The organism is Nocardioides aquiterrae (genome assembly GCF_039526625.1).
Taxonomy (GTDB): domain Bacteria; phylum Actinomycetota; class Actinomycetes; order Propionibacteriales; family Nocardioidaceae; genus Nocardioides; species Nocardioides aquiterrae.
On the sequence record NZ_BAAAJE010000004.1, the window covers coordinates 81,511 to 137,419 of the forward strand.

General features: G+C 72.1%; 55 protein-coding genes. 29 read left to right on the plus strand and 26 right to left on the minus strand.

The window, feature by feature from the left end:
* Positions 1-67 precede the first annotated feature (67 nt).
* Positions 68-1,054, minus strand: coding sequence for a malate dehydrogenase (locus tag ABD086_RS06125; RefSeq protein WP_343906592.1), 987 nt, complete (start codon positions 1,052-1,054; stop codon positions 68-70).
* Positions 1,055-1,133: 79 nt separating this feature from the next.
* Between ABD086_RS06125 and ABD086_RS06130 the strand changes: the two genes are divergently transcribed.
* On the plus strand, positions 1,134-1,778 hold the full coding sequence (locus tag ABD086_RS06130; RefSeq protein WP_343906593.1) for a hypothetical protein: 645 nt from the start codon (positions 1,134-1,136) through the stop codon (positions 1,776-1,778).
* Positions 1,779-1,782: 4 nt separating this feature from the next.
* On the opposite strand, the gene ABD086_RS06135 is transcribed toward ABD086_RS06130, so the two are convergent.
* Positions 1,783-2,802, minus strand: coding sequence for an MIP/aquaporin family protein (locus ABD086_RS06135; protein ID WP_343906594.1), 1,020 nt, complete (start codon positions 2,800-2,802; stop codon positions 1,783-1,785).
* 85 nt (positions 2,803-2,887) lie between these two features.
* Between ABD086_RS06135 and ABD086_RS06140 the strand changes: the two genes are divergently transcribed.
* The 3 genes from ABD086_RS06140 (at position 2,888) to ABD086_RS06150 (ending at position 6,951) form a co-directional block, all read left to right on the plus strand.
* Positions 2,888-5,080 (plus strand): NADP-dependent isocitrate dehydrogenase, encoded by a 2,193-nt coding sequence (locus ABD086_RS06140; RefSeq protein ID WP_343906595.1) that lies wholly within the window; start codon positions 2,888-2,890, stop codon positions 5,078-5,080.
* A complete protein-coding gene (locus tag ABD086_RS06145; protein WP_343906596.1) occupies positions 5,073-5,597 on the plus strand; it encodes a hypothetical protein in 525 nt (174 codons plus the stop codon). Before ABD086_RS06140 ends, ABD086_RS06145 begins: the two co-directional genes overlap by 8 nt.
* A 151-nt stretch (positions 5,598-5,748) precedes the next feature.
* Complete coding sequence (locus tag ABD086_RS06150; protein ID WP_343906597.1) at positions 5,749-6,951, plus strand: MFS transporter; 1,203 nt, start codon at positions 5,749-5,751, stop codon at positions 6,949-6,951.
* Here the strand turns inward: ABD086_RS06150 and ABD086_RS06155 are convergent.
* Entirely contained in the window at positions 6,858-8,006 is a 1,149-nt protein-coding gene (locus tag ABD086_RS06155; RefSeq protein ID WP_343906598.1) for a GNAT family N-acetyltransferase, read from the minus strand. The genes ABD086_RS06150 and ABD086_RS06155 overlap by 94 nt on opposite strands.
* A gap of 74 nt (positions 8,007-8,080) precedes the next feature.
* Between ABD086_RS06155 and ABD086_RS06160 the strand changes: the two genes are divergently transcribed.
* From ABD086_RS06160 to ABD086_RS06185, 6 genes are all read left to right on the plus strand, one after another.
* On the plus strand, positions 8,081-9,577 hold the full coding sequence (locus ABD086_RS06160; protein ID WP_343906599.1) for a cellulase family glycosylhydrolase: 1,497 nt from the start codon (positions 8,081-8,083) through the stop codon (positions 9,575-9,577).
* Positions 9,578-9,626: 49 nt separating this feature from the next.
* Positions 9,627-10,685: a tryptophan--tRNA ligase gene (trpS, locus tag ABD086_RS06165; protein WP_343906600.1), complete on the plus strand. Its 1,059-nt coding sequence runs from the start codon at positions 9,627-9,629 to the stop codon at positions 10,683-10,685.
* A gap of 9 nt (positions 10,686-10,694) precedes the next feature.
* On the plus strand, positions 10,695-11,219 hold the full coding sequence (locus tag ABD086_RS06170; RefSeq protein ID WP_343906601.1) for a 2'-5' RNA ligase family protein: 525 nt from the start codon (positions 10,695-10,697) through the stop codon (positions 11,217-11,219).
* Complete coding sequence (locus ABD086_RS06175; protein ID WP_343906602.1) at positions 11,219-12,259, plus strand: YihY/virulence factor BrkB family protein; 1,041 nt, start codon at positions 11,219-11,221, stop codon at positions 12,257-12,259. Before ABD086_RS06170 ends, ABD086_RS06175 begins: the two co-directional genes overlap by 1 nt.
* Positions 12,260-12,350: 91 nt before the next feature.
* Positions 12,351-14,171 carry an ELWxxDGT repeat protein gene (locus ABD086_RS06180; protein ID WP_343906603.1) on the plus strand — a complete coding sequence of 607 codons (1,821 nt, stop codon included), beginning with the start codon at positions 12,351-12,353 and terminating at the stop codon, positions 14,169-14,171.
* Entirely contained in the window at positions 14,168-15,199 is a 1,032-nt protein-coding gene (locus ABD086_RS06185) for a TIGR03032 family protein (RefSeq protein WP_343906604.1), read from the plus strand. The genes ABD086_RS06180 and ABD086_RS06185 overlap by 4 nt, the downstream gene beginning before the upstream one ends.
* 221 nt (positions 15,200-15,420) lie before the next feature.
* Here the strand turns inward: ABD086_RS06185 and ABD086_RS06190 are convergent, their stop codons facing one another.
* From ABD086_RS06190 to ABD086_RS06200, 3 genes are read right to left on the minus strand one after another with little or no spacing between them, the layout of a single operon-like run.
* Positions 15,421-16,164, minus strand: coding sequence for a succinate dehydrogenase/fumarate reductase iron-sulfur subunit (locus tag ABD086_RS06190; protein ID WP_343906605.1), 744 nt, complete (start codon positions 16,162-16,164; stop codon positions 15,421-15,423).
* Complete coding sequence (locus ABD086_RS06195; protein WP_343906646.1) at positions 16,161-18,182, minus strand: fumarate reductase/succinate dehydrogenase flavoprotein subunit; 2,022 nt, start codon at positions 18,180-18,182, stop codon at positions 16,161-16,163. Before ABD086_RS06195 ends, ABD086_RS06190 begins: the two co-directional genes overlap by 4 nt.
* A gap of 19 nt (positions 18,183-18,201) precedes the next feature.
* Positions 18,202-18,903, minus strand: a complete 702-nt coding sequence (locus ABD086_RS06200; protein ID WP_343906606.1) for a succinate dehydrogenase cytochrome b subunit — start codon at positions 18,901-18,903, stop codon at positions 18,202-18,204.
* A 167-nt stretch (positions 18,904-19,070) separates the two neighbouring features.
* On the opposite strand from ABD086_RS06200, the gene ABD086_RS06205 reads away from it, so the two are divergent.
* From ABD086_RS06205 to ABD086_RS06215, 3 genes are read left to right on the plus strand one after another with little or no spacing between them, the layout of a single operon-like run.
* The gene (locus ABD086_RS06205; RefSeq protein WP_343906607.1) at positions 19,071-19,898 is read left to right on the plus strand and encodes a hypothetical protein; all 828 of its coding nucleotides are present in this window, start codon (positions 19,071-19,073) and stop codon (positions 19,896-19,898) included.
* Entirely contained in the window at positions 19,898-21,772 is a 1,875-nt protein-coding gene (locus ABD086_RS06210) for a fumarate reductase/succinate dehydrogenase flavoprotein subunit (RefSeq protein WP_343906608.1), read from the plus strand. The genes ABD086_RS06205 and ABD086_RS06210 overlap by 1 nt, the downstream gene beginning before the upstream one ends.
* A 10-nt stretch (positions 21,773-21,782) precedes the next feature.
* Positions 21,783-22,559, plus strand: coding sequence for a succinate dehydrogenase/fumarate reductase iron-sulfur subunit (locus ABD086_RS06215; protein WP_343906609.1), 777 nt, complete (start codon positions 21,783-21,785; stop codon positions 22,557-22,559).
* Positions 22,560-22,679: 120 nt separating this feature from the next.
* Here ABD086_RS06215 and ABD086_RS06220 read toward each other — a convergent pair whose 3' ends face one another.
* Complete coding sequence (locus tag ABD086_RS06220; protein WP_296606811.1) at positions 22,680-22,823, minus strand: hypothetical protein; 144 nt, start codon at positions 22,821-22,823, stop codon at positions 22,680-22,682.
* Positions 22,824-23,015: 192 nt separating this feature from the next.
* On the opposite strand from ABD086_RS06220, the gene ABD086_RS06225 reads away from it, so the two are divergent.
* The 3 genes from ABD086_RS06225 (at position 23,016) to scpA (ending at position 27,092) form a co-directional block, all read left to right on the plus strand.
* The gene (locus ABD086_RS06225; RefSeq protein ID WP_343906610.1) at positions 23,016-23,267 is read left to right on the plus strand and encodes a hypothetical protein; all 252 of its coding nucleotides are present in this window, start codon (positions 23,016-23,018) and stop codon (positions 23,265-23,267) included.
* A gap of 64 nt (positions 23,268-23,331) precedes the next feature.
* Entirely contained in the window at positions 23,332-24,996 is a 1,665-nt protein-coding gene (locus ABD086_RS06230) for a methylmalonyl-CoA mutase family protein (RefSeq protein WP_343906611.1), read from the plus strand.
* Complete coding sequence (gene scpA, locus ABD086_RS06235; RefSeq protein WP_425571558.1) at positions 24,921-27,092, plus strand: methylmalonyl-CoA mutase; 2,172 nt, start codon at positions 24,921-24,923, stop codon at positions 27,090-27,092. The genes ABD086_RS06230 and scpA overlap by 76 nt, the downstream gene beginning before the upstream one ends.
* 103 nt (positions 27,093-27,195) lie before the next feature.
* Here the strand turns inward: scpA and ABD086_RS06240 are convergent, their stop codons facing one another.
* Positions 27,196-28,524, minus strand: a complete 1,329-nt coding sequence (locus ABD086_RS06240; protein ID WP_343906613.1) for a permease prefix domain 1-containing protein — start codon at positions 28,522-28,524, stop codon at positions 27,196-27,198.
* Positions 28,521-28,877: a PadR family transcriptional regulator gene (locus ABD086_RS06245; protein ID WP_343906614.1), complete on the minus strand. Its 357-nt coding sequence runs from the start codon at positions 28,875-28,877 to the stop codon at positions 28,521-28,523. Before ABD086_RS06245 ends, ABD086_RS06240 begins: the two co-directional genes overlap by 4 nt.
* 57 nt (positions 28,878-28,934) lie before the next feature.
* Between ABD086_RS06245 and meaB the strand changes: the two genes are divergently transcribed.
* The 3 genes from meaB (at position 28,935) to ABD086_RS06260 (ending at position 32,458) form a co-directional block, all read left to right on the plus strand.
* On the plus strand, positions 28,935-29,930 hold the full coding sequence (gene meaB, locus ABD086_RS06250) for a methylmalonyl Co-A mutase-associated GTPase MeaB (protein ID WP_425571555.1): 996 nt from the start codon (positions 28,935-28,937) through the stop codon (positions 29,928-29,930).
* 164 nt (positions 29,931-30,094) lie between these two features.
* A complete protein-coding gene (locus tag ABD086_RS06255) occupies positions 30,095-31,177 on the plus strand; it encodes a ScyD/ScyE family protein (RefSeq protein ID WP_343906616.1) in 1,083 nt (360 codons plus the stop codon).
* 93 nt (positions 31,178-31,270) lie between these two features.
* The gene (locus tag ABD086_RS06260; RefSeq protein WP_343906617.1) at positions 31,271-32,458 is read left to right on the plus strand and encodes an amidohydrolase; all 1,188 of its coding nucleotides are present in this window, start codon (positions 31,271-31,273) and stop codon (positions 32,456-32,458) included.
* Here the strand turns inward: ABD086_RS06260 and ABD086_RS06265 are convergent.
* From ABD086_RS06265 to ABD086_RS06280, 4 genes are all read right to left on the minus strand, one after another.
* Positions 32,455-33,747, minus strand: coding sequence for an ABC transporter permease (locus tag ABD086_RS06265; RefSeq protein WP_343906618.1), 1,293 nt, complete (start codon positions 33,745-33,747; stop codon positions 32,455-32,457). The genes ABD086_RS06260 and ABD086_RS06265 overlap by 4 nt on opposite strands.
* Positions 33,744-34,976: an ABC transporter permease gene (locus tag ABD086_RS06270; RefSeq protein WP_343906619.1), complete on the minus strand. Its 1,233-nt coding sequence runs from the start codon at positions 34,974-34,976 to the stop codon at positions 33,744-33,746. Before ABD086_RS06270 ends, ABD086_RS06265 begins: the two co-directional genes overlap by 4 nt.
* Positions 34,973-36,487: an ABC transporter ATP-binding protein gene (locus tag ABD086_RS06275; protein WP_343906620.1), complete on the minus strand. Its 1,515-nt coding sequence runs from the start codon at positions 36,485-36,487 to the stop codon at positions 34,973-34,975. The genes ABD086_RS06270 and ABD086_RS06275 overlap by 4 nt, the downstream gene beginning before the upstream one ends.
* Positions 36,488-36,602: 115 nt before the next feature.
* Complete coding sequence (locus ABD086_RS06280) at positions 36,603-37,730, minus strand: BMP family lipoprotein (protein WP_343906621.1); 1,128 nt, start codon at positions 37,728-37,730, stop codon at positions 36,603-36,605.
* Positions 37,731-37,853: 123 nt separating this feature from the next.
* On the opposite strand from ABD086_RS06280, the gene ABD086_RS06285 reads away from it, so the two are divergent.
* Together ABD086_RS06285 and ABD086_RS06290 are read left to right on the plus strand one after the other, a co-directional pair.
* Positions 37,854-38,258 (plus strand): cytidine deaminase, encoded by a 405-nt coding sequence (locus tag ABD086_RS06285; protein WP_425571560.1) that lies wholly within the window; start codon positions 37,854-37,856, stop codon positions 38,256-38,258.
* A 25-nt stretch (positions 38,259-38,283) separates the two neighbouring features.
* Positions 38,284-39,573 carry a thymidine phosphorylase gene (locus ABD086_RS06290; RefSeq protein ID WP_343906623.1) on the plus strand — a complete coding sequence of 430 codons (1,290 nt, stop codon included), beginning with the start codon at positions 38,284-38,286 and terminating at the stop codon, positions 39,571-39,573.
* Positions 39,574-39,721: 148 nt separating this feature from the next.
* Here ABD086_RS06290 and ABD086_RS06295 read toward each other — a convergent pair whose 3' ends face one another.
* Positions 39,722-40,174, minus strand: coding sequence for a MaoC family dehydratase (locus ABD086_RS06295; protein ID WP_343906624.1), 453 nt, complete (start codon positions 40,172-40,174; stop codon positions 39,722-39,724).
* A gap of 38 nt (positions 40,175-40,212) precedes the next feature.
* Here ABD086_RS06295 and ABD086_RS06300 point away from each other — a divergent pair, with 38 nt between their 5' ends.
* Both ABD086_RS06300 and ABD086_RS06305 read left to right on the plus strand, forming a co-directional pair.
* Positions 40,213-41,307: an adenosine deaminase gene (locus ABD086_RS06300; protein WP_343906625.1), complete on the plus strand. Its 1,095-nt coding sequence runs from the start codon at positions 40,213-40,215 to the stop codon at positions 41,305-41,307.
* Entirely contained in the window at positions 41,304-41,780 is a 477-nt protein-coding gene (locus ABD086_RS06305; RefSeq protein WP_343906626.1) for a DUF3592 domain-containing protein, read from the plus strand. The genes ABD086_RS06300 and ABD086_RS06305 overlap by 4 nt, the downstream gene beginning before the upstream one ends.
* On the opposite strand, the gene ABD086_RS06310 is transcribed toward ABD086_RS06305, so the two are convergent.
* Genes ABD086_RS06310 through ABD086_RS06320 form a run of 3 tightly spaced genes read right to left on the minus strand, consistent with a single transcriptional unit; the run spans position 41,777 to position 43,532 of the window.
* Complete coding sequence (locus ABD086_RS06310) at positions 41,777-42,340, minus strand: hypothetical protein (RefSeq protein WP_343906627.1); 564 nt, start codon at positions 42,338-42,340, stop codon at positions 41,777-41,779. The genes ABD086_RS06305 and ABD086_RS06310 overlap by 4 nt on opposite strands.
* Positions 42,337-42,948, minus strand: a complete 612-nt coding sequence (locus tag ABD086_RS06315; RefSeq protein WP_343906628.1) for an ATP-binding protein — start codon at positions 42,946-42,948, stop codon at positions 42,337-42,339. The genes ABD086_RS06310 and ABD086_RS06315 overlap by 4 nt, the downstream gene beginning before the upstream one ends.
* Before the next feature lie 32 nt (positions 42,949-42,980).
* Positions 42,981-43,532: a hypothetical protein gene (locus ABD086_RS06320; protein ID WP_343906629.1), complete on the minus strand. Its 552-nt coding sequence runs from the start codon at positions 43,530-43,532 to the stop codon at positions 42,981-42,983.
* Between the two features lie 76 nt (positions 43,533-43,608).
* Between ABD086_RS06320 and ABD086_RS06325 the strand changes: the two genes are divergently transcribed.
* Genes ABD086_RS06325 through ABD086_RS06335 form a run of 3 tightly spaced genes read left to right on the plus strand, consistent with a single transcriptional unit; the run spans position 43,609 to position 45,233 of the window.
* The gene (locus ABD086_RS06325) at positions 43,609-44,091 is read left to right on the plus strand and encodes a hypothetical protein (protein WP_343906630.1); all 483 of its coding nucleotides are present in this window, start codon (positions 43,609-43,611) and stop codon (positions 44,089-44,091) included.
* Positions 44,084-44,401 carry a hypothetical protein gene (locus ABD086_RS06330; protein WP_343906631.1) on the plus strand — a complete coding sequence of 106 codons (318 nt, stop codon included), beginning with the start codon at positions 44,084-44,086 and terminating at the stop codon, positions 44,399-44,401. The genes ABD086_RS06325 and ABD086_RS06330 overlap by 8 nt, the downstream gene beginning before the upstream one ends.
* Before the next feature lies 1 nt (position 44,402).
* Positions 44,403-45,233: a hypothetical protein gene (locus tag ABD086_RS06335; protein ID WP_343906632.1), complete on the plus strand. Its 831-nt coding sequence runs from the start codon at positions 44,403-44,405 to the stop codon at positions 45,231-45,233.
* Between the two features lie 22 nt (positions 45,234-45,255).
* Here the strand turns inward: ABD086_RS06335 and ABD086_RS06340 are convergent, their stop codons facing one another.
* The 3 genes from ABD086_RS06340 to deoC are packed head-to-tail and all read right to left on the minus strand — an operon-like array spanning position 45,256 to position 48,535.
* A complete protein-coding gene (locus ABD086_RS06340; protein WP_343906633.1) occupies positions 45,256-46,125 on the minus strand; it encodes an aldehyde dehydrogenase family protein in 870 nt (289 codons plus the stop codon).
* Entirely contained in the window at positions 46,122-47,555 is a 1,434-nt protein-coding gene (locus tag ABD086_RS06345) for an aldehyde dehydrogenase family protein (RefSeq protein ID WP_343906634.1), read from the minus strand. The genes ABD086_RS06340 and ABD086_RS06345 overlap by 4 nt, the downstream gene beginning before the upstream one ends.
* A 5-nt stretch (positions 47,556-47,560) precedes the next feature.
* Entirely contained in the window at positions 47,561-48,535 is a 975-nt protein-coding gene (deoC, locus tag ABD086_RS06350) for a deoxyribose-phosphate aldolase (protein WP_343906635.1), read from the minus strand.
* A 53-nt stretch (positions 48,536-48,588) separates the two neighbouring features.
* Between deoC and ABD086_RS06355 the strand changes: the two genes are divergently transcribed.
* Positions 48,589-49,173, plus strand: coding sequence for a hypothetical protein (locus ABD086_RS06355; protein ID WP_343906636.1), 585 nt, complete (start codon positions 48,589-48,591; stop codon positions 49,171-49,173).
* Positions 49,174-49,270: 97 nt separating this feature from the next.
* Here the strand turns inward: ABD086_RS06355 and ABD086_RS06360 are convergent, their stop codons facing one another.
* Positions 49,271-50,923: a phospho-sugar mutase gene (locus ABD086_RS06360; RefSeq protein ID WP_343906637.1), complete on the minus strand. Its 1,653-nt coding sequence runs from the start codon at positions 50,921-50,923 to the stop codon at positions 49,271-49,273.
* Between the two features lie 18 nt (positions 50,924-50,941).
* Here ABD086_RS06360 and ABD086_RS06365 point away from each other — a divergent pair, with 18 nt between their 5' ends.
* Positions 50,942-51,373, plus strand: a complete 432-nt coding sequence (locus ABD086_RS06365) for an SRPBCC family protein (protein ID WP_343906638.1) — start codon at positions 50,942-50,944, stop codon at positions 51,371-51,373.
* Positions 51,374-51,428: 55 nt separating this feature from the next.
* Here ABD086_RS06365 and ABD086_RS06370 read toward each other — a convergent pair whose 3' ends face one another.
* Genes ABD086_RS06370 through ABD086_RS06390 form a run of 5 tightly spaced genes read right to left on the minus strand, consistent with a single transcriptional unit; the run spans position 51,429 to position 55,357 of the window.
* Entirely contained in the window at positions 51,429-52,424 is a 996-nt protein-coding gene (locus ABD086_RS06370; RefSeq protein WP_343906639.1) for an aldo/keto reductase, read from the minus strand.
* Between the two features lie 30 nt (positions 52,425-52,454).
* The gene (locus ABD086_RS06375; protein WP_343906640.1) at positions 52,455-53,255 is read right to left on the minus strand and encodes an NAD-dependent epimerase/dehydratase family protein; all 801 of its coding nucleotides are present in this window, start codon (positions 53,253-53,255) and stop codon (positions 52,455-52,457) included.
* Positions 53,252-53,881 carry a biliverdin-producing heme oxygenase gene (locus ABD086_RS06380; protein WP_343906641.1) on the minus strand — a complete coding sequence of 210 codons (630 nt, stop codon included), beginning with the start codon at positions 53,879-53,881 and terminating at the stop codon, positions 53,252-53,254. Before ABD086_RS06380 ends, ABD086_RS06375 begins: the two co-directional genes overlap by 4 nt.
* Before the next feature lie 10 nt (positions 53,882-53,891).
* Positions 53,892-54,524 carry a TetR family transcriptional regulator gene (locus tag ABD086_RS06385; RefSeq protein ID WP_343906642.1) on the minus strand — a complete coding sequence of 211 codons (633 nt, stop codon included), beginning with the start codon at positions 54,522-54,524 and terminating at the stop codon, positions 53,892-53,894.
* The gene (locus ABD086_RS06390; RefSeq protein ID WP_343906643.1) at positions 54,524-55,357 is read right to left on the minus strand and encodes a purine-nucleoside phosphorylase; all 834 of its coding nucleotides are present in this window, start codon (positions 55,355-55,357) and stop codon (positions 54,524-54,526) included. The genes ABD086_RS06385 and ABD086_RS06390 overlap by 1 nt, the downstream gene beginning before the upstream one ends.
* 56 nt (positions 55,358-55,413) lie before the next feature.
* On the opposite strand from ABD086_RS06390, the gene ABD086_RS06395 reads away from it, so the two are divergent.
* Entirely contained in the window at positions 55,414-55,800 is a 387-nt protein-coding gene (locus ABD086_RS06395; RefSeq protein ID WP_343906644.1) for a VOC family protein, read from the plus strand.
* Positions 55,801-55,909: the final 109 nt, after the last annotated feature.

Genomic DNA, 55,909 nt, shown 5'->3' on the forward strand with positions numbered 1-55,909 from the left:
CGCGCGGTCTGCACAAGCGCCGACTCGACCGCTTTCGGGCCTGCAGTAGCGCCGACTCGGCGTTGCGTCAGATGAGGCCGAGCTCCGTGACGGCCTCGCGCTCCTCGGCGAGCTCCGCGGTGGAGGCGTCGATCTTCGAGCGCGAGAAGTCGTCGATCTCCAGACCCTGGACGATCTCCCAGTCGCCGTCCTTCGTGGTGACCGGGAAGGACGAGATCAGGCCCTCGGGCACGCCGTAGGAGCCGTCCGAGACGACCGCCATCGACACCCAGTCGCCCGCCGGCGAGCCGAGCAGCCAGTCGCGGGCGGCGTCGATCGTGGCGGACGCGGCGGACGCGGCCGACGACGAGCCGCGGGCCTCGATGATCGCGGCGCCGCGCTTGGCGACGGTCGGGATGAAGGTGTCCTCGATCCAGGACTGGTCGTTCACGACCTCGGCGGCGTTCTTGCCGGCGATCTCCGCGTGGAAGATGTCGGGGTACTGCGTGGCGGAGTGGTTGCCCCAGATCGTCATCTTGGTGATGTCGGTGACGGCGGCGCCGGTCTTCGCGGCGAGCTGCGAGATCGCGCGGTTGTGGTCGAGGCGGGTCAGCGCCGAGAACCGCTCCCGCGGGATGTCGGGGGCGTTGGTCATCGCGATCAGCGCGTTGGTGTTGGCCGGGTTGCCGGTCACGCCGATGCGGATGTCGTCGGCGGCCACCTTGTTCAGGGCCTTGCCCTGCGCGGTGAAGATCGCGCCGTTCGCGGAGAGCAGGTCGCCGCGCTCCATGCCCGCGGTGCGCGGACGGGCGCCGACCAGCAGCGCGAGGTTCGCGCCGTCGAAGATCTTCTCGGCGTCGTCACCGATCTCGACACCGGCGAGGTTGGGGAACGCGCAGTCGTCGAGCTCCATCACGACACCCTCGAGCGCCTTGAGCGCGGGCGTGATCTCGAGCAGCCGCAGCTCGATCGGCCGGTCGCCCAGGAGCGCCCCGCTCGCGAGGCGGAACAGCAGGCTGTAGCCGATCTGGCCGGCGGCGCCGGTGACGGCGACCTTCAACGGGGTAGAGCTCACGACGACTCCTCGATCACGGTCCGGGACACTTCGCCTCCCGACGCTAGCAGCGGGAACGTACCCTGCGATGCTGGGGTCCATGACGGTGCGGGCGGTGGCGGTGCTCACCCTGCTCGCCGCTCTCGCCCCGTCGCTGGCCGGCTGCGGCACGGCCTCGGCGCCGAGCCCGCCGACCGGCGTCGACGAGCTGGTGATCCCGACGCCCAGCCCCGACCCCGCGGACTTCGTCGCCCGCGTGGACAACCCGTGGTTCCCGCTCACCCCGGGCACCCGCCGGGTGTACGACGTCGCCGACGCGGACGGCACGCACCCGCTGGTCGTCACGGTGGCCCCGGGCCAGGTGATCGACGGCGTCGGCACCACCGCGCGGGTCCAGACCGAGCGCGGCCGGCGGACCGTCGACTTCTACGCCCAGGACGACCGCGGCAACGTCTGGTGGTTCGGCCGCCAGGGGGAGTGGGAGGCGGGCGCCGACGGTGCCGAGGCCGGGCTGGCGATGGCCGCGGACCCGCGGGTGGGCGACGGCTACCGGACGGCGTACGCCGCGGGCGTGGTCGAGGACCGCGCCAGCGTCGAAGCCGTGTCCGACGACCTGGTCACGGTGGTGGTCCGCTCCGCGCTGCGCCCGGGAGCGAGCGCCGAGCAGACCTACCTGCGCGGCACCGGGCTGGAGTCCGAGCAGGTGGTCTCCGGCGCCTACCGCGTGGTGCGGCTGCGGCAGTAGTCCGCTACTGCGGCGGCCGGATCCGGGTCTGGTCGCCCGGGTCCTCCCCGGCGTGCGGCTCCTGCTCCTGGGCCGCCTGCTCCTGGGCCGCCTGCTGGGCGCGCCACTGCTCGGGGGTCTGGCCGACCGGGTGCCACTGCTGGCCGACCGGGTCCCACTGCCAGCCGTCCTGGATGATCGGCTGCGCGGCCTGGTAGCCGGCGGCGCCGGTCTCCTGGTTCCACTGCTGCTGGTACTGGTCCGGGCCGAGGACGACGGTCTGCGCCCGCGGCCGCGGGAAGGTGATGCCGGAGCCGGGAACCGCCTCGCCGGCCCGGCCGAACAGGGCCGGGTAGCCGAAGCCCGCCACCGCCGCGCCGACCAGCGGCGCGAGGATGAACAGCCAGAGCTGGAGGATGGCGTCGCTGCCGGCGAACAGCGCCGGCCCGATCGAGCGGGCCGGGTTCACGGACGTCCCGGTCGCCGGGATCATCACGAAGTGGATCGCGGCGAGCGTGAAGCCGATGGTGAGCGGGGCCAGTGCGGGGTGCTCGAACCGTTCGTCGGTGACCGCGAGGATCACGAGGACGAACACGGCGGTCATCAGCGCCTCCATGAGGAACGCCGCCCACCAGGCGTAGCCGCTGCCGGGCTCACCGAAGGAGTTCTGGCCCATGTGCCCCTCGGCGGTGAAGCCCGCGAACCCCTGCATGAGGAGGAAGAGCGCGAGCGCGCCGAGGAAGGCGCCGGCCAGCTGGGCCAGCACGTACAGGCCGGTCTCGCGCCAGGAGATCCGGCCGCTGATCGCGGCGCCGACCGAGACGGCGGGGTTGAAGTGCCCGCCCGAGACCCGCCCGAAGGCGTAGGCCATGACCATCACCGCGACACCGAACGTGAGGCCCACCGTCGTGATGGTGGAGATCGCCCCCGTGGTGGCGGCGTAGACGACGGACCCGCAGCCGAAGAAGACGAGGACGAAGGTCCCGAGCACCTCGGCGGCGAGCTTCTGCTGGACGCCCGGAAGGGCGGCGGTCGACTCTGCCATGGGCCGACTCTAGTGTGGATGGGTCGACCTCGTCAGGTATCTTGACGTCAAGGTATTTCCCTCGAGCCCTCAGGAGTCGCGGAGCATGGCCACGATCATCTACACCCACACGGACGAGGCGCCGCTGCTGGCGACGTACTCGTTCCTGCCGATCATCCAGGCGTACGCCGCTCAGGCGGGTGTGGACGTGGAGACCCGCGACATCTCGCTGTCGGGCCGGATCCTGGCCCAGTTCGGCCTCGCCGACGACGCGCTCGCGGAGCTCGGCGCGCTGGCGAAGACCCCCGAGGCGAACATCATCAAGCTGCCGAACATCTCGGCCTCGGTGCCGCAGCTCAAGGCCGCGGTCAAGGAGCTCCAGGACCAGGGCTTCGACGTCCCCGACTACCCGGAGAGCCCCTCGACCGACGAGGAGAAGGAGATCCGGGCCAAGTACGACCGGGTCAAGGGCTCCGCGGTCAACCCGGTGCTGCGCGAGGGCAACTCCGACCGCCGCGCGCCCGCGTCGGTCAAGAACTACGCGAAGAGCCACCCGCACCGGATGGGCGCCTGGTCGCCGGACTCCAAGACCAACGTCGCCACCATGGGCCAGCACGACTTCCGCTCCAACGAGAAGTCCGTCGTCATGCCGGCCGACGACACCCTCACGATCAAGCACGTCGGCGCCGACGGCACCGAGACCGTCCTCAAGGACGGGATCGCGGTCCTCGCCGGCGAGGTCGTGGACGGCACGTTCATGGACGTCGCCGCCCTGCGCCGCTTCCTCACCGAGCAGATCGCCCGCGCCAAGGCCGAGGACGTGCTGTTCTCGGTGCACCTGAAGGCCACGATGATGAAGGTCTCCGACCCGATCATCTTCGGCCACGTCGTGCAGGCGTTCTTCCCGACCCTGTTCGAGCAGTACGGCGAGCAGCTCGCCGCCGCGGGCATCTCCCCGAACGACGGCCTCGGCGGCCTGCTCAACGCGGCCGCGAAGCTGCCCGAGGGCGACGCGATCAAGTCCGCCGTCGACACCGGCCTCGCCGAGGGCCCGCGGATGGCGATGGTCGACTCCGACCGCGGCATCACCAACCTGCACGTCCCCTCCGACGTGATCATCGACGCCTCGATGCCGGCGATGATCCGCACCAGCGGCCACATGTGGGGCCCCGACGGCAACGAGGACGACACCCTCGCGGTGATCCCGGACTCGTCGTACGCCGGCGTCTACCAGACCGTCATCGACGACTGCCGCGCCCACGGCGCCTTCGACCCGGCCACCATGGGCTCGGTGCCCAACGTCGGCCTGATGGCCCAGGCGGCCGAGGAGTACGGCTCCCACGACAAGACCTTCGAGATCCCGGCCGCGGGCACGGTCCAGGTCGTCAACGGCGCCGGCGACGTGCTCATCGAGCACGACGTGCAGCCCGGAGACATCTGGCGCGCCTGCCAGACCAAGGACGCCCCGATCCGCGACTGGGTCAAGCTCGCGGTCTCGCGGGCCCGCGCGACCGGCGCGCCGGCGGTGTTCTGGCTCGACGAGACCCGCGCCCACGACGCGAACCTGATCGCCAAGGTGAAGGACTACCTCGCGGAGCACGACACCGAGGGGCTCACGATCGAGATCATGGCGCCGGCCGAGGCGACGGCGTACTCGCTCGAGCGGATCCGCCGCGGCGAGGACACGATCTCCGTCACCGGTAACGTGCTGCGCGACTACAACACCGACCTGTTCCCGATCCTCGAGCTCGGCACGTCGGCGAAGATGCTGTCGGTCGTCCCGCTGATGAACGGCGGCGGCCTGTTCGAGACCGGCGCCGGCGGCTCCGCGCCGAAGCACGTGCAGCAGCTGGTCAAGGAGAACTACCTGCGCTGGGACAGCCTGGGCGAGTTCTTCGCGCTGGTGCCGTCCTTCGAGCTGTACGCCGAGCAGGCGGGCAAGCCGGGCGCGAAGGTGCTGGCGGACACGCTGGACCGGGCCACCGGGACGTTCCTCGACAACGACAAGTCCCCGACGCGTCGCGTGGGCGGCATCGACAACCGCGGCTCGCACTTCTACCTGGCGCTCTACTGGGCCCAGGAGCTGGCGAACCAGACCGACGACGCCGAGCTCGCGGCCGCGTTCAAGCCGCTCGCCGACACCCTCGCGGCCGCCGAGCAGACCATCGTCGACGAGCTGATCGGCGTGCAGGGCTCGCCGGTCGACATCGGCGGCTACTACCGCCCGGACGACGACAAGGCGTCGGCCGTGATGCGCCCGTCCCGGACCCTGAACGAGGCGATCGCGTCCCTTGGCTGAGCCCACCGATCCCGAGCAGCCGGTCTACGACCGCTGGTCGCGACCGCAGGCGCTGAGCAACCGCGGGTACCTGCTCGCGGTGCTCGTGCCGGTGCTCGTCGCGGCCGCGGCGTTCGGCGTGATCTCGCTGGTGTCCGCCGGCGACGAGACCGGGAGCGGCGTCACCGTGCGCCTCCCGGTCTCCGGCTGGGCGCCGGGCAGCGGCGGCGACGCCGCCGCCCCGATCGAGGGCGTGCTCGCGGTCGACGCGAACCGGTGCGTCTACCTGACGCCCTCGGTGCGCGGTGGCAACGAGCCGGACCGGATCTGGCCCGTGTGGCCCGAGGGCTACCACGCCACGCTGAACGGGAACCGGCTGTCGCTCTACGACCAGGACGACGAGGTGGTCGCGGTCGACGGCGACCACCTCCGGATGGGCGGCAGCGGCGCGCCCGCCGGCAACTTCGCCACCCAGCCGTGCCTGCCCGACAGCGGCACCGTCGCGGTCGTGCAGTCGGCCGTGGAGGTCGTGCCGTAGCTCCCCGCGCCACCGCGGGACGTCATACGGACAGTGTGTCCCCTTCCACCGTCCGTATGACGTCCCGGCGGGCCTCGCGAGGAATAGGTGCGCACCGCGTCGGGGTTGGAGACTGAGTTGGCCCCCGACCGGAAAGTGCAGCCGCCGACACATGACGACGACCGCTCCACCGACGACGGGCAGCACCCGCAGCCCGGCTGCGCACTTCACCCTCGCGGTGCTGGCGCTGGCGCTGGGCGGGTTCGCGATCGGCACGACGGAGTTCGTGACGATGGGGCTGCTGCCGCAAATCGCCCGCGGCGTGGACGTCTCGATCCCGCAGGCCGGCCACGTCATCTCGGCGTACGCGCTGGGCGCGGTCGTCGGCGCGCCGGTGATCGCGGTCTTCGGCGCCAAGCTGCCCCGCCGCGCGCTGCTCGTGGGGCTGATGGCGGCGTACGGCGCCTTCAACGTGCTGTCCGCGCTGGCGACGAGCTACGGCGTGCTGTTCCTCGCCCGCTTCCTCGACGGGCTGCCGCACGGGGCGTACTTCGGGGTCGCGTCCCTGGTCGCCGCCAGCCTGGCCGCACCCGGCCGCGCCGGCCGGGCGGTCGCGGCGGTCATGCTGGGCATCTCGGTGGCGAACGTCGTCGGCGTCCCCGCCGCCACCTGGCTCGGCCAGCAGGTCGGCTGGCGGTCGGCGTACGTGTCGACGGCCGTGCTGTCCGTCGTGGCGATGGCGCTGATCCTCGCGTTCGTGCCGAGCCTGCCGGGCGACCCGCACGCGACCGGCCGCAAGGAGATGACCTTCTTCCGCAACGGCCAGGCGATGCTGACCCTGCTCGCGGGCGCGGTCGGCTTCGGCGGCCTGTTCGCGGTCTACTCCTACATCGCACCGACCGTCACCGACGTGGGCGGTCTGCCGGAGTCCGCGGTGCCGGTCTTCACGGCCGGCTTCGGCCTCGGCATGGTCGCCGGCACCTGGGTCGCCGGCCGGCTCGCCGAGTGGTCGCCGTTCCGCACGCTGATCCTCTCCGGGATCGCGTCATTCGTCGTGATGCTCCTGGTCTGGGCGGTCGCCCCGTTCGGCTGGGCGCTGCTGCCCGTGGTCTTCCTGGTCACGGCGACCGGCTCGGTGCTCGTGGTGAACCTGCAGCTGCGCCTGATGGACGTCTCGGGTGAGGCGCAGACGCTCGGGGCCGCGATGAACCACGCCTCGCTCAACCTCGCCAACGCGCTCGGCGCCTGGCTCGGCGCCCTGGTGATCGCCGCGGGGTACGGCTACCGCTCGCCGGCCCTCGTCGGGGCGGCGCTGTCCGTGCTTGGCATCGGGGTGCTGTTCTGGTCGGCCCACTCGGACGCCAGGAGGTCGTAGCCGACCAGGTCGACGGCGTTCCCGTCGCCGTCGTGCGCGGCCCGCCGGAGGACACCCACCCGCTGCATGCCCAGCTTCTCCAGCACCGCCAGCGACTCCGCGTTCGGTGCCACCGCGTAGCCCGCGAGCCGCGGCAGGCCCAGGTCCTCGAACGCGTGGCGTACGGCGACCGCGGCGGCGCGCGAGGTCAGGCCACGGCCGCGGGCGTCCGGGTGGGCCAGGTAGCCGATCTCCGGCTCGCCGGTGAAGCGGTACAGGCCGACCGCGCCCATCAGCCGGTCGTCGTCCGGCGTGCAGAAGGCCCAGGTGATCGTGTGGTTGGTCGCCAGCCGCTCCTGCACCTGCTCGAGGTAGCGCCGGCCGTCCGCCGCGCCCGGGTCGCGGGGCAGGAACGGCAGCGCGTGCTGCGTGGCCGGGTCGCCGAGCGCCTCGACGAGGCGGGGCAGGTCGGCCTCGGTGAACGGCCGCAGCCGGACCCCGTCGCCCTCGAGGACCGGGTTCGACAGCCAGGTCGTGCGCGGCTCCCGCGGGTCGTCGCGCAGCAGCGTGCCGACCCAGGCGGTGCGCAGCTCGCCGCGCTGGGGCTGCCAGTCGCGCACCGTGCCCTCGAAGGAGAACCCGAACTTCCACGCCACCCGTCGCGACGCCCAGTTGCCGACGTGCGCCCACCAGATCACCGTGCGCAGGTCCATCTCGTCGAAGCCCCACGCGAGGAGCAGCCGCAGCCCGCGCTCGACGTACCCGGTGCCGCGCAGCCACGGGTGCGCGCCGTACCCGAGCTCGGCCCGGCCGTCGCCGGCGTTGCGGAGCGAGATCGTCCCGCCGTACCGCCCCTCGGCCTCGAGCACGAACCCCCACTCGGTGTTCTCGGCCCAGCCCCGCGGCATCAGCTCGGTGACGAAGAACTCCGCGTCGGCGCGCTCGTAGGGCACCGGGACGGTGGTCCAGCGCTGCGACTCCGGGTCCAGGGACTGCTCCATGGCGGCCTCGACGTCGTCCGGGCGGTGGGCGCGCAGCGTGACGACTCCGTCGGTCAGGGTGGGGACGGTCGACATGGCGACACCCTCACCGACCGCGGCGCCGCCGGGCAAACCGGTAACCGGGCACCGGACACCTCGTTGGTGGGGACATGCTCCTTCGTGCGGCCCTCGCGACCGTCCTGCTCGCCGGCGCGCTCTCCGGCGCGCCCGCCCACGCCGCCCCCGCCGACGTGCCCGCGCGCGCGGAGCTCGGCTCCCGCGCCGCGACTGCCGGCACCCGCTGGATCACCGACGAGCGGGGCCGGGTCCTGGTGCTGCAGGGCCTCAACATGGTCTACAAGATCGCGCCCTACGCCCCCGACGAGGTCGGCTTCGGCCGCGACGACGCGCAGTTCCTCGCCCGCAACGGCTTCACCACCGTGCGGCTGGGCCTGATCTGGAAGGCGGTCGAGCCCGAGCCGGGGCAGTACGACGACGCCTACCTGGCCCGGATCCGCCGGACCGCCCGGATCCTCGCCGACGCCGGCATCTGGACGCTGCTCGACTTCCACCAGGACATGTACCACGAGCGGTTCCAGGGCGAGGGCGCCCCGGACTGGGCGGTCCAGGACGACGGGCTGCCGGCCCAGCCGCAGCTCGGCTTCTCGTCCAACTACTTCGGCATGCCCGCGCTGATGCGGGCGTTCGACCACTTCTGGGCGAACGACCCCGGTCCCGGCGGCGTCGGTCTCCAGGACCGGTACGCCGCGGCCTGGGCGCACGTCGCCGACTTCTTCCGGGGTGCGCCCCGGATCCTCGGCGTCGACCTCTTCAACGAGCCCTGGCCCGGCTCCACCTGGCAGCAGTGTGCCAACCCGGCCGGCTGCCCGGTCTTCGACGCCCAGCTCGAGGCGTTCACCCAGCGCGTGATCGACGCGATCCGCGCGGTCGACCCGCGGACGCCGATCTTCTACGAGCCGCACGTGCTGTTCAACAACGGCTCCCGGACCCACGTCACCCCGGAGGGGGCAGGCCTGGGGTTCTCGTTCCACGACTACTGCCTGACCGCGGAGGCCGGCGGCGAGGGGTCGGGCCAGGCCGCGTGCGACGCGTTCGACGACCTGGTCTTCGACAACGCCGACGCCCACGCCGCCGACACCCACGACGCACCGCTGCTCACCGAGTTCGGCGCCACTACCGACCGGACGACGCTCACCGCGATGGTGGACCGCGCGGCGGCGCACCGGGTCGGGTGGCAGTACTGGGCCTACTGCGGCTGCGACGACCCGACCACCACCGGGCCGGGGGCGACCCAGGCGCTGGTGCTGGACCCGTCCCGGCCGCCCCGCGGCGACAACGTCGACCGGGCCAAGCTCCGCGCGATCGCGGTGCCGCACCCCCAGGTCGTGGCGGGCGTGCCGACGGCGTACTCCTTCGACCGGGACACGCACGTCTTCGCGGCGTCCTGGAGCACCCGCCGCGCGGGTGGCGGCGGGTTCGGCGCCGGCTCGCGGACCGTGCTCAGCATGCCGCGCCTCGTGTACGGCGACACCTACCGCGTGGCCGTGAGCGGCGGCCGAGTCGTGTCGGAGCCCGGTGCCCGCACGCTGGTGGTGGCGCAGCGTCGCGGGGCGGACCGGGTGCGGGTCGTGGTACGCCCGGGGTGACCGCCCCCGGGTGCCCGAATGACCACCCGCATGGGTCAGAATGACGCCCATGTCCACCACGACCGCGCCCGAGGTCGCCACGTCCGCGCAGGGCTCCGGGACCGCCCGCCCGCGGGTGCTCTCCGGCATCCAGCCGACCGCCGACTCGTTCCACTTCGGCAACTACCTCGGCGCGCTGCGGCAGTGGGTGGACCTCCAGGAGGACTACGAGCCGTTCTTCTTCATCGCCGACCTGCACGCGATCACCGTGGAGCAGGACCCGAAGGTGCTGCGCGAGCGGACCCTGCGCGCCGCGGCGCAGCTGATCGCGATGGGCATCGACCCCGCGCGGTCCGCGATCTTCGTGCAGTCCCAGGTCCCCGAGCACGCCCAGCTCGGCTGGGTGCTCCAGTGCCTCACCGGCTTCGGCGAGGCCCGCCGGATGACGCAGTTCAAGGACAAGTCCGCGAAGGGCGGCGAGGGCGCGGCCAGCGTCGGGCTGTTCACCTACCCGATCCTCCAGGCGGCGGACATCCTGCTCTACCGGCCGCACTTCGTGCCGGTCGGCGAGGACCAGCGCCAGCACCTCGAGCTCACCCGCGACCTCGCCCAGCGCTTCAACAGCCGCTACAAGAAGACCTTCCGGCTGCCCGAGCCGTACATCCTCAAGGCGACCGCGAAGATCACCGACCTCCAGGACCCGACCTCGAAGATGTCGAAGTCGGCGTCGTCGCCGTCGGGCATCGTCGAGATGCTCGACGACCCGAAGGTGTCGGCCAAGAAGATCCGCTCGGCGGTGACCGACTCGGGCTCGGAGATCCGGTTCGACCCCGAGGGGAAGCCGGGCGTCAGCAACCTGCTGACGATCCACTCCGCACTGTCCGGCCGCAGCATCGCCGACCTCGAGGCGGCGTACGAGGGCCGCGGGTACGGCGACCTGAAGAAGGACCTGGCCGAGGTCGTGGTCGACTTCGTGACGCCGTTCCGCGAGCGGACGCTGGAGCTGCTGGACGACCAGACCTACCTGACCGACGTCCTCCGCCGCGGTGCGGAGCAGGCCGGGGCGGTGGCCCAGGCGACGCTGCGCGACGTCTACCAGCGGGTCGGCTTCGTGGCGGCGGGCCAGTAGGGTCGTCGGGTGGTCACCATCGGCGTCGCTGTCGCGATCCCGGAGCCCTGGGCGACCGAGCTCCAGGACTACCGGACCTCGGTCGGCGACACGACCGCGGCCATGATCCCGACCCACATCACGCTGGTGCCGCCGACGGAGATCGACGACGTCCACCTCGCCGACGTCGAGAAGCACCTGGAGGAGACCGCGGCCGAGATGGACAGCTTCTGCGTCCACCTGCGCGGCACCGGCACCTTCCGGCCGGTGTCCCCGGTGGTCTTCGTGACGCTGGTCGAGGGCATCTCCAACTGCGAGCAGCTCGCCAAGTCACTGCGCCGGGGCCCGCTCGACGTCGACCTGCAGTACCCCTACCACCCGCACGTCACGATCGCCCACCACCTCGGTGACGAGCAGCTGGACCGGGCGTTCGAGGAGCTCTCGGGCTTCGAGTGCGAGTTCGACGTCACCGGGTTCCACCTCTACGTCCACGACGTCGAGACCGGCTGGCGGCCCACCCGGGACTTCCCGCTCCAGGCGGCCGCGGCCGACTGATGGCGGGTCTCGGGGAGCGGGTCCGCGCGCGCGTCGACGACGTCCGCCGCCGCCGTCCGCTGGTCGACCACCTGGTCCGCATGCAGGAGCACTACGGCCGCGTGCAGGCCGGCCAGCAGGCGGGTGCGGTCACCTACTTCGGCTTCCTGTCGTTCTTCCCGATCCTCGCGCTCTCGTTCTTCGTAGTGGGTTGGATCTCGCGGGTGTACGCCGGCGCCCGGCAGGACCTCGCCGAAGCCCTGAACGGCGTGATGCCCGGCCTGATCGGCAGCGAGCAGGGGCAGGCCACCCTCGGCCAGATCGAGAAGGCCGCCGGCACGCTCGGGATCATCGGCGCGGTGCTGCTGCTGTACTCGGGCCTCGGCTGGCTGTCGGCGATGCGGGCCGCGCTCGGCGCCGTCTTCGAGACGCCGGCGAAGGAGCAGCCGGGCTTCGTCGCAGCCAAGCTGCGCGACCTCCTCGCGCTCGTGTCGATCGGCCTGGTGCTGTTCGTGGCCGTGGTCGTGGCCGGCCTGGTCGGGGGCTTCTCGGGGTCCCTCCTGGACTGGGCCGAGGTCGACCTGGACATCGGCTGGCTGATCACCGCGCTGACCGTCGTGCTGGGCCTGGCCGCGAACACGCTGCTGTTCGTGCTGATGTTCCGGCTGCTCGCCGAGCCGCACGTGCCGCGCGGCGCGCTCTGGCAGGGCGCCGCCCTCGGAGCCCTCGCCTTCGAGCTGCTCAAGCAGGCCTCCGGGCTGCTGCTCCGGGTCACCCAGGGCAGCCCCGCCTTCCAGGCGTTCGGCATCGCGCTGATCGTGCTGGTCTGGATCAACTACTTCTCGCGGATCGTCCTCTACGCCGCCGCGTTCACCTGGACCGCGCCGTCGGCCCGCGCACTGCGGGGGTCGGAGCCCGCCGCACCGGTCCAGGGGCCGCCGTCGCCCCCGCTGCGGTCCGAGGCCGAGGAGGCGCCCGCCTGGGTCGCGCCGTACGTCGCGGGGGCGCTCAGCACGCTCGGCCTGGTGGCCGTGGCGCGGCGGCTGACCCGGCGCCGGTGAGGCCGCGCGATCCGGTGCAACCAAACGCGGTCGGAGGGCGTCTGACCGAGCGTAGGATCCAGCCAGGGTCCGGGAACGGGGAGGTTCGGCCATGAGCCGTCGGCGTCGTACTGCACACGAGAAGGTCGTCCGGCTGCGAGTCGCCCAGGCCAAGGCACGCCGCCGCCGGGCCCGGGCCGGCCGGGCCGCCGGCGCCGCGACCGCCGCCGCGGTCGGTCTCGCCGGTCTCGCGGCTCCCGTCGCCTCCGTCGCCGCCGCCCCCAGCACCGTCAGCAGCAACGCCCAGTGTGGGAGTGCACCGACCCCGCCGAGCTCGCCGAACGACATCACCGCGGTCGGCAGCTCGGTCTTCTTCACCGCCGACGACGGCCTGCACGGCCGGGAGCTGTGGAAGTCCGATGGCACCGCCGCGGGCACGATGCTGGTCAAGGACGTCGTCCCCGGCGCCGGCTACTACGACCGCCCGTCGTCGCTCACCGCCGTGGGTGACACGCTGTTCTTCGTCGCCGACGACGGCAAGCACGGCCGGGAACTGTGGAAGTCCGACGGCACCGCGGCCGGCACGATCATGGTCAGGGACATCGACTCCGACGGCGGCTACTACAGCGGCCCGACCTCGCTCACCGCCGTCGGTGACACGCTGTTCTTCTCCGCCGACGACGGCGTGCACGGCCGGGAGCTGTGGAAGTCCGACGGCACCCGGGCCGGCACGGTGATGGTCAAGGACATCTCGCCGCTCGACAACGGCTACTACAGCGGACCCACGAGCCTGACGGCCGTGGGTGACCGCCTGTTCTTCAGCGTCGACGACGGCGTGCACGGCCGGGAGCTGTGGAAGTCCGACGGCACCGGCGCCGGCACGGTGCTGGTCAAGGACATCCACCCGGGGGAGTACGGCAGCGTGGTGGGCGGGATGGCCGCCGAGGGCGACACCGTGTTCTTCTCCGCCCGGGACGGCGTCCACGGGGCGGAGCTCTGGAAGTCGGACGGGACCGCCGCCGGCACCGCGCTGGTCAAGAACATCAGCCCGGGCGCCGGCTCCAGCCGGCCCTCCTACCTGACCGCCGTCGACGGGACCATGTTCTTCACCGCCGACGACAGCGAGCACGGCCCGGCCCTGTGGAAGACCGACGGCACCGAGGCCGGAACCGTCCTGGTCAAGGACGTCAACCCCGGCCAGAGCTACTACGGGGCCACCGCGCTGACCGCGGTCGGCGGCACCCTGTTCTTCCGCGCCGACGACGGCACCCACGGCTACGAGCTGTGGAAGTCGGACGGCTCCGAGGCCGGGACGGTGCTGGTCAAGGACATCAACCCCGACCTCTACAACAGCTCGCCGTACTCGCTGGTCGAGTCCGGCGGCACCCTGTTCTTCACCGCGGGCGACGGCGACCACGGCCGGGAGCTGTGGAAGTCCGACGGCACCGAGGCGGGCACCGTCATGGTCCGCGACATCCAGCCCTCGGGCACCTACTACGGCCCCAGCGACCTGGCCGACGCCGACGGCATCCTGTTCTTCCGGGCCGACGACGGCCTCCACGGCAGCGAGCTGTGGACCTCCGACGGGTCCGAGGCGGGCACGACGCTCGTCGAGGACATCAACGCGGGCGGCGGGTTCGCGGTCCCGTCCGAGGGCAAGGCGGACACCAGGAACGGCACGCTGAAGCTGAAGGTGTCGGTCGACGGAGCCGGCACGCTGGCGGTGGCCCCGGTCGGCGGGTCCCAGATCAAGCCGTCGGCGACGGACGCGGCCAGGGCGGGCACGGTCACCGTGACGCTGCGGCCGACGAGGGCGGGCATGAAGGAGCTGCGGAAGAACGGTGTGCTCCGGGTCCGGGCGAAGTTCACCTTCACGCCGTGCGGAGGAGGCGGCAGCAGCGTGGTCCACCGGTACACGCTGAGGCTGCGGTGACGTCGCCGGCCGACGTGCCGGCGACCGAGGTGCGCTTCCACCACAGCGCGGGCTTTCCCCGCGCGCTGGCCGAGGCGGGCTGCTCGCTGCTGGTCTCGACCTACCAGGCCGGGCAGCTGGTGGCCGTCGGCGTCGCCGAGGACCGGCTGAGCTTCTCGTTCCGGCGGTTCGACCGGGCGATGGGCGTCGCGGTGGGCGCGGACCGGGTCGCGGTCGGCGGCAAGTCGCAGGTCTGGTTCCTGCGCGAGTACCCCGAGGTCGCCGCCGGGATCCCGCCGGCCGGCCGGTTCGACCGCTGCTGGCTGCCGCGCTCCTCGGCGGTCACCGGGGCCATCTCGTGCCACGAGCTCGCGTGGGGCGACGACGGCCTGTGGGTGGTCAACACGGCATTCTCCTGCCTCGCGCAGCTCGACGAGCGGCACAGCTTCGTGCCGCGGTGGCGGCCGCCGTTCGTCTCGGCGCTGGCCGCGCAGGACCGCTGCCACCTCAACGGGCTGGCGATGCGCGACGGGCGCCCGGCGTTCGTCAGCCTGTTCGCGCCCAGCGACGAGCCCGGCGGGTGGCGAGCGAACCGCAACGACACCGGCACCGTGCTCGACATCGACACGGGGGAGACGGTGACGACCGGGCTGGCGATGCCGCACTCACCCCGCTGGCACGACGACCAGCTGTTCGTCCTGAACTCCGGCTTCGGCCGGCTCGAGCGCGTCGACCTCGCCACCGGGAGCCGGGACGTCGTGGCGACGTTCCCGGGCTACGCCCGCGGCCTGGCCTTCCATCGGGGGCTCGCCTTCGTCGGACTCTCCCGGATCCGGGAGACCAACGTCTTCGGCGGCGCACCGATCGCGGCGTACCACGACCAGCTCAAGTGCGGCGTCGGCGTGGTCGACCTGGCCACGGGGACCACCGTCGCGACCCTCCAGTTCGAGAACGGCGTGGAGGAGATCTTCGACGTGCAGGTGGTGCCCGGGGCCCGCTGTCCCACGCTCGGTGAGGACGACGACGTCTGGGTGCTGCCGCCCCCGTGACCTGACCCGGTGGTCGACGCCGTCGAGAGCAGCCGCCGTTGGTCGAGCTTGTCGAGACCCCCGCAGCCTTGTTGGGGCCTTGGTCACGGTGGATCAGGCCGACATTCGTCTCACCGGGTTTCGAGACGCGTCGCTCGGTCCGTCGCTTCGCTCCGGTCCGAGCCGACGCTCCTCAACCTTCACCGCTGGTCGCTGCCCTCGCAGGCTCGGGCAGCGGCGGTTCAGTGACCGTGCCGCAGGGCGGCGTGGAGGTCCCAGTTGAGCCGGGAGATCACGTCGAGCGGGATCTCCTTGGGGCAGGCGGCGGTGCACTCACCGATGTTGGTGCAGCCGCCGAAGCCCTCGGCGTCGTGCTGGGCGACCATGCCGACCACGCGGGTGTCCCGCTCCGGCTGACCCTGGGGGAGCTCGCCGAGGTGGGTGATCTTCGCCCCCATGAACAGCGAGGCCGAGCCGTTCGGACACGCCGCGACGCAGGCGCCGCAGCCGATGCAGGTCGCCACGTTGAACGCGCGGATCGCGTCCTCGCGGGGGACCGGCACGGAGTGCGCCTCCGGCGCGGAGCCGGTATTGACCGAGATGAACCCGCCGGCCTGGATGATCCGGTCGAAGGCGCCGCGGTCGACCACGAGGTCCTTGACCACCGGGAACGCGTCGGAGCGCCAGGGCTCGATGACGATCTCGTCGCCGTCCTTGAAGGACCGCATGTGCAGCTGGCAGGTCGTGGTGACCTCCGGGCCGTGCGCCTGGCCGTTGATCATCAGGCCGCACGTGCCGCAGATGCCCTCGCGGCAGTCGGAGTCGAACGCTACCGGGTCCTCGCCCTTGGCGATGAGGTGCTCGTTGAGCACGTCGAGCATCTCGAGGAACGACATGTCCTCCGAGACGCCGTCCAGCTCGTAGGTGTGCATCGCGCCCTTGGTCCGGGCGTCCGGCTGACGCCAGATCTTGAGGGTGACCTTCACTTGTAGCTCCGCTGCTTCATCTCGATGGCCGTGTAGACGAGGTCTTCCTTGTGCAGGACGGGCGGCTCGCCGTCGCCCGCGAACTCCCACGCCGCGACGTACGCGAACTGGTCGTCGTGGCGCAGCGCCTCGCCGTCCTCGGTCTGCGACTCGGCCCGGAAGTGGCCGCCGCAGGACTCGCGGCGGTTGAGCGCGTCGATGCACATGAGCTCACCGAGCTCGAAGAAGTCGGCCACTCGGCCCGCCTTCTCCAGGGACTGGTTGAGCGAGTCGGCGGTGCCGAGCACCTTCACGTTGCGCCAGAAGTCGTCCTTGAGGGTGCGGATCAGGTCGATCGCCTTCTTCAGGCCGTCCTCGGTCCGCTCCATACCGCAGTACTCCCACATGATGTTGCCGAGCTCGCGGTGGTACGAGTCGACGCTGCGGGTGCCGTTGGTGCTCAGGAAGTGGGCGACGCGGTTCTCGACGGCCTGCTTCGCCTCGACGACCGCCGGGTGGCTCTCGTCGATCTTCTCGAACGGGCCGTCCGCGAGGTAGTCGCGGATGGTGTGCGGGAGGACGAAGTAGCCGTCCGCGAGACCCTGCATCAGCGCGGACGCGCCGAGGCGGTTGGCACCGTGGTCGGAGAAGTTGGCCTCGCCGGTCACGAACAGGCCGGGGATCGACGACTGCAGGTCGTAGTCGACCCACAGGCCGCCCATCACGTAGTGGACGGCGGGGTAGATCCGCATCGGGGTCTCGTACGGGTTCTCGCCGGTGATCCGGGCGTACATGTCGAAGAGGTTGTCGTACTTCTCCTCGATGCCCTCGCGGCCCAGGCGCTCGATCGCCGAGCTGAAGTCGAGGTACACGCCGCGGCGCACGCCGTCGACCTCGGGGCCCACGCCCCGACCCTCGTCGCACACGTTCTTCGCGGCGCGGGAGGCGATGTCGCGGGGCACCAGGTTGCCGAAGGACGGGTAGATCCGCTCCAGGTAGTAGTCGCGGTCCTCCTCGGGGATGTCCCGCGGGTCCTTGTCGCAGTCCGCCTTCTTCTTCGGCACCCAGATCCGGCCGTCGTTGCGCAGCGACTCCGACATCAGCGTCAGCTTCGACTGGTGGGTGCCGGTGACCGGGATGCAGGTCGGGTGGATCTGCGTGTAGCAGGGGTTGGCCATGTACGCACCCTTGCGGTGCGCGCGCCACGCGGCGGTCACGTTGGAGCCCATGGCGTTGGTGGAGAGGAAGAAGACATTGCCGTAGCCGCCGGTGGCCAGCACGACGACGTCGGCCAGGTGGGTCTCGATCTCGCCGGTGACCAGGTCGCGGGCGATGATCCCGCGGGCCTTCCCGTCGACCACGATCACCTCGAGCATCTCGTGGCGCGTGTACTGCGTGACGGTGCCGGCGGCGACCTGCCGCTCCATCGCCTGGTAGGCGCCGATCAGCAGCTGCTGGCCGGTCTGGCCGCGGGCGTAGAAGGTGCGGGACACCTGGACGCCGCCGAAGGAGCGGTTGTCGAGGAGGCCGCCGTACTCGCGCGCGAACGGGACGCCCTGCGCGACGCACTGGTCGATGATGTTGGTGCTGACCTCGGCCAGCCGGTAGACGTTCGACTCGCGCGAGCGGTAGTCGCCGCCCTTGACCGTGTCGTAGAAGAGCCGGTGGACGGAGTCGCCGTCCTCCTTGTAGTTCTTCGCGGCGTTGATGCCGCCCTGGGCGGCGATCGAGTGGGCCCGGCGCGGCGAGTCCTGGTAGCAGAACGACTTCACGTTGTAGCCGGCCTCGCCGAGCGTGGCCGCCGCGGAGGCGCCGGCCAGGCCGGTGCCGACGATGATGATGTCGAGCTTGCGCCGGTTGGCCGGGTTGACCAGGCGGGCCTCGAACTTGCGGGTCTGCCAGCGGTCCGCGATCGGGCCCCCGGGCGCCTTGGTGTCGGCGATCGGGTCGCCGGGCGTGTAGTAGCCGGCCGCGTCGTCGCCGTGCTCGTGACCGGGGGCGTCGTGCGAGGGGTCGCCGGTGAGCGTGGTGTCAGGCATGTCGGTCATCTGCGAGCCCTTACTTGGTGATGACGCCCGCGAGGACGAAGATCGGGACGAGGGAGAAGCCGCCGGCGATCACGACCGCGAGGATCCAGCCGAGGGCCTTGGCGTTGCGGCGGGCGCGGGCGTTGTTGGTCAGCCCGAGGGTTTGCGCGGCGCTCCAGGTGCCGTGGTGCAGGTGCATCGCGAGCGCGAACATCGCGACCAGGTAGATGAGGGTCATCCACCAGGTGTCGAACGTGTCGACGAGCAGGTTGTACGGGTCGTTGGTGCTGCCGCCCTGCACGTTGACCTTGCCGATCGTGAAGTTCAGCAGGTGCCAGACCAGGAAGAGCAGGATGGTCAGGCCGCCCCAGCGCATCCAGCGCGAGGAGAACGACGACGCGAGGTTCTTCTTGACCACGTACCGCTGGGAGCGGGCCTTCGCCGCGCGGCGCCAGAGCGCCAGCGCGGCGTACACGTGCACGACCAGGGCGACGATGAGGACCGCGCGCATGATCCAGAGGAAGCCCGTGTAGGGGAGCATCGGCTCGCCCAGGGTCCGCAGGTGCTCGGCGTACTGGTTGTAGGCGTCGTGCCCGGAGAAGGCCTTGAGGTTCCCGTACATGTGCGCCAGCACGTACAGGATGAAGAGGATGCCGCTCGCGGCCATCAGGAGCTTGAGGGTGATCGTCGAGCGCGACGCCCGCGCACCGGTCACCAAGGTCGTCGTTGCCACAAAGGGCCACGCTACCCGGCCGATCCGCGGCGGATGGACGGGGGCAGTGTGACTTACGTCCGGTTACCGGCGGGTCGGAACGTGTTCTCGGAAAGTGGGTGTGGGCCCTTTCACATCGCGCCGGGAGTGTGCAGACTGCACAGGCACCCGACCCACCGGAGGTGGCGATGGCGTCGACCGACGCGCAGGAGACGACAGCAGGCTCGGCAGGTGTGAACGGCCCGACCCGGGCCCGCATCGGAGCGCGAACGCTCCGGACCGACACGTGGTGGCTCTACCCGCTCGCGACGTTCGTCGTCTTCTCCGGGTTCGTGGTGTTCGCGACGTACCGGGCGTTCGACGGCGACAACTACTTCGTGGAGCCGTACCTCTCGCCGTTCTACTCGCCGTGCCTCACCGACTCCTGCCAGGCCGGCTCGTCGGACTTCGGCCAGCCGATCTCCTGGTGGAGCCTCTCGCCCGCGCTGATCATCCTGATCTTCCCGCTGGGCTTCCGGCTCACCTGCTACTACTACCGCAAGGCGTACTACCGGGCCTTCTGGCTCTCGCCGCCGGCCTGCGCGGTCGCGGAGCCGCACGCGAAGTACACCGGCGAGACCCGGTTCCCGCTGATCCTGCAGAACATCCACCGCTGGTTCTGGTACGCCGCGGTCGTGGTCGCGCTGATCCTCACCTACGACGCGGTCCTCGCGTTCGGCCCCGCCGAGGGCGAGCCCGACGGCATCCACATGGGCCTCGGGACCGTGCTCATGTGGGCCAACGTCGTGCTCATCTGGCTCTACACGCTGTCCTGCCACTCCTGCCGGCACATCACCGGCGGCCGGCTGCGGCACTTCTCCAAGCACCCGGTCCGCTATCGGATGTGGACGTTCGTCTCGAAGCTCAACGCCCGGCACGGCACCTATGCCTGGTACTCGCTGTTCTCGGTGGCGATCGTCGACTTCTACATCTACCTGCTCGCCACCGGCGCCTTCGACGACCCGAGGTTCTTCTGATGAGTGACCGGCACCCGATGACCGGGAACGAGATGTCCGGCGCCGCCGAGGGCGGCATGGAGCGGCACGAGTACGACGTGGTCGTGGTCGGCGCCGGGGGCGCCGGCCTGCGCGCGGCGATCGCCGCGCACGAGGCGGGCGCCCGCACCGCGGTGGTCTGCAAGTCCCTGCTCGGCAAGGCCCACACCGTGATGGCCGAGGGCGGCATCGCCGCGGCGATGGGCAACCGCTGGCCCGAGGACAACTGGGAGGTGCACTTCCGCGACACCATGCGTGGCGGGAAGATGCTCAACAACTGGCGGATGGCCCAGCTGCACGCCCAGGAGGCGCCCGAGCGGGTGCAGGAGCTCGAGGACTGGGGTGCGCTGTTCGACCGCACCGAGGACGGGCTGATCTCGCAGCGCGACTTCGGCGGCCACAAGTACGCCCGGCTCGCCCACGTCGGCGACCGCACCGGCCTGGAGATGATCCGGACCCTCCAGCAGCGCACGGTGCAGCTCGGCATCGACGTGTTCATGGAGTGCACGATCACCGAGCTGCTCGAGGATCGCCGAGACGACGGGCAGAGCACGATCTCCGGGGCGTTCGGCTACTGGCGCGAGTCCGGCCGGTTCGTGACGTTCGCCGCGCCGACCGTGATCCTCGCGACCGGCGGCATCGGCAAGTCGTTCAAGGTCACCTCGAACTCGTGGGAGTACACCGGTGACGGCCACGCGCTCGCCCTGCGCGCCGGCGCGGCGCTGATCAACATGGAGTTCGTGCAGTTCCACCCGACCGGCATGGTCTGGCCGCCGTCGGTGAAGGGGCTGCTGGTCACCGAGTCGGTGCGCGGCGACGGCGGGATCCTGCGCAACTCCGAGGGCAAGCGGTTCATGTTCGACTACATCCCGGAGTTCTTCAAGGCGGAGACGGCCGACACCGAGGAGGAGGCCGACCGCTGGTACGACGACAAGAAGAACAACCGTCGTCCCCCCGAGCTGCTGCCCCGGGACGAGGTGGCGCGGGCGATCAACGCCGAGATCAAGGCCGGCCGCGGCTCACCGCACGGCGGCGTCTACCTCGACATCGCCTCCCGGCGGCCGCCGGAGTTCATCCGCAAGCGGCTGCCGTCGATGTACCACCAGTTCAAGGAGCTGGCCGACGTCGACATCACCAAGGAGCCGATGGAGATCGGCCCGACCTGCCACTACGTGATGGGCGGGGTCGAGGTCGACCCGGACACCCAGGAGAGCGCCGTTCGCGGGCTGTACGCCGTGGGGGAGTGCTCCGGCGGCATGCACGGGTCCAACCGGCTCGGCGGCAACTCGCTCGGCGACCTGCTGGTGTTCGGCAAGCGGGCCGGCGAGGCGGCTGCGGCGTACGCCGCTGGCCTGTCGGCCCGGCCGGCCGTCGCCGAGGACGCCGTCAAGGCCGCCCAGGCGAGCGCGCTGGCGCCGTTCGAGGTCTCTGCTGATTCCGGTGGAGGCGGCGAGAACCCGTACGCCATCCAGCAGGACCTCCAGCAGGCGATGAACGACCTGGTCGGCATCATCCGCACCGCCCGGGAGCTCGAGGAGTCGCTCACCGAGATCGAGGCGTTCAAGGAGCGGGCGAAGCGGATGGTCGTGGAGGGCCACCGGCAGTACAACCCGGGCTGGCACCTCGCGATCGACCTGCGCAACATGCTCCTGGTCTCCGAGGCGATCGCGAAGGCGGCGCTGGCGCGGGAGGAGTCGCGCGGCGGCCACACCCGCGACGACTTCCCGAAGACCGACAACGAGGCGTGGGGCAAGAAGAACCTCGTCGTCACCCTGAACGCCGGCGGTACCGGCGTGGACCTGTCCGAGAAGCCGTTGCCGGTCATGCCGGACGAGCTCACGAAGTACTTCGACTGAGGGGACCGACATGGGCTACACGCTGAAGATGCGGGTCTGGCGCGGCGACCAGTCCGGCGGCGACCTGGGCGACTACGAGGTCGAGGTGTCGGAGGGCGAGGTCGTCCTCGACGCGCTGCACCGCCTCCAGGCGACGCAGGCCGGCGACCTCGCGATCCGCTGGAACTGCAAGGCGGGCAAGTGCGGCTCCTGCTCCGCCGAGATCAACGGCCGGCCGCGGCTGCTGTGCATGACCCGGCTCTCGGACTTCGAGCCCACCGAGACGATCACGGTCACGCCGATGCGCACGTTCCCGGTGATCCGCGACCTGGTCACCGACGTGTCGTACAACTACGAGAAGGCCAAGGAGCTGCCGTACGCCCAGCTCCCGCCCCGCGACCCCGACGGCAAGCGGCGGATGGCGCAGATCGACGTCGAGCGGGGCCAGGAGTTCCGCAAGTGCATCGAGTGCTTCCTGTGCCAGAACACCTGCCACGTGGTCCGCGACCACGAGGAGAACAAGCCGGCCTTCGCCGGGCCCCGGTTCTTCCTGCGGTACGCCGAGCTCGACATGCACCCGCTGGACACCCACGACCGCCGCGCGCTCGCCCAGGGCGCCGCGGGCCTCGGGATGTGCAACATCACCAAGTGCTGCACCGAGGTCTGCCCGGAGAACATCAAGATCACCGACAACGCGATCATCCCGATGAAGGAGCGCGTCGTGGACCGCAAGTACGACCCGCTGGTGTGGCTGGGCAGCAAGATCGGCCTCCGCAACCGCGACAACGACGGGCGGACCGAGGTCTGACCGCCCGCGCCGGTGGTGTACGGCGGGCAGTTTCCGTTCAATTGCTCGGTGAGACTGGGGTGGGCGCGCTCCCACTGCAGTCTCACCGAGCAATTGAACGACTACGCCCGCACCTGCGCCTCAGCCCAGCAGTGCCACCAGCGCCGTCGCGACGGCGTACGCCGCGAGTCCGGCGGCGGCCGCGACGACCGCGGTGACCAGCACCAGGGTCAGCAGCGCCTTGAGGGCGGTCCCCGTGCGGGGGTGGTGCTCGAGTACGGCCATGGCTCGTCCCTCCCGAGTGACCGAGATGGGGATCCCCGGCGTGCGCCTCGGTCCGCGCCCGCCGGATCACCCGCTCCGGGTGATACCCGTCCGACGCCTCCGCGGGCCGGTGCGTTGCCCCCGCCGGGTTGCGGTTCGGTCACGACGGGTGCGGCCCCGGCCGTTGTCGGTGGCCGGTGCCAGGCTTCCGGCATGGCGGATCCGGGTGTGGCGGTCAGGGTGGACGAGGCGGGTGTGCACATCACGGGGACCGGGCCCGGAGTCGAACGGTTCGTCGCGCTGCTGCGCGACGAGGCGGCCAAGCTCGCGGCGCTGGGTGACGCCAGCCCGCTGGAGGAGCGGATGGCCCGGGCGCTGGGCGTGGTCGCCGACCGGCAGGCGGCGCTCGACCTGTCGGCGGGCTCGCAGGTGACCTGGTGCGGGTGGACGCGGACGGAGGGGTAGCCGGGAGCGTCGAACACGTCACACTGCGTAGCCGAGCGCAGCACTTGTTCCTATCGTTCGCACCATGACCGATCACGGGACCGTCGAGGGCGGGCTGGACGAGCCGGGCGAGCTCGAGCCTGCGCAGGGCTCCCTGGACCTGGCGTCCCCCGAGGACCGCTGGTCGGTGGCCGACTGGGAGCGCGAGGCCGCCGCCGTGCTGCGCAAGGCCCGCCGGATGACCGACGAGGACCCGGACGCGCTGGTGTGGGAGAAGCTCAGTCGCGCCACGCTCGACGGCATCGCCGTCACCCCGCTCGGCACCGCCGCGCTGCTCGAGGGCGTCGAGGCGCACGGCCGCCCCACCCGCCAAGGGGACTGGGACGTCCGGGCCCACGTCGACGGCCGCGACCCGAAGCTCGGCAACGAGGAGGCGCTGGCGGACCTCGACGGTGGCGTCACCAGCCTCTGGGTGACCGAGGCCGCCGACCTGTCCACGCTGCTCGAGGGGGTGCTGCTCGACCTCGCGCCCGTCGTCCTCGACGGGAGCGACCCGCAGGCCTTCCTGACCTACGCCGCGGGTCGCGAGCTGCACGCCGGGACCAACCTCGGCGTGCCCGCTGCCGACGCCACCGCCGACCTGGGCCGGCAGGCGCAGGAGCGCGGCATCCGCGCCTTCGTCGTCGACGCCACGGCGGTGCACGACCGCGGCGCCTCCGACGGCCAGGAGCTCGGCTGGTCGATGGCCGCCGGCGCGGCGTACCTGCGGACGCTCACCGAGGCCGGCCTGTCGGTCGACGAGGCCGCCGCGCTGGTCGAGTTCCGGTACGCCGCCACCGACGAGCAGTTCCCGACGATCGCCAAGCTCCGCGCCGCCCGCCGGCTCTGGGCGCGCGTGCTCGAGATGAGCGGGGCTCGGCACCGCGAGATGCACCTGCACGCCGTCACCAGCCGGCCGATGATGAGCAAGTACGACCCCTGGGTGAACATGCTCCGCACCACGGTCGCCGCGTTCGCGGCCGGCGTCGGGGGCGCGGACGCCGTCACGGTGCTGCCGTTCGACAGCCCGTTCGGCCGGCCGGACGCCTTCGGCCGCCGGATCGCGCGGAACACCAGCCACCTGCTCATCGACGAGTCACACGTCGCGCACGTCGCGGACCCGGCCGGCGGGGCGTACGCGGTCGAGAAGCTCACCGAGGACCTCGCCGCAGTGGCCTGGGAGATCTTCGGCCGGCTCGACGACGGCACGGCCGACCTCGACGCGGAGATCGCCGAGGTCGTGGCGAGGCGCGAGCGCGAGATCGCGACCCGCACGCGGCCGATCACCGGGCTGACCGAGTTCCCGAACCTCGGCGAGCAGCTGCCGCAGCGCGACGGCGAGCCGGACCCGGTCCGCCGCTACGGCGCGAGCTTCGAGGCGCTCCGCGACCAGCCCGCGACCACCCCCGTGCACCTGGCCACCATCGGTCCCGTCGCCCAGCACACGGCGCGGGCGACGTTCGCCACCAACCTGCTCGCGGCCGGCGGCATCGCCGTCACCACGGAGGCCGGGGCCAGCCCGGTCGTGTGCGTCGCCGGCACCGACGCCGCCTACGACGAGCAGGGTGCCGAGCTCGCGGCGCAGCTGCGGAGCGACGGCGCCGAGTGGGTGATCGTCGCCGGCAGGCCGCGCGACTGGGCCGACGACTCCTGCGCGCTGGGCGTCGACGCCCTGGACTTCCTCAACCGGACGAGGAGCAAGCTGTCGTGAGCATCCCGAAGAGCTTCAGTGGCGAGCCCTGGATGTCCCCCGAGGGCATCGAGATCAAGCCGATCTACGGGCCCCAGGACCTCGAGGGGCTGGACGCGCTCGACACCCTGCCGGGTCTCAGCCCGTTCCTGCGCGGTCCGTACCCGACGATGTACACGACCCAGCCGTGGACGATCCGGCAGTACGCCGGGTTCTCGACCGCGGAGGAGTCCAACGCCTTCTACCGCCGCAACCTCGCGGCCGGCCAGAAGGGGCTCTCGGTCGCGTTCGACCTGGCCACGCACCGCGGCTACGACTCCGACCACCCGCGGGTCCGCGGCGACGTCGGCATGGCCGGCGTGGCGATCGACTCGATCTACGACGCGCGCACGCTGTTCGACGGCATCCCGCTCGACGAGATGTCGGTGTCGATGACGATGAACGGCGCCGTGCTGCCGATCATGGCGCTCTACATCGCGGCGGCCGAGGAGCAGGGGGTGAAGCCGGAGCAGCTCGCGGGGACCATCCAGAACGACATCCTCAAGGAGTTCATGGTCCGCAACACCTACATCTACCCGCCGGCGCCGAGCATGCGGATCATCAGCGACATCTTCCAGTACACCGCCGAGCGGATGCCGCGCTTCAACTCGATCTCGATCTCCGGCTACCACATCCAGGAGGCCGGGGCGACCGCCGACCTGGAGCTGGCGTACACGCTCGCCGACGGCGTCGAGTACCTCCGCGCCGGCCTGGCCGCGGGCCTGGACATCGACCGGTTCGCGCCGCGGCTGTCGTTCTTCTGGGCGATCGGCATGAACTTCTTCATGGAGATCGCCAAGATGCGCGCCGCGCGGGCGCTGTGGGCGCGGCTGGTGCGCCAGTTCGACCCGCAGAACCCCAAGTCGCTCAGCCTGCGCACCCACTCCCAGACCAGCGGCTGGTCGCTGACCGCGCAGGACGTGTTCAACAACGTGCAGCGCACCTGCATCGAGGCGATGGCGTCGACGCAGGGGCACACCCAGTCGCTGCACACGAACGCGCTGGACGAGGCGATCGCGCTGCCGACCGACTTCTCCGCGCGGATCGCCCGCAACACCCAGCTGCTGCTCCAGCAGGAGAGCGGGACGACCGGCATCATCGACCCCTGGGCCGGCAGCTACTACGTCGAGCGGCTCACCCACGACCTCGCCGAGCGCGCGTGGGCGCACATCCTGGAGGCCGAGCGGGCCGGCGGGATGGCGGCCGCGATCGAGCAGGGCATCCCGAAGATGCGCATCGAGGAGGCCGCCGCCCGCACCCAGGCCCGGATCGACTCCGGCGCCCAGAAGGTGATCGGCGTGAACACCTACCGCCTCGCCGCGGAGGACCAGCTCGACGTCCTCAAGGTCGACAACGACGACGTCTACCGCCAGCAGCTCGCCAAGCTCGAGCGGCTGCGCGCGGAGCGGGACGACGAGGACGTCCGCAGCGCCCTCGAGGCGCTCACCAACGCCGCCGAGCGCCAGACCGGCAACCTGCTCGAGCTGGCCGTCGACGCCGCCCGCGCCAAGGCCACCGTGGGCGAGATCTCCGAGGCCCTGGAGAAGGTCTACGGGCGGCACCAGGCCGTCATCCGTACCATCAGCGGCGTGTTCAGGGACACCTCCACCGAGTCCGGCAGCACGCTCGTGCAGCAGGTCCTCGACGCGACCGCGGAGTTCGAGGAGGCCGAGGGCCGCCGGCCCCGCATCCTGGTCGCCAAGATGGGCCAGGACGGCCACGACCGCGGCCAGAAGGTCGTCGTCAGCGCGTTCGCCGACATGGGCTTCGACGTCGACGTGGGGCCGCTGTTCTCCACTCCGGAGGAGGTCGCCCAGCAGGCCGTGGACGCGGACGTGCACATCGTCGGCGTCTCGTCGCTGGCCGCCGGCCACCTGGCCCTGCTGCCCGCGCTGAAGCAGGCCCTGGCCGACCAGGGCCGCCCGGACATCATGATCGTCATCGGCGGGGTGATCCCGCCCGACGACGTGCCCACGCTGCGGGAGATGGGCGCGGCCGCGGTGTTCCTCCCGGGCACCGTGATCGCCGAGTCCGCGCTCGACCTGCTGGCCCGGCTGCGCGAGCAGCTGGGGCACTGAGGCGGTTGCGGGTTTCGGCTGCTGGCAGCCGAAACCCGCACGACACGCCGACCGCAACCGGCGTGTCGTGCGGGTTCTGGCTGCTGACCGCCGAAACCCGCGCCTAGGAGAAGGCGAACACCGGCGGGAGCACCAGGGCGACCACGGCGGCCCAGGCCGGGTACGCCGGCAGGTACGTCGTCTGCCAGCGCTCCAGGTCGGCGAACGGGCGGGTCCGGCGGAGGAACCCGAGGGTGAGCCAGGCCGAGCGGGCCAGGTTCACGAGGATGACCAGGTTGAGCCCGAGGGCCGCGACCTTGTTGGGCGACGGGCCGAACTCGGCGATCCGCGCGACCATCGCGACCAGCACGACCGCGTCGACCGCGATCGCCAGCGCGACGAGGACCAGCTGGAGGGTGTCGGCCAGCCGGGGCGGCTCGAGCGGGTCGCGGGCGGACACGGAGTACAGGAGCAGCCCGAGGACCAGCACCAGGATGGCCGCCATCAGGATCAGCAGGTCGCGGTCGGCGGCGACCAGGCCGGGTCGCGCCGCGAACGCCACCAGCACCGCGGCGAGCATCAGGATCGTGAGCGGCGTGAACACCCGGGTGAGCACCGGCGCGATGTTCTCGATGACCGCCTGCTTCGCCTCGACCAGCCACGCGGCGACGAGGACGGCGCCCGCCGCCCCCAGCGGCAGCACCCACTCGACCAGGACCCGGGAGGCGTCCACGTCGATGGCCGCGAAGGCGGCCATGGTGAGCCCGACCAGCACCCCGCCGCCGAGGGCGAGCAGCGTGTAGTAGACGACCCACTCCCCGGTGAACCGGACGAGGTGCATGCGCTGCTGGTGCGACCTCCAGTCCCCGCCGGCGTACGCGACCCCGACGACGAACCAGACGACGACCGGCAGGTGCAGGATCACCAGGACGAGCGTGGCGTCGTCCGCGTCGAAGGGGTAGCTGTTCACCACGGTGCCGGTGACGACGAGCACGGCGACCAGCACGGCCGTGACGTCCGTCGACAGCGCGCGCTTCCAGGCGAAGTACGCACCGAGGAAGGGCCCGACGAGCAGGCTCGCGCACAGCGCGGCCCGCTCGGGGGCGAACGCCTCGGCAACCGCCCGGGAGACCAGTGCGGCGCCCGCCGCGAGCGCCAGGACGACCGCCAGCTCGGCGCCCGGCACTCCGGGCGGGGCGGCGGGCGGCGGCACCAGCTGCTTCCAGAGCCGCTCCGCGTGCTCGCGCGCGAACTCCTGGGCGATCGCGTCGACGTTGCCCATCCGCTTGACCGCGATGAGGAACGCCTCGTCCTCGTCGAGGCCGCGGTCCACGAGGTCCGCGACCCGGTCGCGCAGGTGGGCCTCCATCTCCTCGACGTCGGCGTCGGCGAGGGCCGGGTTGCGGCGCAGGTGGGTGCTCCAGCGGGCGATCTCCAGGTCGAGCTCGCTCATGCCGCACCGCCCGCCGGGTGGGGCGTCATCGGGTTCCAGATGCGGTCGAGCGCCTCGCTGACGACGGCCCACTGGCTCTGCCGGTCGGCCAGCGCGCGCCGGCCGTGCGCGGTGATCGCGTAGAGCTTGCGCCGGCGGCCCGTCTCGGCGGTGTGCCACGAGGACGACACGTGGCCGACCCGCTCCAGCCGGTGCAGCAGCGGATAGAGCATGCCGTCGGTCCACGACAGGCGGCCGTCGGAGAGCTCGTCGACCCGCTTGAGGATGGCGTAGCCGTACGACTCGCCCTCCAGCAGGATCCCCAGCACGAGCGGGGTGGCCGAGGCCGCCACCAGGTCCTTGTCGATCCGCATCCGAACCCTCCCGATACCTAGATGTACAAGGTAAGCGTACCCCTAGCAGTTCTAGGGATGGCGGCTCGACGCCCTAGACTCGCCGCCGTGGCGGACGTGGGCGCTCTCCTCGAGGGGATCAGGGCGGGCCGGCGCGCCGCCGTCTCGCAGGCCATCACCCTCGTGGAGTCGACCAGCGCCCGGCACCGCGACCAGGCCCGCGAGCTGCTCACCCACCTCGAGCAGCGCGACGCCGTGCGGGTCGGGATCAGTGGGGTGCCCGGCGTCGGCAAGTCGACGTTCATCGAGGCGCTCGGCACCCGCCTGACGGCGGCCGGCCACCGGGTCGGCGTGCTCGCGGTGGACCCGAGCAGCGTGCGGACCGGCGGCTCGGTGCTCGGCGACAAGACCCGGATGGCCCGGCTCGCCACCGACCCTCATGCGTTCGTGCGGCCCTCGCCGAGCGCCGGCACGCTCGGGGGCGTCGCCCGCGCGACCGTCCAGGCGATGGCGGTCCTCGAGGCCGCGTCGTACGACGTCGTGCTCGTCGAGACCGTCGGGGTCGGCCAGTCCGAGGTGACCGTGGCCGGCATGGTCGACACCTTCTTGTTCCTGACCCTGGCCCGCACCGGCGACCAGCTGCAGGGCATCAAGAAGGGCATCCTGGAGATCGCCGACGTGATCGCCGTGAACAAGGCCGACGGCGACCGCGAGCAGGAGGCCCGGGTGGCGGCCCGCGACCTGGCGGGCGCGCTCCGGCTGGTCCGCGGCCGGTCGGAGTGGGCGCCCCCCGTGGTCACCTGCTCGGCGCTGGAGGAGACCGGCGTCGACGACGTGTGGGACCGGGTGCTCGAGCACCGCGCCAACCTCGGCGCCGACGGGCTGGCCCGCAAGCGGGCCGAGCAGCAGCTGGAGTTCACCTGGGCGCTGGTCCGCGACGAGCTCGACCAGCGGCTGCGCCACTCGCCCGCGGTCAAGGCCATCCGGTCCGAGTTGCGCGAGGCCGTCCTCGCCGGTGAGCTCCCCGCGACCGTCGCCGCCGACCGCATCCTCGCGGCGTACGACGCCGGCTGACCGGGTCGGACCCCCGGCCCGACCCGTCTGGACCAGCGGGGCCCATTCCGCCGTTTGGGGAGCCCCGTCCGAGCTTCCCGCGTATCAGGGACGCATGCCCCGTGCTCTCGGGACACCGGGCCGCCAACACTGGCGCCCTCATCGAGACAATTCGGAGGAAGCACATGCGTCGTACCCCCTTGATCCCGGTGGCCGTGGCAGCACTCTCGCTGCTGGCCACTGCGCTCGCCCCCGCGGCGAACGCCGCTGACGGCACGCTCGTGGCCGACGGGCTCGTCTCGCCGCTGAAGGTGGCGGTCGCCACCGACGGCACCGTGTACGTCACCCAGAACTTCGCCGGTCTCCTGACCGAGGTGGCACCCGGCGGGGACCCCGAGGTCATCTACGCCGACGAGGCGCACCGCGAGATCGGCGGCGTGTCGGTCTCGGGTGATGTCGTCACGTTCACGGCGACCGGTGGCCCGACCGACGCCGCCGTCTACACCTACACCCCGAACGGCGACGGCTGGGACCAGGCCGAGATCGCCGACACCGGCCTGTACGAGAAGACCCACAACCCGGACGGCACGCGCACCTACGGCATCCGCGGGCTGTCGAAGGCCTGCAAGCGGTCGATCCCGAAGGACAACCGCGAGGGCATGGTCGCCTACGGCGGCATCAAGGACTCCCACCCCTACGCCACGACGACCGTCGGTGACACCACGTACGTCGCCGACGCCGCCGGCAACGACATCCTCGCGGTCGGCCCGGGCGGCGAGATCAGCACCCTCGCGCTGCTCCCCCCGGTGAAGGCCACGGTCACCAAGAAGCTGCGCAAGGGATGGGGCCTGCCGAAGTGCACCCAGGGCAAGACCTTCAAGGGCGAGCCGGTGCCGACCGACATCGAGGTGGGCCCCGACGGCAACCTCTACGTCACCACGCTCGGCGGGCGGCTCGGCGAGGTCGCGCCGGTCGGCTCGGTATACCAGGTGGCCCTGGCCACCGGCACGGTCACGCTCATGAAGGGCGGGCTGTACACGCCCACCGGCATCGCGATCTCGCCGACCGGCACGGCGTACATCTCGCTGCTGTTCCCGGGCGTGGTCATGCAGCAGCCGCTCGGTGGGGACGCATCCCCGCTCGCCGAGGTCCCGTACGCGGCCGACGTCGAGTACGGCACCGGCGGCGTCTACGTGACGTCGGCCGACCTGGAGGGCGACCCGGCCGATCCGCACGGCCAGGTCCTGCTGTTCCCGGCCGGCGGCTGACCGCCGGTCGAACGTGGTGCGGGCCCCGGGTGACCGTCCGGGGCCCGCACTGTCGTCTCCGGGCGAACCGCGGGTGAACTAGGCTCGACCCCGATGCCAGAACTCCCGGATGTCGCAGCGGTGATCGACGCCACCGTGGACGAGCACGCGGCCGAGCTCATCGGGCTGCGCCGCGACCTGCACGCGCACCCGGAGCTGTCGTGGCGGGAGATCCGCACCACCGCGCTCGCAGAGTCCTGGCTGGCCCGGACGGGCTGGCGGGTCAGCCCGCTCCCGCGCACCGGCCTGATCGCCGAGATCGGCGACGACGGACCGACGGTGGCGCTCCGCGCCGACCTGGACGCACTGCCGGTCCCGGACCTCACCGACGACCCCTGGTCCAGCACCGTCGAGGGTGTCACCCACGCGTGCGGCCACGATGTCCACACCTCGGCACTGGTCGGCGCCGCGGTGGCGATCGCGCGGGTGCACGAGCTCGGGCAGCTGCCCGGCCGGGTGCGGTTGCTCTTCCAGCCCGCGGAGGAGGTGATGCCCGGGGGAGCGCTGGCGCTGATCGAGCACGGTGCGCTCGCCGGCATCGACCGGATCTTCGGGCTGCACTGCGACCCGAGCCTGGACGTCGGGAAGGTGGGCCTGCGCGAAGGCCCGATCACCGGCGCCGCCGACCACCTCGAGGTGACGCTGACCGGCTCGGGCGGGCACACGTCCCGGCCGCACCTCACCGAGGACCTCACCTACGCGCTCGGGAAGGTCGTCACGGAGCTGCCCGCGATCCTGTCCCGGCGCCTGGACCCGCGCGCCGGCGTGAGCGTGGTGTGGGGCATCGTCCGGGCCGGCTCCGCGCACAACGTGATCCCCGCGACCGGCCGGATCGGCGGCACCGTGCGGATGCTCGACGCCGTCGCCTGGTCCGAGGCCGAGAAACTGGTCCCGGTGCTGGTCGAGCAGATCGTCGCGCCGTACGGCGTCACCGCGCAGGTCGACTACCAGCGCGGCGTCCCGCCGGTGGTCAACGACGTGGAGTCGATCGTGCTGCTCGGCCGCGCGGTCGAGCAGGTCGTCGGTCTCAGCGGCCACGTGCCCACGCAGCAGAGCCTGGGCGGCGAGGACTTCGGCTGGTACCTGGACCGGGTCGCGGGTGCCATGGGCCGCCTGGGCACCCGGACGCCCGGCGGCCGCACGTACGACCTGCACCAGGGCAACCTGCGCGTCGACGAGCGCGCGGTCGCCGTCGGCGCGAAGGTGCTGGCCCACGCCGCCGTGGCGGCGCTGACCGGCTAACCCTTGCGGTAGGGGATGCCGTCCGCGGCCGGCGGCCGCGAGCGGCCGACCAGGCCGGCGACCGCGAAGATCGTCACGACGTACGGCAGCATCAGCATGAACTGGCTGGGCACCGGGGAGCCGATGACCGACAGCACGCCCTGCAGGTTCGTGGCGAACCCGAACAGCAGCGCGGCCAGCGTCGCCCGGATCGGGTCCCACTTGCCGAAGATCACCGCGGCGAGCGCGATGTAGCCGGCGCCACCGGTCATCTCCCGGTTGAACTGGGGGACCGAGACCAGGGTGTAGAAGGCGCCGCCCATGCCGGCCACCGCGCCCGCGATCAGGATCGTGCGGTAGCGGGTCCGGTTGACCTTGATGCCGACCGTGTCGGCGGCCGTCGGGTGCTCGCCGACGGCGCGCACGCGCAGGCCCCACCGGGTCCGGTACAGGGCCCAGGTGATGAGGGCAACGGCGATGTAGAGCAGGTAGACGACGGCCGTCTGGCGGAAGAAGACCGGACCGATCAGCGGGATGTCACCGAGGACCGGGATGGCGATCCTCTCGAACCGCGGCGGCGAGTTCAGCGAGGCGGCGTTCGGGGCGAGCACCTGGGTGAACATGAAGCTGGTGAGGCCGATGACCAGCACGTTGAGCACGACGCCCACGATGATCTGGTCGACGAAGTAGGTGATCGCGAAGAGCCCGAGGATCAGGGCCACCAGGGTGCCGGCCGCCATCGCGCCGATCAGCCCGGCCCACGTCGAGTCCAGCGCGGAGCCGATCATCGCGGCCGCGAACGCGCCCGCGAGGAGCTGGCCGTCGATGGCGATGTTCACGACACCCGAACGCTCGCCGAGCACGCCGCCCAAGGCGCCGAAGACCAGCGGCACCGCGAGGGCCAGCGACCCGGACAGGAGGCCGACCACGGGGATGGTGCCGCCCGTGGCGGCCCAGGTCAGGAAGCCGATCATCCACGCGACGGCGTACAGGATCACCAGCCAGATCGGCGTGCGGCGCCGGCGCCGGTAGAGGAGGATCGACCAGGCGGCGCACAGCGCGCAGACGACGACCATGAGCCACGCGGTGAGCGTGGACGGCACCGTGACCGTGGGCAGCTGGGCGAAGTCCGAGGGCGCCGCGAGGCGGAACGTCGTGTGGCCGGAGTCCGGCCAGATCGCGACGATCAGCAGCAGGCCGAGCGTCAGCACGCCGAGGAGGACCGGGGCCTTGCGGTCGACGACGGTCGTGACGCCCGCGATCGGCGTCTCGTGCAGCGGGACGCTGGTCTCGCCGGTGGGGGTGGTCACTTCGCCTCCTTGGCGGGCAGCCGGAAGATGGTCCGGACCAACGGCGGCGCGGCGAGGAACAGCACGATCAGGGACTGCACCACGAGCACGATGTCGACGGGGATGTCCTGGGAGGCCTGCATCGTGAAGCCACCGGCCTTGAACGCACCGAACAGGATGCCGGCGGCGAGGATGCCCAGCGGCCGCGACCGGCCGAGCAGGGCGACGGTGATCGCGTCGAAGCCGATCCCGGCGTCGAGGTCGACGGTGACGCCGCTGGTGACGGTGCCGAGCACCTGGTTGGCGCCCGCGAGGCCGACGAGCGCGCCGGCGATCAGCATCACCGTCACGTAGATGCGGCTGACGTTGATGCCGGACGCGCGTGCGGCCTCGGGGTTGATGCCCACGGCGCGGATCCGGAAGCCCAGCGACGAGCGCTCGAGCAGCCACCACGCGAAGGCCACGGCGACCAGCGCGAGGATGAAGCCGAGGTGCAGGCTGTACTGGTCGCCGAGCAGCTTCGGCAGCTGAGCGGACTCCTTGGCGGGCAGCGACTTCGGGTTGAACGAGTCGGGCGCCTGCAGGAGGCTCTGCTGCGACAGGGCGAAGAAGACCAGGTAGTACGCCACGTAGTTGAGCATGATCGTGACGATGACCTCGTGGGCGCCGGTGCGCGCCTTGAGGAGGCCGGCGAGGCCGGCCCACAGCGCGCCGGCGACCATCGCGGCGACCAGCGCCAGCGTCAGGTGGAAGACGGCCGGCAGGTCGAACTGGTAGGCGACCCAGCCCGCGGCGGCGCCCCCGAGCAGCATCTGCCCGCGACCGCCGATGTTGAACAGGCCGGCCCGGAAACCGACGCCGACGCCGAGGCCGGCCAGGATCAGCGGCGCGGCGAACTTCGCCGTGTCCGTGAGCGGCCGGATGCCCTGGTCGAACGACGTGGCGTTGGTGTTGTAGACCGAACCGCGGAACAGCGCGGTGTACGCGCCCCAGATCGCGTCCCAGGTGGCCTGGAAGAAGTCGCCGGGGCGGGCGCCGATGTAGCCGGCGGTCTCGCGCACGTGCTCGTCGGTCGCGGCGATCAGCACCGAGCCGACCAGGATCGCGAGGAGCACGGCGAGGACGCCGGTCAGCACGCTCCCGGCCAGGATCTCCCGGAGGGCGGCCCGCCAGCGGTCCTGCTCCGGGGCCTGCTGCCCCTTCTCCGGTTCGGTGGGTGGGTGCTGCTCGGTCCCGACAGCGCTGCTCACGCGTTCGCCCCTTCCGGACGCTCACCGGTCATCATCAACCCGAGCACGTCGCGCGGGGTGCCTGCCGGGACGATACCGACCACGCGGCCCCGGTAGACCACCATGATGCGGTCCGCCAACGAGACCACCTCGTCCAGCTCGGTCGACACCACCAGCACCGCCATCCCGGCGTCGCGTCCCGCGACGATCTGCTTGTGGATGAACTCGATCGAGCCGACGTCGACGCCGCGGGTGGGCTGCGCGGCGACCAGGAGGTTCACGTCGCGCGACAGCTCGCGGGCGACGACGACCTTCTGCTGGTTGCCGCCGGAGAGCTGGTCGGCCAGCGCCGTGGCGCCGGGCGCGCGGATGTCGTACTCCTCGAGCTTCTCCTCGGCGAACTCCTCCAGGCGGCTGAGCTGGAGGGTGCCGTGGCGGACGAACGGCTTGCCGTGGCTGCGGTTGAGCATCAGGTTCTCGGCGATCGTGAACTCGCCGACCAGTCCCTCGGCCTGGCGGTCCTCGGGGATGAACCCGACGCCGGAGTCCAGGATGTGCCGGACCGAGCGGCCGACGAGCTCCTCGCCGTTGAGACGGATCGAGCCCTCGACGTGCTCCTGGAGCCCGAGCAGCGCCTCGGTGAGCTCGGTCTGACCGTTGCCCTGCACACCGGCGACGGCGAGGATCTCGCCGGCGCGGATCGTGAAGCTCACGTCGTCGACGTGGACCCGCCCGGCCGCGTCGATGACGCGCAGCCCCTCGACGGCCAGGGTCTCCGCGCCGGGCTCCTTGGGCTCCTTGTGCACGGTCAGCTCGACGGGGCGGCCGACCATGAGCGAGGCGAGCTCCGCGTTCGTCGCGGTCGGCTCGGCCTCGCCGACGACCTTGCCGAGGCGGATGACGGTGATCTTGTCCGCCACCTCGCGGACCTCGCGCAGCTTGTGCGTGATGAAGACGATCGCCTTGCCGGACTCCTTGAGCCCGCGCATGATCTGCATGAGCTCGTCGGTCTCCTGCGGCGTGAGCACGGCCGTGGGCTCGTCGAGGACGAGCACCTGCGCGTCGCGCGAGAGCGCCTTGATGATCTCGACCCGCTGCTGGACGCCGACGGGGAGGTCCTCGACGAGCGCGTCGGGGTTCACGTCGAACCCGAACTGCTCGGAGATCTCCCGCACCCGGCGGCGGGCGGCCTCGAGGTCGAGGGCACCGGCGAAGCCGGTGGTCTCGTTGCCGAGCATCACGTTCTCGGCGACGGTGAAGACGGGGATCAGCATGAAGTGCTGGTGGACCATCCCGATGCCGGCGGCGATCGCGTCGCCGGGCCCGGAGAAGTGCTGGACGACGCCGTCGAGCTCGATCTCGCCCTCGTCGGCCTGGTAGAGGCCGTAGAGCACGTTCATCAGCGTGGACTTGCCCGCGCCGTTCTCGCCGAGGAGGGCGTGGATCTCACCCGGCTCGACGGTGAGGGAGATGGCGTCGTTGGCGACCAGCGATCCGAACCGCTTGGTGATGTCGCGGAGGACGAGCTTCATGGGACGGCATCCTAGGGGTGCGTAGGCGGCCCGAGAACGAAAGGGGGAAGGCCGGCTGGAGCCGACCTTCCCCCTCTCGGTGGGATTCAGCGGTACTGCGTCGTCAGATCCGGGATCAGGCCGGGTTCAGGTAGGAGTTCACCGGGATCGAGCCGTCGATGATGCCGGCCTTGATCTCGTCGAGCTTGCCCTGCAGGTCCGGGTTGACCTTGCTCTCGAAGTTGTGGAACGGGGCGATCCCGACGCCGTCGTTCTCGAGGGTGCCGACGTACGGGGTGAAGTCGAAGTTGTCGCCGTCCTTCGCGGCGGACATGATCGCCTCGTAGGTCGAGATCTTCATGTTCTTCAGGACCGAGGTCAGGATGACGTCCTGGGTGTTCGGGTCGGTCTCGAACACGTCGGCGTCCACGCCGAGCATCGCGATGTCCTTGCCGGAGTCGGCGATCGCGGTGAGGGCGCCCTGGTAGATCGGGCCGCCCACCGGCAGGATCACGTCGGCGTCCTGGTCGATGATCTGCTTGGCGGTGTTGGTCGCCTTCTCGTTGGCCTCGAAGCCACCGGTGAACAGGCCGTTCTTGCCGTCCCAGCCGACGACCTTGACGCTCTTGCCGTTCTCCTGGTTGTAGTAGTCGACGCCCTGCTTGAAGCCGTCCATGAAGATCGTGACGGTCGGGAAGGGCATGCCGCCGTAGGTGCCGACGACGCCGGTCTTGCTGTAGTCGGCCGACGCGTAGCCCGCGAGGAACGCGGCCTGCGCGGTGTCGTACAGCAGCGGCTTGATGTTCGGCTCGTCGGCCTTGCCGTCGAAGGTCTGCCCGTCGTCGCCACCGTCGGCGGCGTCGTCGATGAGGACGAACTTGATGTCCGGGTTCGCGGCCGCGGCCTCCTTGGTCGCCGCGGCGAGCGCGAAGCCGACCGTGACGATGGCGTCGCAACCCTCGGAGACGAGGCTGTCGATGTTCGGCGCGTAGTCGTTCTCGCTGTTCGACTCGACGGCCTTGAAGTCGGTGCCGAGCTCGTCGGCGGCCTGCTGCACGCCCTCGTAGGACAGCTGGTTGAACGACTTGTCGTCGAAGCCACCCGCGTCCGAGACGATGCACGGCAGGAAGTCCGAGGCCGCGGGGGTGCTGCCGCCGTCGCTGCCGCCGCCGGACTCGTCCGGCGCGCTGCCACACCCGGCCAACAGGGCGGTGGCCAGCAGGGCTGCGACGCTGCCGCCTGCGGCCTTCCTCAACTTGTTCACTATGTGCCTCCAGAAATCTTCGCCCGTCGGGTACGGCGCGACAGTCGGTCACCGTACCGAATGACGTGCGGCCGGCAGACCGTTACGCGGGAAAGATTGTGTAACGGTTAGGGTGTCGCCGTGGTGGCTACCGACCCCGAGCGGGACGCGGACTGGACCGCGCTCCGAGCCGCCGCGGACGACGCGGCGACGCACGCCTACGCGCCGTACTCCGGGTATCGCGTCGGTGCCGCCGCGCGGGTCAGCGACGGGCGCGTGGTCGCGGGCTGCAACGTCGAGAACGCGGCGTACGGGGTCACGCTCTGCGCCGAGTGCGGCCTGGTCGGCGACCTGCACCTGGGCGGAGGCGGCCGGCTGACCCACTTCGTGTGCGTGAACGGCGACGGCGACGTGATCATGCCCTGCGGGCGCTGCCGGCAGCTGCTCTTCGAGAACGGCGGTCCGGACCTCCTGCTGTGGACGGTCTCCGGCGTGCGGACCATGGCCGAGGTGCTGCCGGACGCGTTCGGCCCCGAGGACCTCGCCTGACCGCGCCGGGCCTTAGGGTGCGGGCATGCCGATGCAGCACGACGCCGTCGAGGTGATCTCCGCCAAGCGCGACCAGCACGAGCTCTCCGACAGCCAGATCGACTGGGTGATCGACGCCTACACGCGCGGTGCAGTGGCCGACGAGCAGATGTCGGCGCTCGCGATGGCGATCCTGCTCAACGGGATGAACCGGCGCGAGATCTCCCGCTGGACGAACGCGATGATCGCGTCGGGGGTGCGGATGGACTTCTCCACGCTCTCGCGGCCGACCGCGGACAAGCACTCGACGGGCGGCGTGGGGGACAAGATCACCCTGCCGCTGGCCCCGCTGGTGGCTGCGTGCGGCGTCGCCGTACCGCAGCTGTCCGGCCGGGGCCTGGGCCACACCGGCGGCACGCTGGACAAGCTCGAGTCGATCCCGGGCTGGCGGGCGCTGCTGTCGAACGAGGAGATGATGGCGCAGCTGGAGTCGGTCGGCGCCGTCGTCTGCGCGGCCGGCGACGGGTTGGCGCCGGCGGACAAGAAGCTGTACGCGCTGCGCGACGTGACCGGCACGGTCGAGGCGATCCCGCTGATCGCCTCGTCGATCATGTCCAAGAAGATCGCCGAGGGCACCGGCGCGCTGGTGCTCGACGTGAAGGTCGGCACCGGTGCGTTCATGAAGTCGATCGACGCCGCTCGTGAGCTCGCCGAGACGATGGTCGCGCTGGGGCAGGACGCCGGCGTGCGCACGGTCGCGCTGCTCACCGACATGTCCACGCCGCTCGGCCGCACCGCCGGCAACGCGATCGAGGTCCAGGAGTCGGTCGACGTGCTCGCCGGAGGCGGTCCCGCCGACGTGGTCGAGCTGACGCTCGCGCTGGCCCGCGAGATGCTCGCGGGCGCCGGCCGGTCCGACGTCGACCTCGCCGACGTGCTGGCGTCCGGACGGGCGATGGACGCGTGGAAGGCGATGATCCGCGCCCAGGACGGCGACCCGGACGCCCCGCTGCCGCAGGCGCGCGAGTCGCACGTGGTCACCGCGCCGTCGGCCGGCGTGCTGACCCGGCTGGACGCGATGGCGGTCGGCATGGCCGCGTGGCGGCTCGGCGCGGGCCGCGCGCGCAAGGAGGACCCGGTGCAGGCCGGCGCCGGCGTGGTGTGGCACGCCCGGCCGGGCGACGCCGTCACCGAGGGCGCCCCGCTCTTCACGCTGCTCACCGACGAGCCGGCCCGCTTCGACCGCGCCCTGGAGTCGCTCGAGGGCGGCTACGACATCGCCCCCGCGGACACGCCGTTCACCCCCGCCCCCCTGGTCATCGACCGCGTCGGCTAGCGCGAGTCGGCGCTACTGCAGGTCCGGAAGGCGCCGAGTCGGCGCTACTGCAGGTCGGGAAGGCGCCGAGTCGGCGCTACTGCAGGTCCGGCGTCTGCATTGGCGCCGACTCGGCGGTCCTGGCGTCTGCATTGGCGCCGACTCGGCGTCAGACCAGCAGCAGCACGACGGTCTCGGCGACGCAGGCGGGCTTGGCCTCGCCGTCGATCTCGATGGTGTGGCGCAGGATGACCTGCTTGCCCGACGGGAGGTCGGTGACGTCGCCCAGGGTGACCGTGGAGCGGATCCGCTGGCCGACCTTGACCGGGTTCGGGAAGCGCACCTTGTTGGCGCCGTAGTTGAGCTTCGCGCCGGGGGTGTCGAACGCGAACACCTGGCTGCCGAGGTAGGGGACCAGCGACAGCGTCAGGTAGCCGTGCGCGATGGTGCCGCCGAACGGGCCGGATGCCGCCTTCTCCACGTCCACGTGGATCCACTGGTGGTCGCCGGTGGCGTCGGCGAACCGGTTCACCCGCTCCTGGTCGATGGTCAGCCAGTCGGACGTACCGAGCTCCTCGCCGCTCGCGGCGGCGACCTCGTCGAGGGAGTTGAACACGCGCATGACCCTGGAACCTAGCCGGTTCTGACAGGATCCCTGCCATGACCCCGACCCTCGACCAGATCCGCAGGGCGCCGAAGGTCCTGCTGCACGACCACCTCGACGGCGGGCTGCGTCCTCAGACGATCATCGACCTCGCCGCCGAGGTCGGCCACGTGCTGCCGAGCGTCGACGGGGCGATGACGGCCGAGTCGCTGGGCCGCTGGTTCGGCGAGGCGAGCGACTCCGGCTCGCTGGAGCGCTACCTCGAGACCTTCGACCACACGGTGGCGGTGATGCAGACCGTCCCGGCGCTCACCCGGGTGGCCCGCGAGGCCGTCGAGGACCTCGCCGCCGACGGGGTGGTGTACGCCGAGATCCGGTACGCGCCGGAGCAGCACGTCAACGAGGGGCTGACCCTCGACGAGGTCGTCGCCGCCGTGCAGGAGGGCTTCGACCAGGGCGTCGCGGCCGCCCGCGGGCGGATCGTGGTCCGCCAGCTGCTCACCGCGATGCGGCACCGGGCCCGCTCGATGGAGATCGCCCAGCTCTCCGTCGCCTGGCGCGACCGCGGCGTCGCCGGCTTCGACATCGCCGGTGCGGAGGCGGGCTACCCGCCGACCCGCCACCTCGACGCGTTCGAGTACCTGCAGCGCGAGAACGCGCACTTCACGATCCACGCGGGGGAGGGGTTCGGCCTGCCGTCGATCTGGCAGGCGATCCAGTGGTGCGGCGCCGACCGGCTCGGCCACGGCGTCCGGATCATCGACGACATCACCGTCCGCGACGACGGGAGCGTCGAGCTCGGGCTGCTGGCGGCCTACGTCCGGGACAAGCGCATCCCGCTCGAGATGTGCCCGTCGTCGAACCTGCAGACCGGGGCCGCGACCTCGATCGCCGAGCACCCCATCGGGCTGCTGACCCGGATGCGCTTCCGGGTGACGGTCAACACCGACAACCGGCTGATGAGCCGCACGTCGATGAGCCACGAGATGGCGGCGCTGGCGGAGGCGTTCGGGTACGACCTCCACGACCTGCGCTGGTTCACCATCAACGCGATGAAGTCGTCGTTCCTGCCGTTCGACGAGCGGCTGGCGATCATCGACGACGTGATCAAGCCCGGGTACGCCGCGCTCGTGACCGAGGCCGGGACGTGAGCATCCACCTCGCCCCGACCGTCCTGCTGCTCGTCTCGGCGGCCGTGGTGCTGCTGGTGGCGCTCGGGCTGGTGCTCAAGGGGCGGTCGGTCCGGCGGACCGCCGCGGGGTTCCGCGAGCGGGCGGTGACCACCCGGGCGACCGTGACCGCGCTGGAGGCCAAGGACCTCAGCTTCGGCACCGAGCCGGACACGCGGTACTTCGCCCGGGTCAGCTTCGTGCCGGCCGGCGCCGGGGAGCCCGTGGACGCGCTGACGCTCACCGACCTGCCGACGCCGCCCCCGCGGGTCGGTGAGGAGATCGAGGTCGCCTACGACCCCGAGCACCCCGAGCGCGTCGACGTCGCGGCGACCGAGGGCCGCGCCGAGGGCGCCGGCCGCACCTGGTTCGTGCTCGCGTCCCTGCTCGGGCTGGTCGCGCTCGGGATCGCCGCCGCCTGGCTGGTGCTGGTCCTCGTCGTCTGGACGAGCTAGCTGGGCGTCACCGGCTCGGGCAGGATCGCCCACCAGGCGTGGTCCCAGCCGGCGAGGCCGAGGCGCGCCCGGGCGAACTCCTCGCGTCCGACGTCCCGGAGGTGGCCGGAGGCGGGCTCGAAGAAGCGCAGCCGGTCGCCCTCCTCGCCGAGCGCGAGCACCACGTGGCGAGGCAGCCAGGTGCTGCCGATGTAGACCGGCACCGGCCTGCGCCGCCGGGTCGCCGCGAGCACGGCGTCGTACCCGGAGGCGGGTGACGTGCGGATCCAGCGCACGTCGCGGTCGCCGAGCTGACGCGCGACCGCCCAGGGCGGCGTGCCGAGCGCGCGCGGCCAGGGCACCTGCAGGCGGCCGCCGTCGACCGGGCCGGTGACCCGCCGGTGCATCGCGAGGACCTCCTCGCGGAACCGGTCGGCGACCGACGGCGCCGCGCCGATGTACTCGCCGTACGCGTGGTCCTCGATCATCCGCGCGACCACCAGGCAGGTGGCCCCGCAGGACACCCGGTCCGGTTGGACCAGGCGCTCGCGGAACACCCGCTCGGGCCAGTCCTCGGTCACCGGTGCGGCTCCCTCCCGAGCAGGCCGTGGACGGCGGCGTACGCCTCGTCGGGGTGCACCGCCCGGCAGCCGAGTGCCACCGCGTGCGCGACCACGCGCTGCTGGTCGCGCATCAGGGCGACGCCGCGCCGGAGCAGGACCGCCGGTGGCTTGCGGCGCTCCCGCAGGTCGCGGGTGAGCCGGCGCCAGAACGTCACCATCGGATGCTGGCGCACGCAGTACGCCGCGGCCAGCAGCCCGGCGGCCCGGGCGTGCGGCACGATCTCCTGCGCGAAGATCCCCTCGGCCACGAACAGCTCCTGCCCCTCCAGGTCGAGGGTCTGCCACCCGCACCGCCCGTCGTGGGCGATGTCGTAGACGGGCACCTCGGCGCGGCCGGTGCGGCACAGCTCGTCGAGCGCGGCCATCGCATCGTCGAGCAGCCAGGACGCCGGGTCGTCCCAGTCGACGATGCCGGCGTTCGCGCCCTCGGTGATGAGAGGAAGGGTGGGGTCGCCGGCGCTCTTGTAGAAGTCGTCGAGGCGCAGGACCGGGAGGCCGATCCGTTCGGCGAGTCGCGACTTGCCGGACCCGGACGGTCCGGCGAGGACGATCAGCCGTGCGCGCACCGACCCATTCTGCCCGGTCCGCCGCCGGGGTGTCAGGGCAGGTCGGCCACGCTGCCGGTGACCTCGAGCAGCGCCGCGCGCACCTGCTCCGGGTCGGTGGGCTCGAGTGCCGCGACGCCGATGCTCACCACCCGGTCGCGGTCGTCGGTCACCACCAACTCGGACTGGCCCAGGTCGTCGTCGCGGACGAACCCGCAGGCGTCGTAGCCGGCCGGGTTGTCCACCGAGGGCCGGTACGTCGAGCCGGGGGCGGCGCCGCGCAGCCGGTCGCAGGCGGCGTCGTACGCCTCGCCGACCTGGACCACCAGGATCGTGCCCTGCGCGCTGGTGGCGAGGCACCCACCCCGGTCCTCGACCGGCTCGGCGGCGTCCCAGCCGAGCGACGTCAGCACGGCGGCGGGGATCACGGACCCGCAGGCGCCGGTCTCGGGGTCGGCGGTCCCCGTCGGTGGTGCGCCGCTCGTCTCCGGCCCGGTGGGTGGCGCCGTCGCCGACGACTCCTCGTCGCCGCACCCGGCCGCGAGTGCGGCGGTCAGGACCGCGGCGGACAGCAGGGCGAGACCGCGCCCGAGCAGGGTCGACATGGTCGGAGCGTCCCCGGCCGGGTGGGGAGCGAAACCCGAGGTTTGGCCCGCGGGCGGGCAGGGGCATAGGGCCGAGGTGTACTACGACCAGGTCGAGCAGAACGGCGATCCCGTCTCGGTCGAGGTCGACGCTCGCGGCAGGTTCGCGGACGTGACGCTCGCCGGGCTGGACGACGGTCTCCGGGACGCGGCGATGCTCGCCGACGCCTTCGACACCGCGTACGCCGCCGCTCTCGTCGCCCACGCGCCGCGGGCGCCCGAGTCGCTGGCCGGCGCGCGTCCGGCGGGGCCGGTCGTGCTGGGACGCCCGCCCGCGCCGGACCCCTCCGGCGGGCCGCACTGGGACCTGATCGACGCGGGCGGCGGTGGCACGGGCGAGCTGAGCCCGGTCGGGACCTCGGACAACGAGTGCCTGCGGGTCCGGCTCGAACCGGCCGGCAGCCGCGGCCGGCTCGTCGACATCGACCCCGGCTGGCTGCGGCAGGCCCCGCGGACGGCCGTGGTCGCCGCCGTCCACCAGGCATTCGCCGACGCGTACGGGAAGAGGGACCATGGGTGACCTGAGGGCCGACACCGACAAGCTCCGCAACGCGGCCAAGATCTGGACGGAGTGCTCGACCGACACCGCGACGGTGCACCAGAACCTGCTGCCGGCCGTCGGCCAGGGCAGCAAGTTCGGCGTCCTCGCCGGCTCGAGCGGGGTGTCCGACAACTACGACATCTGGATCCAGGCGATGGCCGATGCCGCGGAGACGGGCTCGAAGAACTTCGCCTGGCTCAGCGCCGCGCTCACCGCCATCGCCGACACCTACGACGGCACCGACGCCACGGTCGCCGAGTCGGTGGAGTCCCTCGACAGGATGATCTGACATGGCCGACCCGACGACCTTCGCCGAGCTCTGGGAGCAGTTCTGGCAGGAGTGGGACGAGTTCAACAAGGACTGGTCGAACGCCTGGAACCACTGCACGGACATCATCGACGACGCGCTGAGCGGCATCGGCGGGTTCCTCAACGGGATCTGGCCCGGCGAGAGCGCCGCCGAGAAGGCCCTCGACAAGTGGAACAACGAGATCGCGCCGGCCCTCAACGACGGCTACCGGAAGATCTACGACGAGATCACCAAGCTCGTCAACGACCTCGCCGGCAGCCCGATGGACCTCCAGCTGTACGCCGAGACGTTCTCCTCCGCCAAGGCCGACCTGTTCAAGCAGCGGGCGTACGACGAGGCGTCGGCCGCGATCGCGGGCTCCTGGGGCGGCGCGGCCTTCGAGGCGTACGAGCCCGTCGCCACCAAGCAGAACGCCGCGCTGGAGCTGCTCGGCGACGCGCTCGACGAGGGCGGGAAGCTGACCAGCGCCGCGGCCGCGAAGATCCTCCAGGTCTGGGCCGACCTGGTCTACCAGTTCGCCACCTTCTACGCCGACATCATCGCGGTGCTCTCCTCGGCGACCAGCGCCGAGAACATCATCAGCTTCGAGGTGCCCAGCCTGCTCACCGCCGTCGAGAAGATCGCGCGCAAGGTCGCCGACGTGGTGAAGGTCCTGGCCGACTTCATGATCAGCCAGGCCACCACCGACACCGTCGCCTGGGTGAGCCTGGCCGCCGGCAGCGGCGGCCTCGCGGGCAACGAGTGGCCGCCGGTCCCGGAGACCTCCAGCGACGCCGTCAACCAGCCCGGCGGGTGGGCGCACGCGTCGTAGCGGCGGCGCGCTCGGGTGTCGGTCAGACGCCCATCGGGTGCCAGACCGTCTTGATCTCGAGGAACGAGGTCATCGGCTCGAGGCCCGGGTCGAGGGTCCAGTCGGGCTCGGCGTCGGGGGCCCGGCGGACCCGCTTGAGGTTGTCGGCCGCGGCGACCTCGAGGTCGGTGGCGAGCGTGGTGTCGCCGGCGATCCCGGTGAGGTCGATGGCGTTGACGTCCATGTGCGCGGCCAGCCACGGCGCGATGGTCGCGGCCGCGCCGGTCAGGATGTTGACCACGCCGCCGGGCACGTCGGAGGTGGCGAGCACCTCGGCGAACGTGACCGCCGGCAGCGGCCGCTCGTACGACGACACGACGACCGCGGTGTTGCCGGTGACGATGACCGGGGCGACCACGCTGACCAGCCCGAGCAGCGAGGACCCCTGCGGCGCGAGGACCGCGACCACGCCGGTCGGCTCGGGGGTGGACAGGTTGAAGAACGGCCCGGCCACGGGGTTGGCGTTGCCGACGACCTGGGTGATCTTGTCCGCCCAGCCGGCGTACCAGACCAGCCGGTCGATGGCCTCGTCGAGCGCCGCGCCGGCCTTCGACGCGGACAGTCCCTCGGACTGCCCCAGCGCCTGGACGAACTGCGGGCGGCGGTCCTCCATGACCTCGGCGATCCGGTACAGGATCTGCGCGCGGTTGTAGGCGGTGCGGCCGGACCAGCCGGCGAACGCCTTGCGCGCCGCGGAGACCGCGTCGCGGGCGTCCTTGCGCGAGGCGAGGGCAGCGTTGGCCACGAACTTCCCCTTGCTGTCGGTCACGACGTAGGAGTGACCGGACTCGGACCGGGGGAACGCGCCCCCGATGTAGAGCTTGTAGGTCTTGCGGACGTCGACGCGACTCATCGCAGGTAGGCCTCCAGCCCGTGCCGGCCGCCCTCGCGGCCGTAGCCCGACTCCTGGTAGCCGCCGAAGGGGCTGGTCGGGTCGAACTTGTTGAACGTGTTGGCCCACACCACGCCGGCGCGCAGCTGGTGGGCGATCGACAGGATCCGGGAGCCCTTGTCGGTCCAGACCCCGGCGGACAGGCCGTACGGCGTGTTGTTGGCCTTCTCGACCGCCTCGGCCGGGGTGCGGAAGGTGAGCACCGACAGCACCGGCCCGAAGATCTCCTCGCGCGCGATCCGGTGGGCCTGCGAGACGCCGGTGAAGATCGTCGGGGGGAACCAGTAGCCCTTGGTGGGCAGGTCGCAGGCGACCTCCCAGCGCTCGGCGCCCTCGGCGTCCCCGACCTCGGAGAGCTCGCGGATCCGCTGGAGCTGCTCGCCGGAGTTGATCGCGCCGATGTCGGTGTTCTTGTCCAGCGGGTCGCCCATCCGCAGCGTCGACATCCGCCGCTTGAGCCGCTCGAGCAGCTCGTCGTACACGTTCTCCTGCACCAGCAGCCGGGAGCCGGCGCAGCAGACGTGGCCCTGGTTGAAGAAGATGCCGTCGACGATGCCCTCGACGGCCTGGTCGATCGGGGCGTCGTCGAACACGATGTTGGCGGCCTTGCCGCCCAGCTCGAGCGTGACCCGCTTGCGGGTACCGGCGACGGACCGGGCGATCGCCTTGCCGACCGCCGTGGAGCCGGTGAACGCGACCTTGTCGACGTCCGGGTGCCCGACCAGCGCCTGGCCGGTGGCGCCGGCGCCGGTGACGATGTTGACGACGCCCGGCGGGAGGTCGGCCTGCTGGCAGATCTCCGCGAACAGCAGCGCGGTCAGCGGCGTGGTCTCGGCCGGCTTCAGCACCACGGTGTTGCCGCAGGCCAGCGCCGGGGCGATCTTCCACGCCAGCATGAGCAGCGGGAAGTTCCAGGGGATCACCTGGCCCGCGACGCCCAGCGGCTGCGGGTCGGGTCCGCGGCCGGCGTACTCCAGCTTGTCGGCCCAGCCCGCGTAGTAGAAGAAGTGCGCGGCGACGGTCGGCACGTCGACGTCGCGCGACTCCTTGATCGGCTTGCCGTTGTCGAGCGACTCCAAGACGGCGAGCTCGCGGCTGCGCTCCTGGATGATCCGGGCGATCCGGTACAGGTACTTGGCCCGCTCGCGGCCGGGCATCCGCGACCACACCTTGTCGTAGGCGCGGCGGGCGGCCCGCACCGCGGCGTCTACGTCGGCCTCGTCGGCCTCGGCGACCTCCGCGAGCACCTCCTCGGTGGCCGGGCTGATCGTCTTGAACGACGTCCCGTGGCCGGGGACGAACTCGCCGTTGACGAACAGGCCGTACGACGGCTTGATGTCGACGATGCTGCGCGACTCGGGCGCGGGGGCGTACTCGAAGGGGGAACCCATGGGAATCAGTCCAGCGTGAAGTAGTCGGGACCGGAGTAGCGCCCGGTCCTCATCTTGGTGCGCTGCATCAGCAGGTCGTTGAGCAGCGTGGAGGCGCCGAAGCGGAACCAGTCCGGGTCGAGCCAGTCGGGACCGGTCACCTCGTTGACCATCACGAGGTACTTGATGGCGTCCTTGGCGGTGCGGATCCCGCCGGCCGGCTTGACGCCGACCATGGTCCCGGTCTGCTCGCGGAAGTCGCGGACCGCCTCGAGCATGACCAGCGTGACCGGCAGGGTCGCGGCCGGCTGCACCTTGCCGGTGGAGGTCTTGATGAAGTGCGCGCCGGCCATCATCGCCAGCCAGCTCGCGCGGCGGACGTTGTCGTAGGTCTGCAGCTCGCCGGTCTCGAAGATCACCTTCAGGTGCGCGCTCTCCCCGTCCTCTCGGCGACACGCCTCCCGGACCGCGACGATCTCCTCGAACACCTGCAGGTAGTGGCCGGCCAGGAACGCGCCCCGGTCGATGACCATGTCGATCTCGTGGGCGCCGGCCTCCACCGCGTCGCGGGTGTCGGCCAGCTTGATGTCGAGGGCGGCGCGGCCGCTGGGGAACGCCGTCGCCACGGCCGCCACGTGCACCCCGCTGTCGCCCAGCGTCCGGCGGGCGGTCGCCACCATGTCGGGGTAGACGCACACCGCCGCCACCTGCGGGCAGCTCGGGTCGGCGGGGTCGGGCCGCATCGCCTTCGCGGCGAGCGCGCGCACCTTGCCGGGGGTGTCCTGGCCCTCCAGGGTGGTCAGGTCGACCATCCGGATCGCGAGGTCGAGCGCGAACTCCTTCGCGCTGGTCTTGATCGAGCGGGTCCCGAGAGCGGCGGCGCGCGCCTCGGCGCCGACCTGGTCGACGCCGGGCAGCCCGTGCAGGAACCGCCGCAGCGAGGCCTCGGACCGCGTGACGTCGTCGAACGCCGGCGCGAGGAGGGTGGAGGGGCTGGTCACCGACCCAGCATAGGGTTGACGTCGCGCAGCACCACAACCCAGGAGCGACCCCGATGAGTGACCACCACGCCGACCCTGCCGTGGAGAAGTTCCACGCGACCAATGGGCGCGCCAGCGGCTACATCGGGCTCGCCTGCACCGCCGTGATCCTGGGTCTCGCGATCGCCGGCTGGAGCACCGGCCGGCCGCTCGGCGTGGCGATCCTGGCCGTGCTGGGTGCGCTCCTGATCTGGGTCGTGATGCTCCGCCCGGGCCTGTGGGCGACCGGCCGCGAGCTGGTGCTGCGGGGCATGTACCACACCGACACCATCCCCCTCGCCGCCATCGACAGGGTCGCGGTCGGCCAGGTCACGGCGGTGTCGGTCGGCGACAAGCGCTACCTCTCGCCCGTGGTCGGCTACTCCGCCCGGCAGACGGTCCGGCTGCGCGCGGCCTCGAGGAAGGCGGGCACCGCCGCCCCGAGCGCGATCGACACCTACCAGGTGTTCGTGGAGGAGCGCATCACCCACCTCGCCCGGGACGCGCGAGACCGGAACACCGACCCGGCCGCGACGGTCCGGCGTACCTATGCCTGGCCCGAGCTCGCCGGAACCGCCGTCCTCGTCGCCGCCTTCCTGGTCTGGCTGCTGGCGTTCTGATCTCGATACGCACCCTCGCGACCTCTTGCGTCGGTCGCGGGCGCTACTCGATCTGGCGCCGGGATCCCTGCCTTCGCGAGCTCAGGCGGGGCGACGCTCAGATGCCCGCGGCGGCCTTGATGCCGTCGCGCAGGGCGTCGAGGCGGCCGACGGCGGCGATCCGGGCCGCGTCGACGCCGTCCTCGGGATGCACGGGGACGACGACCTCGAGGTAGCACTTCAGCTTCGGCTCCGTGCCGCTCGGGCGGACGACGACCCGGGCGCCGTCGGCGAGCCGGTAGCGCAGCCCGTCGGTCGGTGGGAGGTCCGGGCTCCCGGCGGCGAGGTCGTCGACCCGCTCGACCGCTAGGCCACCGATCTCGGCCGGCGGGGCGGTGCGCAGCCGGTCCATGGCCGCCGCGATCTCGCCGAGGTCGGTGACCCGGACGGAGAGCTGGTCGGTCGCGTGCAGGCCGTGCTCGCGGGCCAGGTCGTCCAGGACGTCGACGAGCGTGCGGCCCGCGGCCTTGGTCTCGGCGGCCAGCTCGCACAGCAGCAGCAGCGCGGAGACGCCGTCCTTGTCCTTCACGTGCTCGGGGTCGACGCAGTAGCCGAGCGCCTCCTCGTAGCCGAACGCCAGGCCCGGCACGCGGCCGATCCACTTGAAGCCGGTGAGCGTCTCGGCGTACGGCTGCCCGGCGGCCGCCGCCATCTTGCCGAGCAGCGAGGACGACACGATGCTGCAGGCGTAGGTGCCGTGCTTGCCGCGGCGCAGCAGGGCGTGCGCCAGCAGGGCGCCGACCTCGTCGCCGCGCAGCATCCGCCAGCCGTGCGGTCCGGGGACGGCGGCGGCGCAGCGGTCGGCGTCCGGGTCGTTCGCCACCACCAGGTCCGCGCCGTGCTTCTCGGCCAGCGCCATCGCGAGGTCCATGGCGCCGGGCTCCTCCGGGTTGGGGAAGGCGACGGTCGGGAACTCGGGGTCCGGCTGCTCCTGCTCGACGACGACCGCGGGCTCGCGGAACCCGGCGGCCTCCAGCACGCGCTGCACGGTCGTGCCGCCGACGCCGTGCAGCGGGGTGTAGACCAGGTCGAGGTCGCGGGGCCCGTCCTCGGCGAGCTCGGCCACCGTGTCGAGGTAGCGGTCCACGATCTCCTCCTCGAGCACCGTGCCGCCGGTGCCGCGAGGGACGTCCGCGAGGGCGCCCACCGCCGCGATCCGGCTCGCGATCTCCGCGTCCGCCGGCGGCACGATCTGGCTCCCGTCGCCGAGGTAGACCTTGTAGCCGTTGTCCTGGGGCGGGTTGTGGCTCGCGGTCACCATCACGCCGGCCGCGCAGCCGAGCTCGCGGATCGCGAACGCCAGGAGCGGGGTCGGCAGCGGGCGGGGGAGGACGTACGCGCGGAGCCCGGCGCCGGTCATCACCTCGGCGGTGTCGCGGGCGAAGACGTCGGAGTTGTGGCGGGCGTCGTACCCGATCACGACCGAGCCGCGCGCGTGGCCCGTGTCCTTCAGGCCCTGCTCGATCAGATAGGCCGCGAGCCCGGCCGCGGCGCGGGTCACCACCACGCGGTTCATCCGGTTCGGGCCCGCGCCGAGCGCGCCGCGCAGCCCCGCCGTACCGAACTCCAGGGTGCCCGCGAAGCGGTCCGCGAGGTCCGCCTCGTCGCCGCCCGCCTCGACCGCGGCGATCGCCTGCTCCAGCTCGGCGCGCGTCTGCGGGTCGGGATCGTCGGCGGCCCAGGCGCGCGCCGCGGTGAGGAGGTCGGTCATAGGGGGCACGATACGAGGGTGGCGGCGCATTACACGTTCTCCGGGTCCTGGCACCTCGCCGCGCCGCCGGCGCGCGTGCACGCGGTGCTGGTCGACCTCGAGCACTACCCGGACTGGTGGCCTCAGGTGTGCGCGGTCGCGTCCCTCGGGCCGGACGACGCGCGGGTGCTCTGCCGGTCGGTCCTGCCCTACACGCTCGACCTGGTCCTGCACGCGGTCTCCCGCTCGCCCTCGCGGCTGGAGGTCGCCGTCTCGGGCGACCTCACCGGCTCGGTGCGGTTCGACCTGACCCCGGTCGCCTCCGGGACCCGTCTGGACCTGGCGCAGTCGGTGCACGCCGGGGGCGTGCTCGGTGCCGCGTCCGCCGTGCTCGCACCGGTGCTCCGCTGGAACCACCACCGGATGATGGCGGGCTGTGTGGCGGGACTGGCGGCGACCGCCGGCGGTTGACGGTCAGCGGCGGACGGCCGGGGTGTCGGCGGCGGCGTCGCCCCACGTGAGCGCCTCAGGCGTCGATCGAGCTCATGTCGCCGTACCGGTCGCCGACGACCGCGTCCCGCGGGACCGCCTCCTCGAGCGCCCTCAGGTCGTCGTCGGTGAGCTGCACGTCGGCGGCGCCGACGTTCTCCTCGAGGTACCGCACGCGCTTGGTGCCCGGGATCGGCACCACGTCGTCGCCCTGGGCGAGCACCCAGGCGAGCGCCAGCTGCCCGGGCGTGCACCCCTTCTTCTCGGCGAGCGCGCGGACGGCGTCGACCAGGCGCAGGTTGGCGCGCAGCCCCTCGCCGTTGAGGCGCGGGAAGTACGCCGAGCGGCGCGAGTCGTCCTCGTCGAGGGAGTCCTCCGAGGTGATCGCGCCGGTGAGGATGCCGCGGCCGAGCGGGGAGTACGGCACCAGCCCGATGCCGAGCTCGCGGATCGTCGGCAGGATCTCGTCCTCGATGTCACGGGTGAACAGCGAGTACTCGGTCTGCAGCGCGGTGATCGGGTGGGTGGCGTGGGCGCGCCGGATCGTCTCCGGCGAGGCCTCGGAGAGCCCGAGGTGGCGTACCTTGCCGGCCTCGACGAGCTCCGCCATCGCGCCGACGGTCTCCTCGATCGGGACGGTCTTGTCGACGCGGTGCTGGTAGTAGAGGTCGATGTGGTCGACGCCGAGCCGCTGCAGCGAGGCGTCGCAGGCGGCGCGGACGTACTCCGGCCTGCCGTTGATGCCGACGCGGGTGCCGTCGGGCCGGCGCTCGTTGCCGAACTTGGTGGCGAGCTGGACCTCGTCGCGGCGGCCGGCGATCGCGGTGCCGACCAGCTGCTCGTTGGTGAACGGGCCGTACATGTCCGCGGTGTCGAGGAAGGTGACGCCGAGGTCGAGGGCGCGATGGATGGTCGCGATCGCCTCGCCCTCGTCGCCGGTGCCGTAGAACTCCGACATGCCCATGCAGCCCAGGCCGAGCTCCGAGACGGTGAGGGGGCTGGCGGTTCCGAGAGTGCGGTGCGGAAGGGTCATGCCCTCGAGCCTTGCGCGCCGGTCCAAAGGTCAGGACGACCGGTCGAGCGCCGGCCGCTCCATCGACGCGAACGTGTAGTCGCCGCCGACGTACGCCGCCTCGGCCTCGTCCTCGGCCCGCGGCGCCACCGAGCCGGCGAACTCCTCGGCGTCGTCGAGCGGCTCGTAGCCCAGGGCCCGGCCGGGCTCGAGGTCCCACCAGCCGCGGGTGTTGGCGGAGATGCCGTAGAGGACCGCGAACCCCGGCGCGGGCGCGGTGAGCGCGGCCTCGACCATACGCACGGCGTCGTCGTGCGAGAGCCAGGTCCCGAGGTGACGGACCGTGGTGGGACGCTCGAGGAACGACCCGATCCGGCACGCGACCGCGTCGATGCCGTACCGGTCGGCGTACAGGCTCATCAGGGCCTCGGCCGCGACCTTGCTCACCCCGTAGAAGGTGTCCGGGCGGGGCCGGGTGCCGACGTCGACGAGGTCCGCTCGGGGCGTGCGTCCCACGGCGTGGTTGGAGGAGGCGAACACCAGGCGGCCGACGCCGTGCTCGACCATCGCGTCCAGCAGCGCGGCCGTCGTGACGACGTGCGAGGCGAGGGAGTCCGGCAGGTTCAGCTCGCCGGGGTAGCTGGCGAGGTGCACGACGCCGTCGAACGACTCCTCGTCGAAGACCGCGGCGACCGCGTCCGGGTCGCCGCAGTCGACGGAGTACCAGTGCCCGTCGTGGCCGTCGGGCTGGGGGACCCGGTCGAGCCCGACAACGGTGTGCCCGCGGTCGGCGAGCCCGACGGTGACGACACGGCCGATGCTGCCGGCGGCGCCGGTGACGAGGACCTTCACGCGGGAAGGCTATCCACCAGCTCGGCGAACAAACCGTGGTTGAGCCGGAAGGCGGCCCGCACCTCGTCGACGACGCGTGCGGTCTGCACGGGGGAGAGGCCGAGGGCGTCGAGTCGCGCGCGGTAGGCGTCCTTGTACGGCTTGGGCCTCGGGATCGCCGGGAAGTCGTAGAACGCGACCCCGCGCCCGGCCAGGCCGAAGGTGCGGTCGACGACCCGGCCGATCGCCTGGCCGCCCGAGAGGTCGCCGAGGTACCGGGTGTAGTGGTGCGCGGCGAGCAGCGGCCCCCAGGCCCGTGCGTGCTCGAGCCGCTCGCGGTACGCCGTGACCGCGGGCGACGCCACGGTCCGCGGGCCGTCCGGTAGCCAGTGGTCGAGGTCGGCGTCGAGGGCGGGCACCCGCTCGAGGTCGGGGTCGTGGACGGCCGCCACGGCGGGGTCGTCGGCGTGCGCGCGGACGGCGCCCTCGAGGGCGTCGTAGACCGCGCGCAGCCGGAGGAGGTACTCGGCGTACCCCTGCTCGCCCACGCGGCCCGCGAGGAGGTCGGTGACGAACGGCGCCTCCTCCGCCTGCTCGTGCTCGGCGCGGGAGCCGAGGCGCATCGCCGCCGAGAGAGAGGTGCTCACGGTCGGCAGGCTATCCGGCCGACTCGCCGCCGACCGCGGGCGCGGTCGCCATGCCGGTGGCCATCGCCACCAGGTTGCGGACGAAGCGCTCGGTCGGGAGCTGGGCGCGCCCCGGGCTCGTGCCCTGCCGCGCCCGGTCGGCGACCGAGCGCAGGATGAAGCCGGTGATCAGGGCGAGCCGCTCGGCGCGCAGTGCGTCGTCGAGGTCCGGCAGGCGCTGCTCGAGCAGCGCGTAGACGTCGTACCCACCGGTGTGGCGGAGCGCCTCGGCGACGTCGGGGTGGAGCCGGTCGTACTCCTCGACGAGCTCGCCGACGATCACCAGGTAGCAGCGCCCGGACGTCCCGGTCTCGGCGAGCTCGACGGCCGGCCGGACGATCGCCTCGAGGACCGGGCCGAGCTCGGTGTCCGGGGTGGCGCGGGCGAGCGCGAGCAGCTCGCCCTCACGCCGGGCGAGGAAGGGCGCGTGCTGCTCCAGCACCGCGGCGAGCAGGCTCTCGCGCGACCCGAAGTGGTAGTGGACCGCGCCGCGGTTGCGCTGCCCGGCGCGGCGGGTCACCTCGACGAGCGAGGCCGTGAACACGCCGTGCTCGGCGAACGCCTCGGTGGCGGCCTCGACCAGTGCCCGGCGCGTGTCGGCCATCAGATCCGGGGGACGATCCGCCCGAGCAGCTCGCCCATCCGCGCGGCCGCGGCCCGCCCGGCCTCGAGGACCTCCGCGTGGTTGAGCGGCTGGTCGCTGATGCCGGCGGCCAGGTTGGTGACCAGGCTGATGCCGAGCACCTCCATGCCGGCCTCGCGGGCCGCGATGGCCTCGAGCGTGGTGCTCATGCCGACCAGGGTGCCGCCGATGATGCCGGCCATCCGGACCTCGGCGGGGGTCTCGTAGTGCGGGCCCGGGAACTGCACGTACACGCCCTCGTCGAGGGTAGGGTCGACCTCCTTGCACAGCGCGCGGAGGCGGCTGCTGTAGAGGTCGGTGAGGTCGACGAAGTTCGCGCCGACGATCGGGCTGCGGCCGGTCAGGTTGATGTGGTCGCTGATCAGCACCGGGGTGCCCGGCGTCCACGCCGGGTTCAGGCCGCCGCACCCGTTGGTCAGCACGATGGTGCGGCAGCCGGCGCGCGCCGCCGTACGAACGCCGTGGACGACGGCCGCGACGCCCTTGCCCTCGTAGTAGTGGGTGCGGCTGAGGAAGACGAGCAGCTGCCGGTCGCCGGCGTCGATGGAGCGGATCTTCCCGGAGTGGCCCGCGACCGCGGCCTTGCTGAAACCGGGAAGGTCGGTGGTGTCGATCTCCGCCGTCGCCGCGCCCAGCGCGTCGACCGCCGGCAGCCACCCGGAGCCCAGCACCAGGGCCACGTCGTGCCGCTCGACGCCGGTCAGCTCGGCGAGCTTCGCGGCAGCCTCGCCGGCGAGGTCGTAGGGGTTCTGCGTCGCGTCCGTGGTCGCGTCCGTGGTCACGTTCTCCGTCACGCTGCGGACTCTAGTGGCGGGTGCCCGGCGTCGGCGATCTCGTGCAGGGTCGGGTCATGATCGACCACCTGGGCATCAACTGCTCCGACCTGGAGCGCTCCGCCGCCTTCTACGACGCCGTCCTCGGCGTCCTCGGTCACCACCGCCTGATGGACCACGGCGTCGCGATCGGCTACGGCACCTCGCAGCCGGAGTTCTGGATCGGCCGCCAGCCGGAGTCCGGCCCGGCCTCCGGCCCGAACCGGGAGATCCACGTCGCCTTCACGGCCGCCACCGCCGACGACGTCCGGTCGTTCTTCTCCGCGGCCGTCGCGCAGGGCGCCGAGGTCCTCCACGAGCCCCGCCACTTCCCCGAGTACCACGACCGCTACTACGGCGCCTTCGTCCGCGACCCCGATGGCAACAACGTCGAGGCGGTCTGTCACACGGTGCCGCCGGAGTAGGGGGTGCAGGTTTCCCCGGTCGACCGGGGAAACCTGAACTTGCTGGCCGAAGTTTCGGCTCTTCTGCTGGATGTGTGGGTGATGTGAGCGTGCCGTGATGAGCACACGC

Coding starts and splice junctions, on each gene's coding strand:
- ABD086_RS06130 (WP_343906593.1), top strand. CDS start 1,134: ATGACGGTGCGGGCGGTGGCGGTGCTCACCCTGCTCGCCGCTCTCGCC.
- ABD086_RS06135 (WP_343906594.1), bottom strand. CDS start 2,802: ATGGCAGAGTCGACCGCCGCCCTTCCGGGCGTCCAGCAGAAGCTCGCC.
- ABD086_RS06140 (WP_343906595.1), top strand. CDS start 2,888: ATGGCCACGATCATCTACACCCACACGGACGAGGCGCCGCTGCTGGCG.
- ABD086_RS06150 (WP_343906597.1), top strand. CDS start 5,749: ATGACGACGACCGCTCCACCGACGACGGGCAGCACCCGCAGCCCGGCT.
- ABD086_RS06155 (WP_343906598.1), bottom strand. CDS start 8,006: ATGTCGACCGTCCCCACCCTGACCGACGGAGTCGTCACGCTGCGCGCC.
- ABD086_RS06160 (WP_343906599.1), top strand. CDS start 8,081: ATGCTCCTTCGTGCGGCCCTCGCGACCGTCCTGCTCGCCGGCGCGCTC.
- trpS (WP_343906600.1), top strand. CDS start 9,627: ATGTCCACCACGACCGCGCCCGAGGTCGCCACGTCCGCGCAGGGCTCC.
- ABD086_RS06175 (WP_343906602.1), top strand. CDS start 11,219: ATGGCGGGTCTCGGGGAGCGGGTCCGCGCGCGCGTCGACGACGTCCGC.
- ABD086_RS06180 (WP_343906603.1), top strand. CDS start 12,351: ATGAGCCGTCGGCGTCGTACTGCACACGAGAAGGTCGTCCGGCTGCGA.
- ABD086_RS06195 (WP_343906646.1), bottom strand. CDS start 18,182: ATGCCTGACACCACGCTCACCGGCGACCCCTCGCACGACGCCCCCGGT.
- ABD086_RS06205 (WP_343906607.1), top strand. CDS start 19,071: ATGGCGTCGACCGACGCGCAGGAGACGACAGCAGGCTCGGCAGGTGTG.
- ABD086_RS06210 (WP_343906608.1), top strand. CDS start 19,898: ATGAGTGACCGGCACCCGATGACCGGGAACGAGATGTCCGGCGCCGCC.
- ABD086_RS06215 (WP_343906609.1), top strand. CDS start 21,783: ATGGGCTACACGCTGAAGATGCGGGTCTGGCGCGGCGACCAGTCCGGC.
- ABD086_RS06220 (WP_296606811.1), bottom strand. CDS start 22,823: ATGGCCGTACTCGAGCACCACCCCCGCACGGGGACCGCCCTCAAGGCG.
- ABD086_RS06225 (WP_343906610.1), top strand. CDS start 23,016: ATGGCGGATCCGGGTGTGGCGGTCAGGGTGGACGAGGCGGGTGTGCAC.
- ABD086_RS06230 (WP_343906611.1), top strand. CDS start 23,332: ATGACCGATCACGGGACCGTCGAGGGCGGGCTGGACGAGCCGGGCGAG.
- ABD086_RS06240 (WP_343906613.1), bottom strand. CDS start 28,524: ATGAGCGAGCTCGACCTGGAGATCGCCCGCTGGAGCACCCACCTGCGC.
- ABD086_RS06245 (WP_343906614.1), bottom strand. CDS start 28,877: ATGCGGATCGACAAGGACCTGGTGGCGGCCTCGGCCACCCCGCTCGTG.
- meaB (WP_425571555.1), top strand. CDS start 28,935: ATGGCGGCTCGACGCCCTAGACTCGCCGCCGTGGCGGACGTGGGCGCT.
- ABD086_RS06255 (WP_343906616.1), top strand. CDS start 30,095: ATGCGTCGTACCCCCTTGATCCCGGTGGCCGTGGCAGCACTCTCGCTG.
- ABD086_RS06260 (WP_343906617.1), top strand. CDS start 31,271: ATGCCAGAACTCCCGGATGTCGCAGCGGTGATCGACGCCACCGTGGAC.
- ABD086_RS06275 (WP_343906620.1), bottom strand. CDS start 36,487: ATGAAGCTCGTCCTCCGCGACATCACCAAGCGGTTCGGATCGCTGGTC.
- ABD086_RS06290 (WP_343906623.1), top strand. CDS start 38,284: ATGCCGATGCAGCACGACGCCGTCGAGGTGATCTCCGCCAAGCGCGAC.
- ABD086_RS06295 (WP_343906624.1), bottom strand. CDS start 40,174: ATGCGCGTGTTCAACTCCCTCGACGAGGTCGCCGCCGCGAGCGGCGAG.
- ABD086_RS06300 (WP_343906625.1), top strand. CDS start 40,213: ATGACCCCGACCCTCGACCAGATCCGCAGGGCGCCGAAGGTCCTGCTG.
- ABD086_RS06320 (WP_343906629.1), bottom strand. CDS start 43,532: ATGTCGACCCTGCTCGGGCGCGGTCTCGCCCTGCTGTCCGCCGCGGTC.
- ABD086_RS06330 (WP_343906631.1), top strand. CDS start 44,084: ATGGGTGACCTGAGGGCCGACACCGACAAGCTCCGCAACGCGGCCAAG.
- ABD086_RS06335 (WP_343906632.1), top strand. CDS start 44,403: ATGGCCGACCCGACGACCTTCGCCGAGCTCTGGGAGCAGTTCTGGCAG.
- ABD086_RS06340 (WP_343906633.1), bottom strand. CDS start 46,125: ATGAGTCGCGTCGACGTCCGCAAGACCTACAAGCTCTACATCGGGGGC.
- ABD086_RS06345 (WP_343906634.1), bottom strand. CDS start 47,555: ATGGGTTCCCCCTTCGAGTACGCCCCCGCGCCCGAGTCGCGCAGCATC.
- ABD086_RS06355 (WP_343906636.1), top strand. CDS start 48,589: ATGAGTGACCACCACGCCGACCCTGCCGTGGAGAAGTTCCACGCGACC.
- ABD086_RS06360 (WP_343906637.1), bottom strand. CDS start 50,923: ATGACCGACCTCCTCACCGCGGCGCGCGCCTGGGCCGCCGACGATCCC.
- ABD086_RS06370 (WP_343906639.1), bottom strand. CDS start 52,424: ATGACCCTTCCGCACCGCACTCTCGGAACCGCCAGCCCCCTCACCGTC.
- ABD086_RS06385 (WP_343906642.1), bottom strand. CDS start 54,524: ATGGCCGACACGCGCCGGGCACTGGTCGAGGCCGCCACCGAGGCGTTC.
- ABD086_RS06395 (WP_343906644.1), top strand. CDS start 55,414: ATGATCGACCACCTGGGCATCAACTGCTCCGACCTGGAGCGCTCCGCC.